At 59.2% G+C, this 57,671-nt stretch carries 48 protein-coding genes (1 of these 48 running past the window's edge); 26 read left to right on the top strand and 22 right to left on the bottom strand.

The genetic code is table 11. The features are described from left to right. Nucleotides 1-2,443: the 5' portion of an ATP-binding protein gene (locus tag F3I47_RS02720; RefSeq protein WP_150030064.1), read on the bottom strand. 1,193 nt of this gene lie to the left of the window's left edge; only the first 2,443 of its 3,636 coding nucleotides appear in the window; it begins with the start codon at nucleotides 2,441-2,443; its stop codon lies beyond the left edge, outside the window. A gap of 430 nt (nucleotides 2,444-2,873) precedes the next feature. Here F3I47_RS02720 and F3I47_RS02715 point away from each other — a divergent pair, with 430 nt between their 5' ends. Next, the gene (locus tag F3I47_RS02715; protein ID WP_150030021.1) at nucleotides 2,874-3,554 is read left to right on the top strand and encodes a hypothetical protein; all 681 of its coding nucleotides are present in this window, start codon (nucleotides 2,874-2,876) and stop codon (nucleotides 3,552-3,554) included. Between the two features lie 727 nt (nucleotides 3,555-4,281). On the opposite strand, the gene ychF is transcribed toward F3I47_RS02715, so the two are convergent. Both ychF and pth read right to left on the bottom strand, forming a co-directional pair. Continuing rightward, nucleotides 4,282-5,373, bottom strand: a complete 1,092-nt coding sequence (gene ychF, locus F3I47_RS02710) for a redox-regulated ATPase YchF (protein ID WP_046101684.1) — start codon at nucleotides 5,371-5,373, stop codon at nucleotides 4,282-4,284. A 107-nt stretch (nucleotides 5,374-5,480) separates the two neighbouring features. Beyond that, complete coding sequence (pth, locus tag F3I47_RS02705) at nucleotides 5,481-6,068, bottom strand: aminoacyl-tRNA hydrolase (RefSeq protein ID WP_150030020.1); 588 nt, start codon at nucleotides 6,066-6,068, stop codon at nucleotides 5,481-5,483. 255 nt (nucleotides 6,069-6,323) lie between these two features. Between pth and ychH the strand changes: the two genes are divergently transcribed. Then, nucleotides 6,324-6,599, top strand: coding sequence for a stress-induced protein YchH (gene ychH / locus F3I47_RS02700; RefSeq protein ID WP_009090642.1), 276 nt, complete (start codon nucleotides 6,324-6,326; stop codon nucleotides 6,597-6,599). Here ychH and F3I47_RS02695 read toward each other — a convergent pair. The 4 genes from F3I47_RS02695 to lolB all read right to left on the bottom strand — a co-directional run bounded on the left by F3I47_RS02695 (nucleotide 6,596) and on the right by lolB (nucleotide 10,522). After that, nucleotides 6,596-7,747 (bottom strand): GGDEF domain-containing protein, encoded by a 1,152-nt coding sequence (locus F3I47_RS02695; RefSeq protein ID WP_150030019.1) that lies wholly within the window; start codon nucleotides 7,745-7,747, stop codon nucleotides 6,596-6,598. The two genes, ychH and F3I47_RS02695, sit on opposite strands and share 4 nt — an antisense overlap. A 213-nt stretch (nucleotides 7,748-7,960) precedes the next feature. Continuing rightward, the gene (prs, locus tag F3I47_RS02690) at nucleotides 7,961-8,908 is read right to left on the bottom strand and encodes a ribose-phosphate diphosphokinase (RefSeq protein ID WP_009090638.1); all 948 of its coding nucleotides are present in this window, start codon (nucleotides 8,906-8,908) and stop codon (nucleotides 7,961-7,963) included. A gap of 136 nt (nucleotides 8,909-9,044) precedes the next feature. Further along, nucleotides 9,045-9,902 carry a 4-(cytidine 5'-diphospho)-2-C-methyl-D-erythritol kinase gene (gene ispE / locus F3I47_RS02685; protein WP_009090636.1) on the bottom strand — a complete coding sequence of 286 codons (858 nt, stop codon included), beginning with the start codon at nucleotides 9,900-9,902 and terminating at the stop codon, nucleotides 9,045-9,047. Then, the gene (gene lolB / locus F3I47_RS02680; RefSeq protein WP_150030018.1) at nucleotides 9,899-10,522 is read right to left on the bottom strand and encodes a lipoprotein insertase outer membrane protein LolB; all 624 of its coding nucleotides are present in this window, start codon (nucleotides 10,520-10,522) and stop codon (nucleotides 9,899-9,901) included. Before lolB ends, ispE begins: the two co-directional genes overlap by 4 nt. A 216-nt stretch (nucleotides 10,523-10,738) precedes the next feature. Between lolB and hemA the strand changes: the two genes are divergently transcribed. From hemA to kdsA, 6 genes are read left to right on the top strand one after another with little or no spacing between them, the layout of a single operon-like run. Beyond that, nucleotides 10,739-11,995 (top strand): glutamyl-tRNA reductase, encoded by a 1,257-nt coding sequence (gene hemA / locus F3I47_RS02675; RefSeq protein WP_009090632.1) that lies wholly within the window; start codon nucleotides 10,739-10,741, stop codon nucleotides 11,993-11,995. Between the two features lie 42 nt (nucleotides 11,996-12,037). Beyond that, a complete protein-coding gene (prfA, locus tag F3I47_RS02670; protein WP_009090629.1) occupies nucleotides 12,038-13,120 on the top strand; it encodes a peptide chain release factor 1 in 1,083 nt (360 codons plus the stop codon). Continuing rightward, nucleotides 13,120-13,953, top strand: a complete 834-nt coding sequence (gene prmC / locus F3I47_RS02665) for a peptide chain release factor N(5)-glutamine methyltransferase (protein WP_150030017.1) — start codon at nucleotides 13,120-13,122, stop codon at nucleotides 13,951-13,953. The genes prfA and prmC overlap by 1 nt, the downstream gene beginning before the upstream one ends. Nucleotides 13,954-13,977: 24 nt before the next feature. Then, complete coding sequence (locus F3I47_RS02660; protein WP_150030016.1) at nucleotides 13,978-14,370, top strand: SirB2 family protein; 393 nt, start codon at nucleotides 13,978-13,980, stop codon at nucleotides 14,368-14,370. Nucleotide 14,371: 1 nt separating this feature from the next. Then, nucleotides 14,372-15,181, top strand: coding sequence for an invasion regulator SirB1 (gene sirB1 / locus F3I47_RS02655; protein ID WP_009090623.1), 810 nt, complete (start codon nucleotides 14,372-14,374; stop codon nucleotides 15,179-15,181). 25 nt (nucleotides 15,182-15,206) lie between these two features. Then, nucleotides 15,207-16,061 (top strand): 3-deoxy-8-phosphooctulonate synthase, encoded by an 855-nt coding sequence (kdsA, locus tag F3I47_RS02650; RefSeq protein WP_009090621.1) that lies wholly within the window; start codon nucleotides 15,207-15,209, stop codon nucleotides 16,059-16,061. Between the two features lie 61 nt (nucleotides 16,062-16,122). Here the strand turns inward: kdsA and chaA are convergent, their stop codons facing one another. After that, nucleotides 16,123-17,214, bottom strand: a complete 1,092-nt coding sequence (gene chaA / locus F3I47_RS02645; RefSeq protein ID WP_150030015.1) for a sodium-potassium/proton antiporter ChaA — start codon at nucleotides 17,212-17,214, stop codon at nucleotides 16,123-16,125. Between the two features lie 372 nt (nucleotides 17,215-17,586). On the opposite strand from chaA, the gene chaB reads away from it, so the two are divergent. Next, entirely contained in the window at nucleotides 17,587-17,817 is a 231-nt protein-coding gene (chaB, locus tag F3I47_RS02640) for a putative cation transport regulator ChaB (RefSeq protein WP_150030014.1), read from the top strand. A gap of 225 nt (nucleotides 17,818-18,042) precedes the next feature. After that, a complete protein-coding gene (locus F3I47_RS02635; protein WP_162836536.1) occupies nucleotides 18,043-18,717 on the top strand; it encodes a gamma-glutamylcyclotransferase in 675 nt (224 codons plus the stop codon). An 85-nt stretch (nucleotides 18,718-18,802) separates the two neighbouring features. Here the strand turns inward: F3I47_RS02635 and F3I47_RS02630 are convergent, their stop codons facing one another. The 8 genes from F3I47_RS02630 to F3I47_RS02595 form a co-directional block, all read right to left on the bottom strand. Then, nucleotides 18,803-20,230: a serine/threonine-protein kinase gene (locus F3I47_RS02630; protein WP_046101692.1), complete on the bottom strand. Its 1,428-nt coding sequence runs from the start codon at nucleotides 20,228-20,230 to the stop codon at nucleotides 18,803-18,805. Between the two features lie 44 nt (nucleotides 20,231-20,274). Then, nucleotides 20,275-21,228 (bottom strand): hypothetical protein, encoded by a 954-nt coding sequence (locus tag F3I47_RS02625; protein WP_009090613.1) that lies wholly within the window; start codon nucleotides 21,226-21,228, stop codon nucleotides 20,275-20,277. Between the two features lie 14 nt (nucleotides 21,229-21,242). Then, nucleotides 21,243-22,019, bottom strand: a complete 777-nt coding sequence (locus F3I47_RS02620; protein ID WP_009090611.1) for a PP2C family serine/threonine-protein phosphatase — start codon at nucleotides 22,017-22,019, stop codon at nucleotides 21,243-21,245. Next, nucleotides 22,016-23,152, bottom strand: coding sequence for a type VI secretion system-associated FHA domain protein TagH (tagH, locus tag F3I47_RS02615; RefSeq protein WP_150030013.1), 1,137 nt, complete (start codon nucleotides 23,150-23,152; stop codon nucleotides 22,016-22,018). The genes F3I47_RS02620 and tagH overlap by 4 nt, the downstream gene beginning before the upstream one ends. 36 nt (nucleotides 23,153-23,188) lie before the next feature. Then, a complete protein-coding gene (gene tagF / locus F3I47_RS02610; RefSeq protein ID WP_009090607.1) occupies nucleotides 23,189-23,887 on the bottom strand; it encodes a type VI secretion system-associated protein TagF in 699 nt (232 codons plus the stop codon). A 13-nt stretch (nucleotides 23,888-23,900) separates the two neighbouring features. Then, on the bottom strand, nucleotides 23,901-26,015 hold the full coding sequence (gene tssM, locus F3I47_RS02605) for a type VI secretion system membrane subunit TssM (protein WP_009090605.1): 2,115 nt from the start codon (nucleotides 26,013-26,015) through the stop codon (nucleotides 23,901-23,903). Then, a complete protein-coding gene (gene icmH / locus F3I47_RS02600; RefSeq protein ID WP_009090602.1) occupies nucleotides 26,015-27,232 on the bottom strand; it encodes a type IVB secretion system protein IcmH/DotU in 1,218 nt (405 codons plus the stop codon). The genes tssM and icmH overlap by 1 nt, the downstream gene beginning before the upstream one ends. Nucleotides 27,233-27,317: 85 nt before the next feature. Further along, complete coding sequence (locus F3I47_RS02595) at nucleotides 27,318-27,809, bottom strand: hypothetical protein (RefSeq protein ID WP_009090601.1); 492 nt, start codon at nucleotides 27,807-27,809, stop codon at nucleotides 27,318-27,320. Between the two features lie 487 nt (nucleotides 27,810-28,296). Between F3I47_RS02595 and F3I47_RS02590 the strand changes: the two genes are divergently transcribed. The 7 genes from F3I47_RS02590 (at nucleotide 28,297) to cobA (ending at nucleotide 40,230) form a co-directional block, all read left to right on the top strand. Continuing rightward, on the top strand, nucleotides 28,297-29,511 hold the full coding sequence (locus F3I47_RS02590) for a nitrate regulatory protein (protein ID WP_150030012.1): 1,215 nt from the start codon (nucleotides 28,297-28,299) through the stop codon (nucleotides 29,509-29,511). A 262-nt stretch (nucleotides 29,512-29,773) separates the two neighbouring features. After that, a complete protein-coding gene (locus F3I47_RS02585; RefSeq protein ID WP_140028682.1) occupies nucleotides 29,774-31,024 on the top strand; it encodes a CmpA/NrtA family ABC transporter substrate-binding protein in 1,251 nt (416 codons plus the stop codon). Between the two features lie 11 nt (nucleotides 31,025-31,035). Then, entirely contained in the window at nucleotides 31,036-31,908 is an 873-nt protein-coding gene (gene ntrB, locus F3I47_RS02580; protein WP_009090596.1) for a nitrate ABC transporter permease, read from the top strand. Between the two features lie 10 nt (nucleotides 31,909-31,918). Further along, the gene (locus tag F3I47_RS02575) at nucleotides 31,919-32,707 is read left to right on the top strand and encodes an ABC transporter ATP-binding protein (RefSeq protein WP_150030011.1); all 789 of its coding nucleotides are present in this window, start codon (nucleotides 31,919-31,921) and stop codon (nucleotides 32,705-32,707) included. A gap of 10 nt (nucleotides 32,708-32,717) precedes the next feature. Next, a complete protein-coding gene (gene nirB, locus F3I47_RS02570) occupies nucleotides 32,718-36,782 on the top strand; it encodes a nitrite reductase large subunit NirB (RefSeq protein WP_150030010.1) in 4,065 nt (1,354 codons plus the stop codon). Further along, on the top strand, nucleotides 36,779-39,397 hold the full coding sequence (locus F3I47_RS02565) for a nitrate reductase (protein ID WP_150030009.1): 2,619 nt from the start codon (nucleotides 36,779-36,781) through the stop codon (nucleotides 39,395-39,397). The genes nirB and F3I47_RS02565 overlap by 4 nt, the downstream gene beginning before the upstream one ends. Then, a complete protein-coding gene (gene cobA / locus F3I47_RS02560) occupies nucleotides 39,397-40,230 on the top strand; it encodes a uroporphyrinogen-III C-methyltransferase (protein WP_150030063.1) in 834 nt (277 codons plus the stop codon). Before F3I47_RS02565 ends, cobA begins: the two co-directional genes overlap by 1 nt. A gap of 286 nt (nucleotides 40,231-40,516) precedes the next feature. Here cobA and F3I47_RS02555 read toward each other — a convergent pair whose 3' ends face one another. Both F3I47_RS02555 and F3I47_RS02550 read right to left on the bottom strand, forming a co-directional pair. Next, nucleotides 40,517-40,870 carry a DUF6404 family protein gene (locus tag F3I47_RS02555; RefSeq protein ID WP_150030008.1) on the bottom strand — a complete coding sequence of 118 codons (354 nt, stop codon included), beginning with the start codon at nucleotides 40,868-40,870 and terminating at the stop codon, nucleotides 40,517-40,519. 14 nt (nucleotides 40,871-40,884) lie between these two features. Continuing rightward, nucleotides 40,885-41,697 carry a DeoR/GlpR family DNA-binding transcription regulator gene (locus tag F3I47_RS02550; protein WP_111207471.1) on the bottom strand — a complete coding sequence of 271 codons (813 nt, stop codon included), beginning with the start codon at nucleotides 41,695-41,697 and terminating at the stop codon, nucleotides 40,885-40,887. Nucleotides 41,698-42,049: 352 nt separating this feature from the next. Here F3I47_RS02550 and F3I47_RS02545 point away from each other — a divergent pair, with 352 nt between their 5' ends. From F3I47_RS02545 to F3I47_RS02510, 8 genes are all read left to right on the top strand, one after another. After that, entirely contained in the window at nucleotides 42,050-42,847 is a 798-nt protein-coding gene (locus tag F3I47_RS02545; protein WP_009090586.1) for a GolD/DthD family dehydrogenase, read from the top strand. A gap of 55 nt (nucleotides 42,848-42,902) precedes the next feature. Next, nucleotides 42,903-43,838, top strand: a complete 936-nt coding sequence (locus F3I47_RS02540; RefSeq protein WP_046101702.1) for a D-ribose ABC transporter substrate-binding protein — start codon at nucleotides 42,903-42,905, stop codon at nucleotides 43,836-43,838. Between the two features lie 45 nt (nucleotides 43,839-43,883). Continuing rightward, nucleotides 43,884-44,495, top strand: a complete 612-nt coding sequence (locus F3I47_RS02535; protein ID WP_150030007.1) for a DUF2291 family protein — start codon at nucleotides 43,884-43,886, stop codon at nucleotides 44,493-44,495. A 10-nt stretch (nucleotides 44,496-44,505) separates the two neighbouring features. Then, nucleotides 44,506-46,032, top strand: a complete 1,527-nt coding sequence (locus F3I47_RS02530; protein ID WP_150030006.1) for a sugar ABC transporter ATP-binding protein — start codon at nucleotides 44,506-44,508, stop codon at nucleotides 46,030-46,032. 17 nt (nucleotides 46,033-46,049) lie between these two features. Continuing rightward, nucleotides 46,050-47,117 carry an ABC transporter permease gene (locus F3I47_RS02525; RefSeq protein WP_009090581.1) on the top strand — a complete coding sequence of 356 codons (1,068 nt, stop codon included), beginning with the start codon at nucleotides 46,050-46,052 and terminating at the stop codon, nucleotides 47,115-47,117. Between the two features lie 11 nt (nucleotides 47,118-47,128). After that, nucleotides 47,129-47,926 carry an SDR family oxidoreductase gene (locus F3I47_RS02520; protein ID WP_150030062.1) on the top strand — a complete coding sequence of 266 codons (798 nt, stop codon included), beginning with the start codon at nucleotides 47,129-47,131 and terminating at the stop codon, nucleotides 47,924-47,926. 171 nt (nucleotides 47,927-48,097) lie between these two features. Continuing rightward, the gene (locus F3I47_RS02515) at nucleotides 48,098-49,525 is read left to right on the top strand and encodes a YchO/YchP family invasin (protein WP_150030005.1); all 1,428 of its coding nucleotides are present in this window, start codon (nucleotides 48,098-48,100) and stop codon (nucleotides 49,523-49,525) included. 177 nt (nucleotides 49,526-49,702) lie between these two features. Beyond that, nucleotides 49,703-51,025 (top strand): PAS domain-containing methyl-accepting chemotaxis protein, encoded by a 1,323-nt coding sequence (locus F3I47_RS02510; RefSeq protein ID WP_150030004.1) that lies wholly within the window; start codon nucleotides 49,703-49,705, stop codon nucleotides 51,023-51,025. Nucleotides 51,026-51,115: 90 nt separating this feature from the next. Here F3I47_RS02510 and F3I47_RS02505 read toward each other — a convergent pair whose 3' ends face one another. From F3I47_RS02505 to F3I47_RS02495, 3 genes are all read right to left on the bottom strand, one after another. After that, a complete protein-coding gene (locus F3I47_RS02505; protein WP_046101707.1) occupies nucleotides 51,116-51,316 on the bottom strand; it encodes a hypothetical protein in 201 nt (66 codons plus the stop codon). Nucleotides 51,317-51,418: 102 nt separating this feature from the next. Continuing rightward, a complete protein-coding gene (locus F3I47_RS02500; RefSeq protein ID WP_009090576.1) occupies nucleotides 51,419-51,901 on the bottom strand; it encodes a MarR family winged helix-turn-helix transcriptional regulator in 483 nt (160 codons plus the stop codon). A gap of 338 nt (nucleotides 51,902-52,239) precedes the next feature. Further along, the gene (locus F3I47_RS02495; protein WP_150030003.1) at nucleotides 52,240-53,784 is read right to left on the bottom strand and encodes a methyl-accepting chemotaxis protein; all 1,545 of its coding nucleotides are present in this window, start codon (nucleotides 53,782-53,784) and stop codon (nucleotides 52,240-52,242) included. Nucleotides 53,785-54,191: 407 nt separating this feature from the next. On the opposite strand from F3I47_RS02495, the gene F3I47_RS02490 reads away from it, so the two are divergent. Further along, nucleotides 54,192-55,763 carry a bifunctional diguanylate cyclase/phosphodiesterase gene (locus tag F3I47_RS02490; RefSeq protein WP_150030002.1) on the top strand — a complete coding sequence of 524 codons (1,572 nt, stop codon included), beginning with the start codon at nucleotides 54,192-54,194 and terminating at the stop codon, nucleotides 55,761-55,763. Nucleotides 55,764-55,802: 39 nt separating this feature from the next. On the opposite strand, the gene F3I47_RS02485 is transcribed toward F3I47_RS02490, so the two are convergent. Further along, complete coding sequence (locus F3I47_RS02485; protein ID WP_111207456.1) at nucleotides 55,803-56,876, bottom strand: porin; 1,074 nt, start codon at nucleotides 56,874-56,876, stop codon at nucleotides 55,803-55,805. Nucleotides 56,877-57,671: the final 795 nt, after the last annotated feature.

The following is a 57,671-nucleotide window of genomic DNA, read 5'->3' as shown; positions in this document are numbered from 1 at the left end:
CAACGACCCTGTCTCCCATGCGGTTTCGTGCCTGTTCCTCGGTCGCCTTCAATTTCGAAACAGCCTGATATTTTCTGGAAATTTCCTGGTCGAGTTGCTGTAACTGGGCCTCAGTATTGCTCCATTTAGTCCTTGCAAGCTCCAGGGCTCCGTCTGTCTCCTGCGCCCGTAAGACTGATTGCTGCAAGGTCGCCGAGAGCTTCTGAAGAGTTGATCTCCACGACTTCCAAGCCGCAGTCGCGAACAAGCGGGAGAAGAAACCTGGACGGCAAGCAAGATGACTGTCGAGCATGATCTTGTCCTGCTCGATCTGCGATTTTGTCTTCTCATGCTCTCGTTGGCAGGATTCAGCAATCTGGTGTGCCTCTTCAACGGCTTCATTCAGACTCGGCCGACGCTGTTCAACCCTTTGAAGTTCGGTGGTCGCTTCCTTGAGCGCCAGGATATCCCGTCGCATCTCTTCGATACTGGCGATTTCGGCCTCTACCGTCTCCTTAAGTTTAAGGAAAACGGTTCGCGCTTTCCGCCAGGCCGCTAAAGCGTCCGCTTCGTTGGTGCTGGGCCGCTCATTGACAACCACGCTGGGCATCACACGATCAATGATTTCGCCAGTTCGTTCGTCCTTGATCTCACGCATGACATTTATGCCGCGAGCTGCTTTCAGGTAGGTAAGGAAACCACCGTCTTCATTCCACCAGAAACCTTGCTGGAACGCGCCTCGGTTGCTGCTTTTGCCGAGAGCAGCGGCGATCAGCCCCCAGGTTTCGACAGGGTCGGAGGGGATGTCCCCCTCGGCCTCGGCCTCGGCTTCGAAATAGCCTACGCGTTTGGGGTTCGCAATCAGGTCGCTGATGGACCGAAAATAGGCGATCTGTTCATGGCGACCATTGGCCTCCTTGAGAGGAAGCTCTTTACTGACGTTCTCGACCGCTTTGTTATTGGAGGACGCTACAACAATCTCATGGCCCCTCAAGGATGCATGTAGCTTGTAGAAGTGCAGGAAGGCATTGGAGCCGAATGCCAGCTTCTCGCCTGAGGTGGAAAATGCATCCTGCGGTTTGTTGAAGCCGCACATCGCCGTGGCCCGATCGAGAATGCACCCAACGACAATATCCCGCAGAAGAGTGGTCTTTCCGGTACCCGGTGGTCCGTTGACACCGATGATGCCTGAAGCATTATTCAGCTCAGCACGCGCCGCATTCACGGCAGCCTGCTGAAGCAATACCAATGGATGGCCGCCTTTCGAAGGCCAACGAGCCTGCGGCATGAGCGACGGTGCGACGAAAGGCTCAACTGCGGAAATGGGCGATAGCACGTCGATTTTCTGGTCAGGCCTGCCAATTCCCATGTAGCGGTGCAAACCGGTTCCGGCTTTGCCCGTCTCGAGCAATTTGGTTGCTTCACCGAGATCTTCAAGATAGAAGGAATTGAGTAACGAAGGTTCAGGCGGCGCTTTGGCCTTGAAATGATGAAACACCTTAATCGCGAATGTGGGTGGCTCAACCAAATGCTCGGGTACACCGAACTGAGACACAAGCCATCTATAAGCGTTAAGAACGACATCCAAATCGAGCGGTATGGGTTCTCCATCTTCGTTGTGGCGGCGAACTCTTCGATCCAGATGCTCAATAATGCGTGGCTCAACATTCGGCCAATTCCCTAAGCTCCCAAGCTTCAGATCGAGAGCCGGCTTGAGTGCCCAGGCAAAACTGGAAACAGCAACGCCCTTGTCCTCAAGCACATAGCCTTCTTTGTCGATCAGGATCGAACCGATGGCCGCTTTCTTACCGTCCGGGCGTGAACGCTCCTCATCCTCGCCAAAAACCTTGACCAGCTCGTCCGTCGCCTTATCGAGAGCGATGGAGCCGAGGACGACCTCGAAATAAAGCTTATAACTGGGCTTGCTGCGGGCGTTTGGTCCCCATGGAACACCTCGCTCCAATAGAGCAACCTTGGAGCGGTCGCCGGTTGCCATATCCTCTGGGCGTTTATAACTTTGAGGCGACAGTGCTTCGAGGGCTGTCCATGCTGCCAGTATTGCTCGCGCATCATTCGCCTTATCTGACGGAGAGAATGAGGGGAGTGGACCTGGATCGATTTGGTCTTTGTCGTATTGCTGTCGCATGGCAGCGTCTGGGATAGTCTTTGGTTGCAGTTGCTCTACATCTGCAGTCGCATTGTGGGGCATAGCTTGAAAAGATTGTGTGGGCGTCGAATCGGGATGACGTGTTGATGGGCTGGAAGCCGACGTGGCGACCACACTGCGGTCGTTAATTACAATTAGAGCTTGCTCGATTTTAGACGTCAGCGTCCGCGCCCTGGCAGTGTTGCGAAAGGTCAGTTCGCTCAACAGCTGTTCAAGTTCACGAACATTGTTGCGGGACTGTTCGAAGATTGCTTCCAGATCGAAGATAGATTTTTGCGCATACTGCCGTGTATTCATTTCTTTCTGCGGCTCCATATCCCTTCAGTTAAGAGATATTATGCTAATTAGCTTGATTTCTAAAACTATTAACTTTCGCTCATGACGTAGATCCAGATTTCGGTGGCATGCTCAACTGGCTGCTTACGTGAGAAGACGCACTCTGTGCAAATCAATATAATGCAGCTTGTTGGTATGACTTGATGGTTGAGGGATAGCCAAAGGCTATTACCTGTGAACGTGAGGTACAGTAATAAGTTTTTGGCATCTAGATAGATTTTTATTCGCGTGTCTATGAGCACATTGACTTCGTCTCTACGCATTAATGATATGCGACGTATTGCCCAAGCCCCCATACTTTTTGATCTCTTGTTAGCAAGTGGATTTCCTTATTCCCATTAGCTAAACTGTGCAGCTGGATTCCTCCCAGCGACTACGCGCAGAGCGAACCATGATCCGCAGAAAAAAACCATTTAATACACTTTCCCGCCGTCAGCGTCGCGCCCGTACACAACACGTTAAGAATCTGATCTACCGCGAGCGTCAGCGCTGCGGAGGACTGCATTATGATGATTGCGATTCTGAAAATGCCGAGGCCATTGCTGCAGGTTGGGTGTGGACCTGGAGCGATGTATTATTCCTGGGTAATTCTCCAGATCTGTACTGGAATGCGGAGATCATTACCATTGACGTAGCGCGTGCGGATATTGCGGAAAATCTGGTATTTGAAGAAGCTCATGCAATGTTGAACCAAAGCCAGCAGGAAGATGAAGCCCGCATGGATACAACGTCAAACTTCAATACTAATGGGAAGGTGATTAGCCATACGGTGATAGAACGTACGCGCGTTTCTTACCCTCAGTTCGATGGATTAACCTATTTCGAGTACATTGATAAACGCTTGGCCGAAGTCATGCGCGACAATCCGCCTATAGTTACTCATGGCTACCGCATTCAATATGGCTATCGTAGCGGCATTGGTTTGCAAATCATCGTGGAAGAGCCTGTGCTCACTCGCGAGATTATCGACAGTGCGATCCACTCATTTTTGGCTGGGGAAATGCCCCTGGTCCCCAAGGTTGACAAAATTATGAAGCAAACTCTTTTTAAGCAACCTGGCAATAAAAGCTGAAATGCACCCGATAAAATCTATGGCGGGCGAATGAACGTGTGAACATGAATTCGTCCCAGTAGTAGGCTCGGATCTCACAGGAATGAGTTCAGATATCAAGGCTGATACCTGATACTTTTGAACGCTACTTAAGTCCTTTTTTATTGCAATTTATCTTACTCCTTGCAGATATGGCGGATCGAATGGGAAAAGTTTTAAGTCGACGTCCAGACTTATATTGGCGATCCGCGGTCACTCCAGGAAGAATTTGACACCATTCGTGCGACTCAACTTGGGTTCATCTTGGTATGCGTGCAGCCAGTGATAAGCAGCAATGAAATCGATGCTCATCTCGCAGATTTCATGTCATTTAGTATCTCTTACGTGATGCAAAACGGTGCAACTAAAGCTCGTTAGTTAATGAGTAAATACTAATCATGGCAAAGGCGGAAAATCAGACAGATTATTTATCGGTTCAGTATCCGCTTATGGCACGGAACGGACAAGTTAACTGGGCTGAAGGTCTGCTTTGAGCCGGGAGTTCAATTGACGGATAGAACACACTTATTGAATCGCTCTGCGAGTCAATGGAAGAAAATAGTACTCATCCCTGTACTCATTTTTAACTGCGTTGTGACGAAATGATTCGAGACACTGTGAAATGAAAAATCCACGCAATTGCGTGGATTTAAAGTTTTTTCTGTTGCTCATGAGATTCCATAAAACCCCATGAAACAGCAGATTTTAATCAGACGTTAAACAGGAAGTTCATCACATCGCCATCTTTCACGATGTACTCTTTCCCTTCTGAACGCATCTTGCCAGCTTCTTTCGCACCCTGTTCACCCTTGCAGGCGATAAAGTCATCAAATGCGATGGTCTGCGCGCGGATAAAGCCTTTTTCGAAGTCGGTGTGAATTTTACCGGCGGCCTGTGGGGCAGTTGCGCCCACCGGGATAGTCCAGGCACGCACTTCTTTCACGCCTGCAGTGAAATAGGTCTGCAGATTCAGCAGGGCGTAACCGGCGCGGATCACGCGGTTCAGGCCCGGCTCTTCCAGTCCCAGCTCCGCCATGAACTCGTCACGCTCTTCATCTTCCAGCTCGGCGATATCAGATTCCACTGCGGCACACACCGGTACCACCACTGAACCTTCCGCTGCTGCGATAGCGCGAACCTGATCCAGATAGGGGTTGTTCTCAAAACCGTCTTCATTAACGTTAGCAATGTACATGGTCGGTTTCAGGGTCAGGAAGCTCAGATAGCGAATCGCCGCTTTCTCATCGGCATCCAGATTCAGAGAGCGCAGCATGCCCGCTTCAGAAAGGTGCGGCAGGCATTTTTCCAGCGCAGCCAGCTCGGCTTTCGCATCTTTGTCGCCGCCTTTGGCTTTCTTCTGCACACGCTGAATCGCACGCTCACAGGTATCAAGGTCAGAGAGTGCCAGCTCGGTGTTAATCACGTCGATATCTTCCGCCGGGTTTACTTTACCCGCGACGTGGATGATGTTGTCATTTTCAAAGCAGCGCACCACGTGACCGATCGCTTCGGTTTCACGGATGTTGGTCAGGAACTGGTTACCCAGGCCTTCACCCTTAGACGCGCCTTTCACCAGACCCGCGATATCGACGAATTCCATGGTAGTCGGCACCACGCGCTGCGGCTTAACAATCTCCGAGAGCTGGTCGAGACGCAGGTCAGGCATGGGCACCACGCCCGTGTTAGGCTCAATGGTGCAGAAGGGGAAGTTAGCCGCTTCGATACCCGCTTTGGTCAGCGCGTTAAACAGAGTGGATTTACCGACGTTCGGCAGGCCCACGATACCGCATTTGAATCCCATGGTTTGATACCCTTTATAACTGGATGGACAGTGCGCCCGATGGCGAGCTGTCGGAGAAGAATTGAAAATTCCGCGCATTATACACGGAATCGCGACGATTCGGGCGTTTAAGCAGGTTTGAAGGCGTGCAGCCGGTTCATGGCTTTGATGCGATCCTCTTTCAGCCACAGCTCAGTGCAGCGCGCCGCCTCATCAATGGCTTCATCAATCAGCTTCTGCTCGCTGACGGGCGGTTTACCCAGCACAAATCCGGTCACCTTATTGCGATCGCCGGGATGACCGATACCGATGCGCAGGCGGTGAAAATTGTTGTTGTTGCCCAGTTTGCTGATGATGTCTTTCAGACCATTATGGCCGCCGTGGCCGCCACCCTGCTTAAATTTCGCGACGCCGGGCGGTAAATCGAGTTCATCATGTGCCACCAGAATCTCTTCAGGCGCGATGCGATAAAAGGTCGCCATTGCCGCCACCGCTTTACCGCTCAGGTTCATAAAGGTGGTCGGCACCAGCAGGCGGACATCCTCTCCGGCTATCGCCATACGGGCGGTGTAGCCATAAAATTTGCCTTCCTCTTTCAGAGACTGACTGTGGCGTTCCGCCAGTAAATCCAGATACCAGGCACCCGCATTATGGCGCGTGGCGGCATATTCAGCGCCAGGGTTGGCCAGTCCCACAATCAGTTTAATGCTGCTCACAATGATTATCCTGCTGTTATCGCGAAAGGGCGTTAGTTTACTTCGCGACAGGCGAGATGACAAAGCAGAAGCAGTCAAATGATTCAGCAGCGTGATTAATCATTTTCTATCGGAATCAACAGTCTGCAATCAGGACCAGGCGAAGCTTTGTGGTTGATGTGTGATCCAGCCCGCATCGCGGGGCTGAGCCATTGCCTAAACTTATGACACTTAACATTGTGTGCGGTTATTGGCTCTTATGGATGGAGGTGCATTATGAAACATCATCACTGCCGTGTAGCGGGTAACACGCTAATGGTACTGGGATTAGTTACCATGGTTCTGGGCGTCGGTTTCTCTATTATGAACCAGCTGCCCGCGCTCGATCTGCCTCAGTCTCTGGCGCAGGGCGCTATCTTCAGCATCTTTATTGGTGCGCTGCTCTGGCTGGTGGGCGCCCGGGTCAGTGGCCGGGAAAAGATTGAAGATCGTTATTACTGGGTGCGTCACTATGACCAGCGCTGCCGCCGGTCACATAACTCACACCACTAAAGAATGGCAGCAGGCAGCGGATGCTGCGCGGTGCGGTTCCGGCCGCTGGCCTTGGCGTGGTAGAGCGCCGCATCCGCCTGCACCAGTAACGCTTCAAAACCCTGCTGATGATGTGTGGCCGTGGCAAAGCCAATGCTGACCGAATAGGCAATCGCATTATGTTGTGATGCACAGACCGCCAGCCGGATTGTCTCACACCACGCTTCTGTCTCCTGTGCCGTCGCCGGAATGATGGCCGCAAACTCCTCTCCGCCCAGTCGCGCAAAACGTCCCCCTGCCGGAATCAGTGCGCTCACCACCTCGCAAAAGTGGATCAGAATCTGGTCGCCCTGCTGATGTCCGTAGCGATCGTTGATGCTTTTGAAATGGTCCAGGTCAAACAGGATGGCGCTGAAGGGCCGGTTCTGGCGATGGCATCGCGCCGCAATGTTCTCTGCTTCGCTGAACAGGGCGCGGCGGTTCCAGACGCGGGTCAGCGGGTCGTGCAGGGAAGCATGTTTCAGGGTCTGCTGCATCCGTTCATTCACCATCGCCAGAATGGTGAAGGTGAGGCCAATAACAAACAGAATCGACTCCAGGATAACGTAAACCGAGAAAGCCGACCCGCCAATCGCGCCTGGCAGCCCGCTGGCAACGGCGCTATCCAGAAACAGCCGGGCCAGATGGAACAGCAGATGGATCCAGAGCAGCAGCTGGGCCGGCCAGAAGGTGGCTTTCAGCGTGTCACGAGCCAGCCAGACCAGCTGGATCAGGGCGGCGGTATAGGCGACGCAGGCAAGACAGAGCACCACTACCCGTTTCGGCAGGCTGTCGTAAAATGCCGGGAAACAGCAGAGCAGCGCCCAGAGCAGGGCACCCAGCAGCCAGTGGCTGCCGATGGGTTTGCCACAGAAGCGGCGAAAGGCATTCAGCAACCCGCCATAGGCCAGCATCACCAGCACGTTCCCGACGGCCACCGGCAGAAAATGGAAGCCGCTGCTGCGCAGGCTGCTTAAAAAGACCGCCACCAGCGTCAGGACCAGCGACAGCAGGGTAAATCCCAGCACGCGATCGTATTGCGATCCGACCCAGGCAAAAATCATGATCAGGCTTAAAAAGCCCAGCACATAAAGCTCGCAAATAAACAGGGTATAGATATCGAGAGTCATGATGGCCGGGTTCTGATGAGAAATGGGCAGCAAAGTACCATTTAACGGCAGCGGGCAGAAGCGGGAAACGAGGCCATTGATGAAAAGAGTGCGTGGCGTTGCAAACCGGGGCGAACGGGAAAATTTATCGCGCCAATCTCAGAAAAAGAAGAGAGTTAAGCGGGCAGAAACAGGCATAAAAAAACCGGGCACAGGGCCCGGTTTCCGCGAAGATTAATGCTCGAACATCGCCGAGATGGACTCTTCGTTACTGATGCGGCGAATGGCTTCAGCCAGCATGCCTGAGAGGGTCAGTGTGCGCACGTTCGGCAGCGCCCTGATCTCTTCAGAGAGAGGGATGGTGTCACAGACAATCACCTGATCGAGCACCGATTTACGCAGGTTTTCAACCGCGTTGCCGGAGAAGATTGGGTGGGTTGCATAAGCAAACACGCGTTTGGCACCACGCTCTTTCAGCGCTTCAGCCGCTTTGCACAGCGTGCCGCCGGTGTCGATCATGTCGTCGACCAGCACGCAGTCGCGGCCAGCAACGTCACCAATAATGTGCATCACCTGAGAGACGTTCGCGCGCGGGCGACGTTTATCGATGATAGCCATATCAGTGTCGTTCAGCAGTTTAGCGATAGCACGGGCACGTACTACGCCACCAATATCGGGAGAAACAACAATCGGGTTTTCCAGTCCGATCTGCATCATATCTTCCAGCAGGATCGGGCTGCCAAATACGTTATCAACCGGGACGTCGAAGAAGCCCTGGATCTGCTCGGCGTGCAGGTCAACCGTCAGAACACGGTCAACACCGACGCTGGAAAGGAAGTCAGCCACAACTTTAGCGGTGATCGGCACACGCGCAGAGCGCACGCGGCGATCCTGACGGGCATAGCCAAAGTAGGGGATGACTGCGGTAATACGACCAGCAGAAGCACGACGCAGCGCGTCGACCATCACAACCAGTTCCATCAGATTATCGTTGGTGGGGGCACAGGTGGACTGGATGATGAAAATATCACCACCGCGTACATTTTCGTTGATCTGTACGCTCACTTCACCATCGCTGAAACGTCCGACAGCGGCGTCTCCCAGACTGGTGTAAAGGCGGTTGGCAATACGTTGTGCTAGTTCCGGGGTGGCGTTACCAGCAAATAGCTTCATATCAGGCACGAGAAGAACCTCAGGCTTTGCGTCCAGAGAATGAACGACATGACCGTAACCGGCGTGCACGGTCATGGGCGTTCACACGGGTGTGTTGATGCAAAAGGTGCAGTGTCCGGAACGTGGTGACACTGTCACGCTTTTGCTAATCGCCTCGCAGGGTACGCTGTAGCGGCGACACGTTAACGCCCCGGGCTACAAATCCGCGCACCCCATTCGGGGCAAGCTCCAGCACCTGGCGGGCAGCAGACTCGGTGTCAAATTCAGCAAACACACAAGCGCCCGTGCCAGTCAGGCGTGACGGCGCGTATTCTAGCAGCCAGGAAACAAGCTCATCAACCTCGCGAAAACGTTTTCTTACCACTGCTTCACAATCGTTGGCGAAGGGGGAGGCTAAAAGTGTCGATAAACTGCGCGCTGGGGTGTCACGCGTCAGGTCGGGATCGCCGAACACCACCGGCGTGCTGATATGCACGCCAGGGTGCGCAACCAGGTACCATTTTTCAGCCGGGTCGGCAGGCTGAAGCTCTTCGCCCACGCCCTGCGCAAACGCCGCGAAGCCGTGGACAAACACCGGGACATCAGCACCGAGCGTCACACCCATCGCCGCCAGTTCTTCTGTCGAAAAGCCGGTCTGCCACAGATGATTCAGCGCCACCAGCACGGTAGCGGCATCAGACGAGCCGCCGCCGATGCCGCCCCCCATGGGCAGTCTCTTCTCGATAGCAATCTGCGCACCTGCGCTGGCAGAGAGGCGATTGCTCTGCAGCGCCGCCTGTTTCAGCAGGTTCGCGGCGCGCACAATCAGGTTGTCCTCGTCTGCCACACCCGCCAGCGGCGTCAGCAGCTGAATGCGACCGCTCTGGTCAGCGTGAATCTGCAGTTCGTCACCGTAATCGAGAAACTGAAACAGCGTCTGCAGGTTGTGGTAGCCGTCGGGACGACGGCCGGTAATGTAGAGAAAAAGATTCAGTTTTGCCGGGGCGGGCCAGTGGGTGATCATTGAAGGGTCCAGCTGTCCATGCGCAGTTTAATCCGCTGGTCACCCTCTTTCAGCTCCAGGCTGGAAGGAAGTGGCGGAGTCACTTTGCTGTCGTAACCGGCAATGGAGACCTGCCAGGTCTGACCGTCGCGGCTGTAGTTCAGGCTGCGCAGCTGATAGCTCTCGTTGAGCTGATAGTCGCTGGCATCGCCTGGCAGACCCATCATCCACTGACGCAGGTTAGCCAGCGGGATGTCCATGCCGGTTAACTGGGAAATCATCTTCTGTGCATCGTTGCTGACGTAACGCTTGCCCTTGTTATCGACAATCTGCACGACCGAGCCCTGCGCATCCAGCTGCAGCTCGGTGCTGCCCAGCGGATTGGTCAGCAGCAGGCGATAGCGGTCAGGCGCGGTCTGCTGCCAGTTGAAGCGGGCATACACTTTCTGTTTGTCGGAGAGGTAGGCAAAGGCGCCGCGGGTCTGATAGTGCGTGACCTTTGAGACCGCCTGCTGATGCTGTTGCCACTGCGGCGCGGTGACGCTGGGGCCCGGACCCTGCGGTTTGTTGACGCTACAGGCCGCCAGCAGCACGCTGGCAAGGGGCAAAAGGCGCAACAGATTGCGTGGTGAAGTAAGCATCAAGTGGTCATCTCCTCGGACACATTTATTATTGGCAACGGATAACGCTAACCGTCACGGTTTTAACCGTCAATGCTGTTATGCAGCAAATTGCGTATGATCGGGTTAATCTTATTACAGTCATAGCCTTTGTATGGCTTTTCTTGATCTGTCGCATCTTGTAGAATGCGCCTCACAAAACCCTGACATTATTGGGACATCCCAACCAAAATCACCATGACGCTGCTCGCTCTCGGAATCAACCACAAGACCGCCCCCATTGCTCTGCGCGAACGTGTTACGTTCGGGCCGGAGACGCTTGAGCAGGCCTTAAACAGCCTGTTGTCACAGCCAATGGTGCAGAGCGGTGTGGTGCTGTCCACCTGTAACCGGACTGAGCTCTACCTGAGTGTAGAGCAGCAGGCGGATTTACAGGCGCGTCTGGTGAGCTGGCTGTGCAATTATCATCAGCTGAATGAAGAGGATGTGCGTAACAGCCTCTACTGGCATCAGGATAATGAGGCGGTCAGCCACCTGATGCGGGTCGCCAGCGGACTCGATTCCCTGGTGCTGGGCGAACCCCAGATCCTCGGTCAGGTGAAAAAAGCGTTTGCCGACTCCTCACGTGGTCAGGCGCTGAGCAGTGAACTGGAGCGCATGTTCCAGAAAACCTTCTCGGTGGCGAAACGCGTGCGCACAGAAACCGACATCGGTGCCAATGCCGTCTCGGTGGCGTTCGCGGCCTGTACGCTGGCCCGTCAGATCTTTGAATCACTCTCCACCGTCAATGTCATGCTGGTCGGCGCCGGTGAGACTATCGAGCTGGTGGCCCGCCACCTGCGCGAACACCAGGTCAAAAATCTGATCATCGCCAACCGCACCCGCGAGCGCGCCGAAACGCTGGCGTCGGAAGTGGGTGCCGAGGTGATTACCCTGGCGGAGATCGACGCCCGTCTGGCCGAGGCGGACATTATTATCTCCTCCACCGCCAGTCCGTTACCGATTATCGGTAAGGGGATGATGGAGCGCGCCCTGAAAGCGCGTCGTAATAAGCCGATGCTGCTGGTGGATATTGCCGTCCCGCGCGACGTCGAGCCGGAAGTGGGCGATCTGCCTAACGCCTATCTCTACAGCGTGGACGATCTGCAGGCGATTATCGAGCAGAACCTGGCGCAGCGCAAAGCGGCGGCAGTGCAGGCCGAAAGCATCGTGGTGCAGGAAAGCAGCGAATTTATGGCGTGGCTGCGCTCGCAGGGCGCGGTGAACACCATCCGGGAATATCGCTCTCAGGCGGATGAGATCCGCGCTGAGCTGGAAGGCCGTGCGCTGCAGGCGCTGCAGCAGGGCACCGATCCGCAGAAAGTTCTGCAGGAACTGGCGCACAAGCTGACCAACCGTTTAATACATGCCCCAACCAAATCACTTCAGCAGGCCGCCCGCGACGGCGATAATGAACGCCTGCAGATTTTACGCGACAGCCTGGGTCTCGATTAGGCACACTGCTGTCGCCACCTGTTTACGGGAATCCCACATTTAATGAAGACCTCTATAGTTGCCAAGCTGGAAGCCCTGCAGGAGCGCCACGAAGAAGTGGAAGCGATGCTGGGGGATGCTGGCGTGATTGCCGATCAGGAGCGTTTCCGTGCGCTGTCACGCGAATATGCTCAGCTGACCGATGTAACCCGTTGCTTCCGCGACTGGCAGCAGGTGCAGGAAGATATCGAAACCGCGCAGCAGATGCTCGATGATCCCGAAATGCGCGACATGGCGCAGGAGGAGTTACAGGCAGCGCGCGAGAAGGGCGAAACTCTGGAGCAGCAGCTGCAGGTGCTGTTGCTGCCAAAAGATCCCGATGATGAACGCGCCTGTTTCGTTGAAGTGCGCGCCGGTACCGGCGGTGATGAAGCGGCGATCTTCGCGGGCGATCTGTTCCGCATGTACAGCCGCTATGCTGAAGGCCGCCGCTGGCGTGTGGAGATCGTCAGTGCCAACGACGGTGAGCACGGCGGATACAAAGAGGTGATTGCCCGGGTGACCGGAGAGGGTGCCTATGGCCGCATGAAATTTGAATCTGGCGGACACCGCGTGCAGCGCGTACCGGAAACGGAATCACAGGGTCGTATCCACACCTCGGCCTGTACGGTCGCCGTAATGCCGGAGATCCCGGAAGCGGAACTGCCGGAGATCAATGCCGGCGATCTGAAGATTGACACCTTCCGCTCATCGGGCGCAGGCGGTCAGCACGTCAACACCACCGACTCCGCGATCCGTATTACCCACCTGCCAACCGGCATCGTGGTGGAGTGTCAGGACGAACGTTCACAGCATAAAAACAAAGCCAAAGCGCTGGCCGTGCTGGGCGCGCGCATTCACGCCGCCGAAATGGCCCGCCGTCACGCGGCGGAAGCCAGCACCCGCCGCAACCTGCTGGGCAGTGGCGATCGTTCCGACCGCATCCGTACCTATAACTTCCCGCAGGGGCGCGTGACCGACCACCGCATCAACCTGACCATCTACCGTCTGGATGAAGTGATGGAAGGTAAAATCGACAGCCTGATCGAACCAATTGTGCAGGAGTACCAAGCGGATCAGCTGGCGGCGCTGGCTGGTCAGGATTAATGGATATTCGTCACTGGCTGAAACAGGCGACCGCCACGCTGTGTGGTGGCGACAGCCCGAAGCGTGACGCGGAGATCCTGCTAGGTTTCGTGACCGGTAAATCGCGCAGCTGGCTGATCGCCTTCGATGAGACCGTGCTCTCGGAAGCACAGCGCGCGCAGCTGGATAGCCTGCTGGCACGTCGTGCCCGGGGCGAACCGGTGGCGCATCTGGTGGGCGAACGGGAGTTCTGGTCGCTGCCGCTGCGCGTCAATGACGCCACGCTGATCCCGCGTCCTGATACTGAACTGCTGGTGGAGCAGGCGCTGACGCGTCTGCCTGCCACCCCGGCGGCGATTCTGGATATGGGCACCGGCACCGGGGCGATTGCACTGGCGCTGGCCAGCGAGCGTCCCGACTGTCAGGTGACGGGCGTGGACCGGATTGACGCCGCCGTCGCCCTGGCCCGCACGAATGCGCAGGCGCTTAACCTCACCAATACCACCTTTCTGCTCAGTCACTGGTTTCGCTCCCTGCCGCCGCAGCGGTTTGCGCTCATCGTCAGTAACCCGCCCTATATCGATGCCAGCGACAGTCATCTGGCGCAGGGCGACGTGCGCTTTGAGCCGCGCAGTGCGCTGGTCGCCGACGAAGCGGGGCTGGCCGATCTGCGCACGCTGATCGAGCAGGCCCCCGCGTGGCTGCTGCCGGGAGGCTGGCTGCTGCTGGAACATGGCTGGCAGCAGGGCGAGGCGGTGGCAGCGCTGATGCAGCAAAACGGCTATCAGGCCGTCGAAACCCTTGAAGATTACGGCGGCAACCCGCGCGTGACCCTGGGACAACTTCTTACCTGAAAGCGCTTGAGAAAAGGACGCAGCATGATCGCTTTTTATCCCCGGATTAAAAATCTTCACCTGGTGACGGTCTGGATCACCGTAACGCTGTTTCTGCTGCGTTTTTACTGGCTGCGGCGCGGCTCACCCCTGCTGACGCGGCGCTGGGTCCGCATTCTGCCGCACGTCAATGACACCCTGTTACTGCTGAGCGGCGTCGCGCTGGTGATGATTACTCACTTCTATCCCTTCACACCGCAAGGAAGCTGGCTGACGGAGAAGCTTTTAGCGGTTATCATCTACATCGCCTTAGGATTTGTGGCATTGAGTCGCCGTCCACGCACTGATCGCACCCGCTGGATCGCTTTTCTGGTGGCGTTAATCGCCCTGGTGACCATCATTACGCTGGCGCTGACCAAAATGCCGTTATGGGGATAGCATGACCTCGACCGAACAATTAGATTTCAGCCAGACACCGCTGTGTGAAGCGGTGATTGGCGCAACGCAAGCCATCCGCGCCGATTTTCCGGCGATCTCGGTGGAAGCGCAGCTGGCGGCGTTAGTCGCCGAAGCCCGTGATTATGTCAGCCACACGGAAGATGCCGATCTGCAGCTCGAAAAGCTGCTGGAGCTCTTCTATCGCCAGTGGGGATTTGGCGGTGCCAGCGGTGTCTACAATCTCTCTGATGCGCTGTGGATCGATAACGTTCTGCGGACCCGTCAGGGCACCGCGGTCTCACTGGGCATCATTCTGCTGCACATCGCGGCCGAGCTGGACCTGCCGCTGATGCCGGTGATCTTCCCGACACAGCTGATTCTGCGTGCGGACTGGATTGATGGCGACAAGTGGATGATCAATCCGTTTAACGGGGAAACCCTCGACCGGCACACGCTGGAAGTGTGGCTCAAGGGCAATATCAGCCCGACCGCACGCCTGTATGATGACGATCTCGACGAAGCCAAAACCGTCACCGTGATGCGCAAGATGCTCGATACCCTGAAAGCGGCGCTAATGGAAGAGAAGAAGATGGAGCTGGCGCTGAACGTCAGTCAGGTGTTGCTGCGTATCGACCCTGACGATCCCTATGAGATCCGCGATCGCGGTCTGATTTACGCGCAGCTGGAGTGCGAACATATCGCGCTGAATGATTTAACGTACTTCGTTGAGCAGTGTCCTGAAGACCCGGTCAGCGAAATGATCAAAGTTCAGATTCATGCAATCGAACAAAAACAGGTCACGCTGCACTAAGCGGACCCACTGAAAAGGAAAGGGCATGACACAGAAAGTCGTGAGTATTGGTGATATCAAAGTAGCAAACGATCTGCCGTTTGTGCTGTTTGGCGGGATGAACGTGCTGGAGTCCCGTGACCTGGCGATGCGTATCTGCGAACACTACGTGAACGTCACCGGTAAGCTGGGTATTCCTTACGTATTCAAGGCGTCCTTTGATAAAGCAAACCGTTCCTCGATTCACTCTTACCGTGGCCCGGGCCTGGAAGAGGGAATGAAGATTTTCCAGGAGCTGAAGCAGACGTTCGGTGTGAAGATCATCACCGATGTCCATGAAGCCGCTCAGGCGCAGCCGGTTTCTGAAGTGGTCGATGTGATCCAGCTGCCCGCCTTCCTGGCGCGTCAGACGGATCTGGTGGAAGCGATGGCGAAAACCGGTGCCGTGATCAACGTCAAGAAGCCGCAGTTCGTCAGCCCTGGCCAGATGGGTAACATCGTGGATAAGTTTGCAGAAGGCGGCAACGAGCAGGTTATCCTGTGCGATCGCGGCAGCAACTTCGGTTACGACAACCTGGTTGTGGACATGCTCGGTTTCAACGTGATGAAGAAAGTGACCCGAAACAGCCCGGTCATTTTCGACGTGACCCATGCGCTGCAGACCCGCGATCCGTTTGGTGCGGCATCAGGCGGTCGTCGTGCCCAGGTGGGTGAGCTGGCACGTGCGGGTATGGCGGTCGGCATTGCCGGTCTGTTTATCGAAGCGCATCCGGACCCGGACCACGCCCTGTGTGACGGTCCTTCCGCACTGCCGCTGGATAAGCTGGAGCCATTCCTGGTGCAGATGAAAGCGATTGACGATCTGGTGAAAAGCTTCCCGGAACTCGATACCAGCAAATAAGTCTGCGATATAAAAAAAGAGCGAGAAATCGCTCTTTTTTTTCGCCTGACGTCCGGTGCCGTTACAGCATGATGGTCATCAGATAGCCGATAAACAGGGCCAGATGCGCCGCGCCGTTCAGGACATTGGTGCGGCCGGTGGAGAAGGAGATCTGACACAGGATCAGGGACGCCATCATAATCACCATCTGCGGCGGCTCCAGACCAAAAATCAGCTCCTGTCCGGTCAGGGTGGCGATGATGGTCACCGCCGGCACCGTCAGGGAGATGGTCGCCAGCACGGAACCAAAGAAGAGGTTCATGGCGCGCTGCACCTGATTCATCAGCACCGCCTTAATCGCGCCCAGGCCTTCCGGCGAGAGGATCAGCAGGGCCACCAGGAAACCGGTGAACTGCGCCGGAGCATTCATCTCGGTCAGCAGATTTTCCAGCGTATTCGCGTTCATCTTGGTCACGGCAATCACCGCAATCAGATGCACGATCAGCCAGACGGTGTGCCAGATGCTGCTGTGCGCCGAGGGTTTACCGTGATGCGGGTCACCATCGTCACTCTCATCCTCATGCTCATAGACGAACAGGCTCTGGTGGGTTTTCGTCTGAATCAGCAGGAAAACGCCATACATCGCCGCTGAAATAGCCGCAATCAGCAGTGCCTGGGTGACAGAGAAATTCCCGCCGGGCAGCGCGTTGGGGAAGACCAGCACCAGAATCGCCAGCGGGAATATCGCGATCAGATACTGTTTCACACCGGCCAGATTAACGTACTGAGTCGCAAACTTATTGCCTCCCAGCAGCAGCGCAAAGCCCACCAGCCCGCCGGTCACAATCATGACAATCGAATAGAGCGTATCGCGCATCAGCCCCGGCGCCGCATCGCCCGTGGCCATCAGCGCCGAGATCAGGCTCACTTCGAGAATCACCACGGAGAGACTCAGGATCAGGGAACCATAGGGTTCACCAAGCCGGTGAGCCAGCACGTCGGCGTGACGCACCACGCTGAACGCGCTGCTCAGGATGGCGACCAGCGCCAGCAGGTTAATCCCGACGACCACCGGAAAAGAGGTCTGCGCACCAAAAAAATAGAGGATACCCAGCGTGATAATGGGAAATATCAGCGAGAATTCCTTGTGACGTGTTTTTTCATGTGAAGGCATTCACCATCCTCTCTGGTTAATGATTGTCCGACGCAGCGCGAACTGCTGTTAGAAATATAATCAGTTTTGCAGCAGGGCGCAGTTTATCTTTTCACCGGCCCGACAGGGAAAAATTTACTGCTTTTTACTAAAATGCAATAAACGATTGAAGCTGCATTAACCTGAAGTTATCCCGAATAATCTAATAATAATCAGTCTGCAACATTCCCGATCAGCCAGACCATCCTGGCATTCTGTGCCTGAAAATCCGCAGTTAATTTGCCTTTGTTGCGCCTGTAGGCGGTTTTCAGACTGAAACAGGGATAAGTGACGATTTGAAATTTTGCGCAGTTGCGCCAGGCTTAACAGGAATCCGTCAACAGAGGAGCCGTTATGCCTTACGCCAGCCGAAGTGATTTACCTGACAACGTTAAACACGTTCTGCCCGCCCACGCCCAGGATATCTATCAGCAGGCGTTCAACAGCGCCTGGGATCAGTATAAAGAGGCGGAAGATCGACGCGGCGATGATTCGCGGGAAGAGGTGGCACATAAAGTGGCCTGGGCCGCCGTCAAAAAAGAGTATGAAAAAGGCGATGACGACAAGTGGCATCCGAAGCATTAACCCTGCTGCTTCTCCGCACCGCCTGAGGGCCGGCATCAGCTGGCCCTTTTTTTCGTCTGCGCTATCAGGTTTATCTGGTTTTTTTTAAGCTGCGACCCGCCTCACGCTTGAAACCCCGCGCGAAAATAGATTAATGTCAATTTCATGACCGAAACGCCAGAAGCCTCTGGCGATCAGGTGACAGGAGCTGGTGCGCAGGACGCCGTTGATGTTGAGGAGGTCGCATTGCTTACCCGGGAATTTCTGTTAAAAGCGGATTGTAAAACGTCGTTCGGGGATATCGAAGAGACGCTGCTCTGGAGTTGCGAGCAGCGTGCGGCGTCGCTGGCCGCCACGCTGGCCTGCCGTCCCGATCACAGCCCGGTCTGGATTTTTGGCTATGGCTCGCTGATGTGGAACCCGATCTTTGAGGCGGATGAGGTCGCGTCCGGTTCGCTGGAAGGCTGGCATCGCGCGTTCTGTCTGCGACTGATTGCCGGTCGCGGCACCGCTTCCCATCCCGGCCGCATGCTGGCGCTGAAGCAGGGCGGCAGAACCAGCGGCCTGGCCTTTCGCCTGCCGGAAGCGCGCCTGCATGAAGAGCTGACGCTGCTGTGGAAGCGTGAGATGGTCACCGGCTGCTACCTGCCTACCTGGTGTGAGCTCCAGCTGGATGATGGCCGCAGCGTCACGGCGCTGACCTTTATTATGGACCCGCGTCATCCTTTGTATGAGTCGGACTCCTGTCCGGATGCGGTTGCGCCGTTAATTGCCGTGGCCAGCGGCCCGCTCGGCTCGAATGCACAGTATCTGTTTGCTCTGGAGGAGGAGCTGACCCGCCGCGGCATGGAGGAAGAGGGGCTGAGCCGACTGGCCCATCAGGTGCGGACATTACAGCAAGCCTGTCTGAAACAGGCCTGACACGCCGCTTTCCGCTTTGCTTCTTAACAAAGAAAGGGCGCATCCTCGTGCGCCCTTTCTCTTTTCTGCTGCAAGCCCGCGAAACTCAGTTACCCGGATTAATCAGCCAGGTGCCGGGCTTATCAATGGTCAGGGACTGAGAGTGGGTCACGCTGCCATTGTGAATATCGATTTTATACTGACCCGCCGCCAGGTTCAGCGCGGCAAAGCCACTGCTGCCGGGTTTGACCTCCACCGGCTGGCCGTTAAGCACCACGCTTTCGCCGCTCTCCAGCTTAAGGTAGACGGTTGCCAGCGCGGCGGGAACGGCGGCCGCTGACGGCGCAGAGGCGGGCGCCTGCGTGACGACCGCTGAGGAGTCTGCCGCTTCCGGCGCGGCGCTGTGACGGTTCGCCAGCCAGACGGCGGCCCCGGTCGCCAGCACCGCCACCGCAGCCAGTGCCAGCAGGGCGGGCGACAGCCGGCGCGTCGTGCGCGGCGTCACCGGTTCAGCCGACGCCGCGGCGTGATTCATGGCCATCACCACCGGCGGCGCGGCCTCGACCGGCTCCTCCACCCGCGCAGCAGGCGGTTCACCGGGAACCGGGAAGCTGTTGACCACGGCTTCCACATCGCTGACCGGCAGATCAATCAGCGCCGCAAAGGCATCAATCGTCTGCGGGCGATCGCCCGGCTTCATCGCCAGCGCGCAGTCAATCGCATGGAGCAGCGGCAGAGAGTAGCCCTCCGGCTGACGTTCCACCAGCGGCTGATAGTTATCCTCAATACAGCGCACCACGCTGACCGGCGGCGGATTATGGGTAATCAGGCTGTGCAGCACCGCGCCCAGCGCGTAGATGTCGGTCCACGGGCCCTGTTCAACTTCCCCCTCTTCGCTGTACTGCTCAATCGGCGCAAAACCGGGTTTGAGCATGATTTCCGTTTCATCAGAGAGGTTGCCAATCTCTTTGCGCGCCGAGCCGAAATCGAGCAGCACCGGTAGCTGATTCTCCTGAATCTGGATATTGTCGAGCGAGATATCGCGATGCAGATAGCCCGCCTGATGAATGGTGCTGATCGCCCCCAGCAGCGGAGGCAGCAGGCGGCGTATCCAGGCTTCAGAGATCGACTCCGGGCTGGTGAGCTGCCACTCCTTCAGGGTCATGCCGCTGTAATAGAGCGTGCCCATATAGGCCGTGCCGTTCTGCTCCCAGAAGCGCAGCACGTGCAGCAGGCCCGGATGGTTAAAGCGGGCCAGCAGGCGCGCTTCCTGAATAAAGCTGTTCAGACCGGCATTAAAGAGCTTCTGAAAACGCTCACCGCGCAATTCCAGGGTGAGATCCGCAGCACGGACGGCCAGCGACACCGGCATATACTCTTTAATGGCGATGGTGCGTTCAAGCTGATGATCCCAGGCGCGATAGACGATGCCGAAGCCGCCGCCGCCAATCACTTCCTTGATCTCAAACTCGTTAAAACGGTATCCGTCAGGCAGGGCATTCGGAATGGTTTTCGGATTTTCATTTGCCGACATAGTGAACTCTCTGTACACGGCCTGCTCGCCAGGCTGCGCGGTAATTAATTGATGTTACGCCAGGCACCAATGGCAGGATCAACCAGATCCGCGTGCAGGGTGTCGATGAGTAACACATTCACTTTTTGCTGTGGCATGAAATAGGGCGCCCACTGGCTGCGCAAGGTATCGACCCGCGATTTCACAGCGTCAGCACTCTGCTGCGCAGCATTCTTATCCATTTTGATTAACAGGGCCCCGTTGAAGCGCCAGACGTGATGCTGGTCATCAAAGGGCAGCACCAGCCAGCTCTCTGCGGCATCCGCCCGGGTCACGATCATGCGCTGATTATTGGCGGCAATCACTTCCAGCCGGCTGTCCGGGATCGTCAGGTTGGCGATGGGATAGCCCTGATAGAAGGTGACGGCGACCGGCGTCTTCTGATCCGGTGTAACCAGCGTCATCTCACTTTTGCCTTCTGCCCAGCCATCCGGCGAGCACTGCTGCTTGCTGACGTCCGGGATAAACAGGGTGTGAGCATGTTCATCCCAGGCGGTACGAAAATGACAGCCGCTGGGCAGATCAAAGTGTTGCAGCGGCGTGCTGTCAGCCGGCCGCGACAGGTCCAGCGGCGCGGCGTTGCTCTCACTGGCGCTGGCGGTGGCATCAGCCATCACGATAGGCCGCCAGTTCTGCAGCTTGCTGGCGCTGCCGCTGGCCAGCACGCTTCCCTCTTTACTGGTCATCTGCCAGGGCAGCACATCCAGCAGGCCGCACTGGTTGGCGAGCAGGGTGCCGACGCGCGGCAAAAAGGTGGTCAGCACCGCCGAATCCTTACTCTTGCCAGAGACGATGCGCAGCGGCAGCGTCTCTTTACACCAGTCGTCAGGCGCTTTGCTGACCACATCATCGATATAAACCTCCAGCTCCAGGCTGGGGGAGTAGACCACACGATAATTTTCAGCCTGGGCGTGAAAGGCAATCAGCAGAGTGATGATGCCGGGCAACCACAGTTTCATAAGGATCCTTGGAATCAAAAACGAGGCGGCAGAAAGCGCGCCGAATCAGCCAGTGAATAGAGCAGCGTGGCCTCTTCCGGCTCACCAATCCAGACCGCCAGTGCGCTGAGATTATCTTTTTTAACGTTGCGGCTGACCGCCTGCTCCATCAGCGCCAGCCACTCTTCGCAGGCATTCACCATGCGCAGCGCCTGTTCCATTTCGCCGGTGGTCAGATTCAGCCAGAAGCCGTCGGTACAGACCAGAAACGCGTCACCATCCTCCAGCGCCATCTCCTGTGAAAAGCTCACTAAGCGAGGCGGCTCAGCACCGAGCGCATTATAAAGTAAATTACTGTTAATGCCGGTATTTTCATAGCCTGCTTCTTTCAGCTGCTGCGCCAGACTGTGGTCACGGGTCACCTCGTTGAGCACCCCCCGGCGGAAGTGGTAAACCCGGCTGTCACCCGCATGGGCCCACCATGCACGCTGTTTTTTACGGTCAATAAACAGGGCCGCCAGCGTGGTGCTCATGCGTGAAAATTTCGGATTTTTACCCTGTGCCTCATGCAGCGCCAGACGGCACTGCTCAATCGCCTGATGGGTGATTTCCGGGGTAAAGGCGTCGTACGCCTGCAACTGACTCAGCAGGGTGTCGCGCACCAGCTGAGCCGCCATCTCGCCGCCCGGCAGACCGGCGACGCCATCGCACACCACAAAACAGGCTTTATGGTCATCCAGTTCAGCGCCGGTGCGATCCTGATTCTCATCGCGAAGTCCCTGCTGGCAGCGACTGGCAAACACAATCTTCATGCTTCATCTACCCGCGTCTGAGAATCTTTATACTGATTAACTTCCATGTCATAAGCATGAAGAAACGCTTCGCCAAACAGCGTATGGAAATCATCCTCGATCTCCCCGGCGGTGCGCTGATAGTTACGGATAAAGTAGTCCCACAGCGCCGCTTTCTTCACGGTGGAGAAGGGCAGTTTAGAGACCACGCCGTCGGCGCGCGCCTGCTCCTCCAGCCGCTGCGGATTAAAGGATTGCAGCATCGCGGCGATGATGGCGCGGATGCCGGCAATCATGCCCAGCTGGTGGGCCTGCAGATCGACCAGCGCATCGCGCACCGCCTGTTCCGGCGGCATAAAGCCCGGCATCTGGCTCTGATACATCTGCATCAGCACGGTCTTTCCGGAGGGCAGGATCTTAAACGGGTTGTTGGCCTCGTTGAGGATCATCGTCATGTCTGCCTTCACGCCGCGCTTGAGAATGGAGCGTGAGGAGAGCAGCGCGACCGTGCCCTGCGAGAAGAGGCTCAGCATCCGGCCCGTAATCCGCATCTGCTCTTCATCAATCGGCGTGGCGTGCCCGTTGCTCAGCCCCATACCGTCCAGCAGCGCGGCGATGAGCCGATCCTGATCCACCGGCTGGGCTGTCAGGGTGCGGCGTGGCTCACTCGCCTGCGGGTCGATGGCCAGCCGCGCATCGCTGTGGCGTTCGTGGCGGGCGGGCGCCGCCTCGCTGACCAGCAGCCGCGCCTCAATGTCGTGATGTTCGTGAATGCCGAGCGGATTGGCGGGCTGTGCACTGTCACCGGCAAACAGCGCCAGCGGATCGCTCTGGGCGGCGTGGCAGGCAGGGTCGCGCACTTCCAGCGCATAATCGCCGATCCGCAGCGCATCGCCATGTTTCAGCAGCACCTGCATGCCGCGTCCCAGGGTAATGCCGTTGTGCTCCACTGGCGTCACGCTGCCCTGATTGGTCAGGCGACACTCGCCCTCCTGCGACAGATGAACCAGCGCCTGCAGACGCGAAATGGCGCGCGTTTCATCGGGCAGCACCAGATCATTATCCTGACTGCGACCAATGGTGCCGCCAGGCGGCTGAAACGCGACGCTTTTGACCGGAACATCCGTAGTGCACTGCACAATGGTAAATTGCATGAGTTATCCCAGATTAAACGGCAAACGCATCCGGCCTCATTCGAACATCGGCGGATAGAGGCCATTACGTCCCGGCTGTGAACCTGCCGCCGGGTTGAACAGTAACGAAAACAGTTGCGCGGTGAGGTTGCCGCTATGCTTGTGGGTCGCATGCACAAACCCGTCACTGCGATTACTCCACCAGTAGCTCATATGCTGCTGCGGGTCGAAGCGCTCCGCCACTTCACGCCAGCTCAGCGTGCAGGGCAGGTCCTGAAAACCGATCACATCCATGATTTCAGACGGCTTGCGGGCGGGCACCAGCAGCGGGGGCAGCGCCTGAATCGCCTGCTCCAGCTGCTCGCCGTTCAGCGGCGTCTGCACCGCCCGTAACAGCGTGGCGCCCAGATCCTGAAACCAGTCACCGGAGATCCGCAGCTGCGCCGGATGCCACTGCGCCAGCGGAAAACTGTGCAGGGCCAGCAGCGGCCAGGCGCGTCCGACGCGGTCACAGGAGGGCAGCAGGCAGCCCATCTGTATCTGTGGCCGGGTGGCCGTCACCGGCAGAACAAAGTTCCACACCGGCGCGTGGAGAAAATTCGCGCTGATCGCATACGCCTGCTGATGCCAGTGCATCAGTCCCTGCTGAAACCAGTGATTCCAGGGACTAATCTGCTGTTCGCTCAGTCGATGGTGCAGAAAGTCACCGGTCGACGGCAGCTTGCCATACCAGCCGGGGGCCGTGTAAGCAGCCATGTTTACCTCACCATTACTCGCTATGCGAGGAAAATTGCGGGGCAGCGTGCCGGGGCGTCGCCGCCAGCACCGGGCCCGACTGGCCCGCAATGTTCAGATTTTCCGCCAGTTTACGCATCATCAGGGCGTTGTCGCGGGCATAGGGCGACGACTGAATCTGCTGATCCAGCAGCTGGCTCAGGTGCCAGTCGAGCTGCTGAAGGTCGCGGGCGCTGACCGAATCGGGCAGCGAGCGCTGTAAGTTCTGCAGCAGCCAGGCCCGTAAAAATTCGCCATCATAATTACGCGGCTGATAGAGCATCTGATAAGCGCGCAGCGCATTGCGGCTATAGGCGTTATCGTCACCCGGATCGTTGCGCAGGATATTGGTGATCTGCTGGGCCACGCGCGGCAGCAGCAGCGACTTGAGTGCATTCTGATACAGCACCCAGGCCGCATCGCTCACCTGACTCCCGCGATATAAGCCCGCCCGCATAGTAAGCGGTGGATTATCGAGAGAAAAACGCGGCGAGAGCGGCAGCTTCACCAGGTTATTCAGAAAGGGTAGCAGATCAAAAATATTATCTGCAGGCTGATGAATGACCTGCTGACTCTGCGACCGGATGGCCGGCACCCGTGCCGCCACCTCCTGCAGATAGTGCTGATTCTGATAGTAGCTGAGGCACCACAGGCTGGAGGCGATCAACAGCGCGCCCGCCAGCACACCGTAGCCAATCCAGTGGAACAGCTGATTGCGGTACTCCCAGCGGCGATTGCTGCCCGCCAGGCCGCTCTCTTTAAAAATCAGATCGCTCAGCAGATCGCGGATAAAGAAGCTCTGGCCTTTGTTGCCGGGGATGGGGCGGCTGCGGTTAACGCTGTCCCACGCCGCGATGGAGTGATCGCCCGCCTGGCGCAACTGCAGCTTACGGCTCAGTTCACCCATCACCCGATCAAAGGGCAGCCCCTCCTGGGTGCCGCTGGTGAAGAAGAGGCCACGCGGACTCCAGGCCACCGCATCCTGATGGTCAGAAAAGACGATATCCAGATATTCGTTCAGCAGCGGACGCAGTGAAGCGAACTCCTGCGGGAAGAGGAAACACTCCGCGCGCTGGTTCAGGTCGCGCTCTTGGGTCATCTGATCCGCCAGCTGCTGCTGAAGCTGCTGCTCCAGCCGCTGAAACTGCTGACCAAAGTGGTGATGCCAGTCACTCTTTGGCGATTTGCCCGGTTCACGGTTAAACGTGAAGCCCCAGATGGCGTCACGCCGCGCCTTATCCATCGAGCCAAAATAGCTCATAAAGCCTTTCAGCAGGTCGGTTTTGGTCACCATTACATAGACCGGGAAATGAATGCCGGTCTGCTGATGCAGTTCGGCCATGCGCTCACGCAGGGCACTTGCCTGAGCGAAACGCGCCTCGGCTGAGTCACTCAACAGGTCAGCGACGCTGATGGTCATGATGACGCCGTTAATCGGCTGGCGGGTGCGGTAGCGTTTGAGCAGATTGATAAAACTGTGCCACTCCGCGGCGTCGCGCACGCGCTGGCTCTCCTGCAGCGCATAGCGACCGGCGGTATCAATCAGCACGGCGCTGTCGGTAAACCACCAGTCACAGTTGCGGGTGCCGCCGACGCCGCGAATGGCATTTTTCCCCAGCGTGTCGGTCAGCGGAAAGTCCAGCCCCGCATTCAGCAGCGCGGTGGTCTTACCGGCACCGGGCGCCCCCATCACCAGATACCAGGGAAGCTGATAGAGGTAGCTGGCGTTGACGCGCGCCAGCCAGCCGCCACTGTGGCGGCGGCCAAACTGCGTGCGTTTCAGCTGCATCACGGCTTCACTGAAGCGCTGATTGAGCCGCTCTTCGGTCATCTGACGCTCGGCCGGATCTTCATTGTCGGCCAGCTGGAGCTGCGTCAGCAGGCGGCTGTTAAACCAGGCGCGATAGAGTGACGGGATCAGCTGGAACAGGATCCAGAGAAAAAAGAGTGCGCCGACGGTGAGCTGGCGGGGCAGCGCCGGTTCCAGAGGACGTGACTCGTCCCATGTCCAGAACGGTCCCAGCATCCAGACCAGGCAGCTCAGCGCCGTGACGCCGATAAAACTCCACAGCAGGCGGTGGGTTAACAACAGACGAAGTGAGGCGCGCATTATCGGGCTCCCTGGTGATTACTGAGCGTTTCAGGCGCGGCAAAAAGGGTGATCTCTACGCGGCGGTTGCGGGTCCGGTTTTCGCTGCTGTCGTTGGGCAGCAGCGGGTCGCTGTCGCCGCGGCCTTCAGAGCGAACCGTATGGCCGTCAGCCAGCTGCACCTGCAGAAGCTGGGTGATGGCGCGGGCGCGGGCAAAGGAGAACTCGTAGCTGGAGGCAAAGCGGCTGTTATCTACCGGATGATCGTCGGTGAACACCGACACCAGAATGGTGCCTTTCACATCATTCATCGCGGTTGAGACACGGGCCAGCAGCGCCCGGCCTACCGGATTGATGACCGTACCCTGCTGGGCAAACAGTTTATCCGCCGGGATAATCACTTTACTGCCAAAGGCGCCATCGCTGACTTCGAGCTGACCGGCCGCGATGACATCGTTCAGGCGCTGACGCAGATCGAGCAGCGCCTGCGGCGAAGAGGGGCGGCGTCCGGCGGTGATCTGCGGCAGCGGCGTCTGATAAATGGTGCGCAGCAGCGGCTCCGCCGCATTGCCGAGTCGCCAGTTCAGGCCACTGTAGATCAGACAGCCGACCAGCGCGACCAGCATGGCGCACGCCCAGAGCGGCACCATCGGGCGGGCGAGGGTGCTCACCAGCGGATGCACCTCCACCAGCGGCGGTTGCGGGGATTCGCGCTGCGCGCGGGTTTCATCTATCAGGGTTTTCAGGCGTTTACGGATGCCGTCGCACTGGGTTCGGCCATTTTCGCTGCCGCGATAGCGCCCCTCATAGCCCAGCAGCAGGCAGTAGTGAACCACCTCCAGCAGCCAGAGATGTTGTTGCGGGCTCTGCGAAATGCGTGACAGCAGCTGAAAAAATTTCTCGCCGCCCCAGCTTTCATTATGAAAGGTGACCAGCATGCCGTTGCCCGACCAGACGCCGCGGGTGCCCCAGGGGGTCTGGGCTGCCGCTTCATCCAGCGCGCTGCAGATGCAGTAACGCGCGCCGATAATCATCTCAAACGGCAGTCCGGCCTGTTTGCAGCGCTGTTCGAACTGACGGATTTCATCGATCAGAGACTGACGCAGCCCGGCAGGGTCGTCATGGGTGGCTGCCTGACGAATCTGCACCACCGCGTTCAGCAGGGGGGCTGCAGCCTGAAGTAACAGATTCTCATTGCCTGAGGGGGACGCCTCACGCGCAGGGGATTCCACAGTCATTACAGTGTGATCTTCCAGCTAATGGCAAATGCCTGTGCCCGCAGCACGGGACGGTGCTGCGGGCAATATGCGCCGGATTTCATAGTCAGTCTAAGATCCAGGTCGCGGTATCGTTAGTGCGGCAGGCTTTGCTGGCGCCGCCGACGGCCACACAGACCTGTTTCGCTTTGCGGGGACGGGGGCGATCGCTCTGCACGGTGGCGTCGTAACGACTGCTCTCCACGCCCGCTTTCAGTGGGACGTAACCGATTAACGGGCCATCAGCCTGGTCAGCAATCGCCAGCCAGCTGTGTTCTACATTGCCTAATACTTCAAACGGTTTACCCGTTTCGAGATAGCGAACCACCTTGCCGCCGTAGTCGGGGGAGGTCATCACGGAGGCGCCATAAAGCGCACGCCAGGTCTGATTGACCGGCTCAAAGGCAGTGGGTGCCGCGACAGCGTGTCGATGGACCAGTTTGACGCCGTTAATTTCGCTGGTGACCAGCGTATCGTCAGTGACGGGCGGCGGCGGGGCCTTACAGCCTGCCAGGGTAAGTACCGCCAGCAGCGTTAACGCAAGACTCTTTTTCACCATGTTCCTCGTGATCTCATCAAAGTATCTGCATATTGCCAAACCCGATGCAGAAAACGCTGATTCAGGCGCCGCATCGTGCTGAAAGTCTGTTTGTTAAAAAACGGTCAGATTACATCGGGATAGTAACGCGTTTAGTCTACCTAAGACTTTTGAGATTTCAAACCATTGCGCCTGCTGCCGATGCGTGATAGCGGGCGGTTCCGGGGCGTGATACGCCCTGAAAAAAGCCGCGAATAAAGTGATAGTTAAAGCGAACTGAATGATCGCACAGACAAACTGATTGATAACGTGGCTTCCCATTCTGACACGTAATGGGTTCGATGGGAAACTATTAAGTATCACTAACCTTTTGTTGCCGGAAAATTTTCCTGGCGCAGGAAAAGAATCTTTTCAAAATCAGAATTTCCGGGGCGGTTTATGCCGCTTTTTTTCGGAAAGCGGCACGCCTTTTGCTTCAGAAGGATTTTACGGCGCGGAGAGATGAAAAATGGCTGACGCCCTGGCCTGGCTGCAGGCTTCACGTGAGAGCGATATCGCCAGCCTGCAGCGGCTGCTTCAGACCGGCGAGCTGATGGCCGCCGTCAGCGAACTGGTTCATCGGCTGCAGCGGGAACGCGGCGCCACTAACCTCTGGCTCTGTTCGGACGGTGCGCTGTTCAGCGCAGAGCGTGGCGCCCGTCAGCAGGCGGTGAGTGAGGCGCTGCAGCACTTTTATCAGGCCCTTCCGCCCGCCGTGGCCCAGCCTGGCTTCAGCCGCTTCTGCAACCTGATTGCCACCGCCCTGCAGGCGCTGGAGGGGTTACCCGCGCTGCGTGAGCAGATCAGCCAGCGTGAACGTGAGCAGGCCGCCGCGATGGCCGCCTTTAATCAGGTGATCCGCACCTTACTGAATCTGGTGTTTGAAGCGGCCGACACCGCCAGCCATCCCGACATCTCCCGCGCGCTGATCGCCCTGTTCAGTTTTATGCAGGGCAAAGAGCTGGCCGGGCAGGAGCGGGCTATCGGCTCCGCCGGTTTTGCGGCGCGACAGTTCACCGACGGGCAGCGCAGCCAGATGGTGGCGCTGATTGCGGCGCAGGAGCAGAGTTTTACCACCTTCCGGCAGTTTGCCGACAGCACCGCCTGTGAACGCTGGCAGCCGCTGGCCCAGGCCAGCCGGGACATCGAACGTCTGCGGCGTATCGCCTGCACCGGTGGCCCCTGTGAGGAGAACGGTGCACTGCACTGGTTTTCTCTGCTCTCAGAGCGGCTGGATCAGATGAAAACGCTGGAGGATGCCCTGACGGCCACGCTGATGCAGCGCTGTCGCGCGGCCATCGATCAGGCGCAGCAGCAGGCGACAGGGCAGGTTGTCCAGGGGGAGAGCACCTTTGCGCTCTATGTTTCCGGCGCTGACTGGCTGCCCGGCGCGGCGGCGCTCGACAGTGACGGACTGGCACCCCAGCTCGGGCGCTCGGTGCTGTCGCTGATTAGCGAGCAGTCGCAGCGTCTGCAGCAGCAGGCGGATGAGCTGGCATCGATGCGCGCCTCTCTCGATGAGCGGCGGGTGGTCGATCAGGCCAAACACTGGCTGATGCAGCAGCAGGGGTTCAGCGAAGAGGCCGCCTGGCAGGCGCTGCGCAAAAGTGCCATGAATCAGAACAAGCGGATCGTGGAGATCGCGCAGGCGGTGCTGGCGGTCGCCGCGACGCTGCGCAGCTAACCCGGAAGAGGTAGCTGCACAACCGCCGTGCGCAACCTGCGTCACAAACGTGCAAAAACGGTCAGATTTTCAGCAGAGGGAGGCCGGTGAACCGCCATTGACGGCGTTGAAAAAACTGGCACACCCTTTGCTTTAACCTTACAGAGAGTATGCATTGCGCCCGCCAATGGCGGTGGGATCAGTGCTTTGGATAAAGGCGTCCATCCGCAGGCTTCGGTCTGTCGGAGGACGCCTTTTTTTATTTCTGTTCAGGGGCAACATGATGAGCAAACCGTCATTTTCACTGACACGACGTCAGGCACTGCTTTCCGGCGCGGCGCTGGGCGCAGCCTGGATCATTCCGGGATTACGCAATGCGGTCTGGGCGGCCGGGTCGGACGCGCCGGAAAAAGCGCAGGTGCGTGTCGGGTTTATTCCGCTGACCGACTGTGCACCAGTGGTGATGGCGTCGGTGAAAGGCTTCGACAAAAAGTATGGCCTGACGCTGCAGGTCAGCAAAGAGGCAAGCTGGGCGGCGGTGCGCGACAAGCTGACCTCCGGTGAACTGGATGCGGCGCACGTGCTTTACGGCATGATCTACGCGCTGCAGCTCGGCGTGGCGGGGCCACAGCACGACATGGCCAACCTGATGACTCTCAACCATAACGGCCAGGCCATTACCCTGTCGAACCAGCTGAAGGGCCAGGGCGTGACCGATCTGGCGAGCCTGAAAAAGGCGGTCGACAGCCGCCCCAAAGGCAGTCTGACCTTCGCCCACACCTTTCCCACCAGCACCCATGCGATGTGGCTCTACTACTGGCTGGCCAGTGCCGGAATTAATCCATTTGAGGATATCCGCACCGTGGTTGTGCCGCCGCCGCAGATGGTGATGAACATGAAGATCGGCAACATGAGCGGCTTCTGCGTCGGTGAGCCGTGGAACCAGCGTGCCATCAGCGACAGCATCGGCTTTACCGCCGCCACCAGCCAGCAGATCTGGCCGGAGCATCCGGAGAAAGTGCTCGGCACCCGCGCGCAGTGGGTGAAAGAGAACCCCAACACCGCCCGTGCGCTGACCGCCGCCGTGCTGGACGCCGCGCGCTGGATCGACGCCTCAGACGATAACCGCCGCGAAACCGCGCAGGTGCTGGCCGGACGCGCCTGGATCAACACCCGCGTCGACACGCTGCAGGGGCGGATGCTGGGCCAGTATGAGAACGGTCTGGGCCAGACGTGGCAGGACGCCCATCCGATGCGCTTTTTCGACAACGGCAACGTCAGTTTTCCGTGGCTCTCCGACGGCATGTGGTTCCTGACCCAGATGAAACGCTGGGGCCTGCTCACCCACGATCCCGATTACCTCGCGGTGGCCCGCCAGATCAACCGCCTCGATATCTATAAAGAGGCGGCCAGCGCGGTGGGGCAGGTTGCCGTGCCCGCCAGTGAGATGCGCAGCAGCACCCTGATCGACGGCAAAGTCTGGGATGGCAGTGACCCTGCCGCCTACGCCGCCAGTTTCGCTATCAAACGTTAAGAGAGGTCGTTATGAAAACTGACGCGCGCGCCGTGGCGCAGCCGGTGAACCCCCCGAGCCGTGCCACCGTGATCCCGTTACAGGTCACCCCAAAAATCGCGCCCCGTCCGGCGCGTCTGCGGCCTCTGCTGCAGCGCACCATTCCGGCCGCGGGCGGCCTGCTGCTGCTCCTGCTGGTGTGGCAGCTCGCCGCGCTGGCGGAACCGGCGTTTCCGTCGCCTTACGTGACCTGGCAGGCCGCGCAGACCCTGTTCGCCGATCCGTTCTACAGCAACGGCCCCAACGACCAGGGCATCGGCTGGAACGTGCTGGCTTCGCTGCAGCGCGTCGCCATCGGCTTTGGCCTCGCCGCGCTGGTGGGCATTCCGGCAGGCTTTCTGCTGGGACGGTTCACCTTTCTCGCCCGGATGGGCAATCCGGTTATCGCCCTGCTGCGCCCGGTGAGTCCGCTGGCCTGGCTGCCGATTGGCCTGCTGCTGTTTCAGCGCGCCGAGCCGGCGGCCAGCTGGACCATTTTCATCTGTTCCATCTGGCCGATGATCATCAACACCGCCGAAGGCGTGCAGCGCATTCCGCAGGATTATCTCAACGTGGCGCGGGTGTTACAGCTCTCTGAATGGACGGTGATGCGGCGTATTCTGCTGCCCGCCGTGCTGCCCGCTGTCCTTACCGGGGTGCGCCTCTCTATCGGCATCGCCTGGCTGGTGATCGTCGCCGCTGAAATGCTGACCGGCGGACTGGGCATCGGCTTCTGGATCTGGAACGAGTGGAACAACCTCAACGTGGCCAACATCCTGATTGCCATTCTGATTATCGGCGTGGTCGGCCTGCTGCTGGAGCAGGGGCTGATGCTGCTGGTGCGTCGCTTCAGCTGGGAAAAATAAGGGGAAGAGCATGAAACACATTATTCGCGTTCAGCAGGTGAGCCAGCGTTTTAACACCGCCAGCGGCGAGTTCCTGGCCCTCGACAACGTCAGTTTTGATCTCCATGAAGGTGAAACCCTGAGCCTGATTGGTCACTCCGGCTGCGGCAAATCGACGCTGCTCAACCTGATCGCCGGGTTGACCCGCCCCAGTAGCGGCGTGCTGCTCTGTGACAACCGTGAGATTACCGGTCCCGGCCCGGAGCGCGCCGTGGTGTTTCAGAACCATTCGCTGCTGCCGTGGCTGACGGCCTTTCAGAACGTCGAGCTGGCGGTGCAGCAGGTGTTTAAAGGACGTCTCACCCGCGCGGAGATGCACGACTGGATCGAGCACAACCTGAATCGGGTGCAGATGAGCCACGCCATGCACAAGCGGCCAGGCGAAATCTCCGGCGGCATGAAGCAGCGCGTCGGCATTGCACGGGCGCTGGCGATGAAGCCACGCGTGCTGCTGCTGGATGAGCCGTTTGGCGCGCTGGATGCCTTAACCCGCGCCCATCTGCAGGACAGCGTGATGCGCATTCAGCAGGAGCTGAACACCAGCATCGTGCTGATTACCCATGACGTCGATGAGGCGGTGCTGCTCTCCGATCGGGTGCTGATGATGACCAATGGCCCTGCCGCGCAGATTGGCGAGATCCTCACCGTCGATCTGCCGCGTCCCAGTGCCAGGGTGGCGCTGGCCGATGAGCCGCGCTATCACCAGCTGCGCCAGAAGGTGCTGCATTTCCTCTATGAAAAACAGACCACGGCGGCATAGGGAGCAGACCATGAGGCAACGGTTGCTGGTGATAGGCAATGGCATGGCGGGGATGCAGATGGTGGAGCGGCTGGTGCAGCGTGCGCCGCAGCGCTTTGCCATCACGGTCATTGGCCGCGAGCCGCACGGCAACTACAACCGCGTGCTGCTCTCGCCGGTGCTGGCCGGGGAAATGGTGTTCGATGAAACCCTGATCCATGACCCTGACTGGTATCAGCGGCACGGCGTCACGCTGCTGAGCGGTGAAACCGTGCTGCAGATCGATCTGGCGGCCCGCACGCTGCAGACCTGTCAGCGCCAGCTCGGCTGGGATCGGCTGGTGTTTGCCACCGGATCACAGCCGCGCCGTCCTGCGATCCCCGGCATTGAGGGCGATAACGTCGTGACGTTTCGCAGTATTGCAGATGTCCGGCAGCTGCTGGCGGGTGAGGGACCGATCGTGGTGCTGGGTGGCGGCTATCTCGGAATTGAAGCCGCGGCGGCTCTGCGTGCCCGGGGACGGGCGGTGACGCTGGTTCATCACAAGCCCTGGCTGCTGGATCGCCAGCTGGATGCACAGGCGGGCGGGCTGTTACAGGCGGCTCTGGAGCAGCGCGGTATCCGCTGTCTGCTGAACAGCGGCATTGCGGCCATCGGCAAAGCAGATGTGATGCTGACGGATGGCCAGCGCTGCGCCGCCCGTCAGGTGGTGATCGCCATCGGCGTTGAGCCGGAGGTGACGCTGGCCAGGGCGGCGGGGCTGCCCTGTCAGCGCGGCATTCTGGTGGATGGCCAGCTGCGCAGCGCGGTCAGCGGGGTGTATGCCGTGGGCGAGTGTTGTGAACACAAGGGGGAAACCCTGGGGCTGGTGGCCCCCTGCCTGGCGCAGGCTGAGATTCTGGCGGCGCAGCTGGCGGGATCGCCGCAGCCCGATTTCGTCAGTCAGCCGCTGGCGACCCGGCTCAAAGTCAGCGGCATTTCGCTGTTCAGCGCCGGGGATATCAGTGAGGGGGAATCCCTCCACAGTTTCGATCCGCTTTCCGGCGACTATCGCCGTCTGTTTCTTCGCCAGGGCCGCCTGCGCGGGGTGCTGCTCTCTGGCGACACCCGACAGGGCCCGGCACTGCTGGCGCGTCTGCAGCGGGGCGAGGCGGTCACGCTTAACGCCCTGTTCGACCCCGATCAACCTGAACCGCAGCCGCAGGCTGCAGAGAGTCCTGAGATGAGTAAACCCGTATTAGCCGTGGTCGGTCACGGTATGGTCAGTCACTACTTTCTTGAGCAACTCGTTGCCCGCCAGCTGCATCAGCACTACCACATCGTGGTGTACGGCGAGGAGTTGCAGCCGGCGTACGATCGGGTTCATCTCTCCGACTACTTCAGCGGCAAAGCGGCGGACGCGCTGTCGCTGGTCAGCGCAGACTTTTTTGCCCTGCAGGGGATTGAACTGCGCAGCGGCTGTCAGGTGGTGGCAATCGATCGGGCGCAGCGCAGCCTGCGCGACAGCGCGGGCAATGAGCTGGCGTGGGACAGGCTGGTGCTGGCAACCGGTTCACGCGCGTTTGTGCCGCCGGTGCCGGGCCACGATGGCGACCGCTGCTTTGTCTACCGCACCCTGGACGATCTGGATGCGATCGCAGCCTGCGCCCGCCACAGTCAGCGCGGTGTAGTGATTGGCGGCGGCCTGCTCGGTCTGGAGGCGGCCAACGCCCTGAAGCAGCTCGGGCTGGAAACCCACGTGGTGGAGTTCGCGCCACGGCTGATGGCGGTGCAGCTGGATGAGGGCGGGGCGCTGATGCTGCGCCAGAAGATCGATGCGCTGGGCGTCACGGTTCACACCTCGAAGCAGACCGACATCATTGAGCCGCAGCCGGACGGCAGCGTGGTGTTGCGGTTTGCCGACGGCAGCGCGCTGCCCACCGATCTGGTGCTCTTCTCCGCCGGTATCCGGCCGCGGGATGAGCTGGCTCGGGAGGCGGGCCTGACGCTCGGCCCCCGCGGCGGCATTGAAATTAACGACAGCTGCCAGACCAGCGATGCGGCGATCTTTGCCATTGGCGAATGCGCCTTGTGGAACGGGCAGATTTTCGGGCTGGTCGCCCCCGGTTACCAGATGGCACGGGTGCTTGCCGGACATCTGGCTGGAGAGCCTGCGGCCTTCAGCGGTGCCGACATGAGCACAAAACTGAAGCTGCTGGGGGTGGAGGTGGCGTCGTTCGGCGACGCGCACGGGCGCACGCCGGGCAGCCAGCACTATTACTGGAGTGATGGCCCTAAAGGCATCTACAAAAAGATCGTGGTCTCCGCGGATAACACCCGGCTGCTGGGGGGCGTGCTGGTGGGCGACAGCAGTGAGTACACCTCGCTGCTGCAGATGATGCTCAATGCATTGCCGCTGCCCGCAACCCCGGAAAGCCTGATCCTGCCTGCGCTGGCCGGTGCGCCGAAAGCGCCCGGCGTCGCGGCGCTGCCCGACAGTGCGCAGGTCTGCTCCTGCCACAACGTCAGCAAGGGCGATATCTGTGCGGCGGTTCAGGCCGGATGCGGGGAGATGAGCAGTATCAAAAGCTGCACCCGAGCCGCCACCGGCTGCGGCGGCTGCGCGGCGCTGGTGAAGCAGGTCATGGAGTATGAACTGGAAAACCTCGGCGTCGAGGTGAAGAAGGATGTCTGCGACCATTTCAGCTATTCGCGTCAGGAGCTTTATCACCTGGTGCGGGCGGGGGAGTTCAGAACCTTCGACGCGCTGCTGGCGTCTCACGGCAAAGGCCAGGGCTGCGAAGTGTGCAAACCGCTGGTGGCGTCGCTGCTCGCTTCCTGCTGGAACGACTACCTGCTCAGACCGGCGCATCTGCCGTTGCAGGACACCAACGATCGCTACTTCGCCAACATCCAGAAAGATGGCACCTACTCCGTCGTGCCGCGCGTGCCGGGGGGCGAAATCACGCCGCAGGGGCTGATTGCCATTGGTGAGGTGGCGGCGCGCTACGATCTCTACACCAAAATCACCGGCGGCCAGCGTATCGACCTGTTTGGCGCGCGGCTCGACCAGCTGCCCGACATCTGGCAGACGCTGCTCGATGCCGGGTTTGAAACCGGTCACGCCTATGGCAAGTCGCTGCGCACCGTGAAGTCCTGCGTCGGATCGACCTGGTGCCGCTATGGCGTGCAGGACTCGACCGCCTTCGCTATCGCCCTGGAGAACCGCTACAAGGGACTGCGCGCGCCGCACAAGATCAAGATGGCGGTTTCCGGCTGCACCCGCGAATGCGCCGAGGCGCAGAGCAAGGATATCGGGGTGATCGCCACCGACAAAGGCTGGAACCTCTACGTCTGCGGCAATGGCGGCATGAAGCCGCGTCACGCCGACCTTTTCGCCAGCGATCTCGATGATGCCACGCTGCTGCGCTATGTGGATCGCCTGCTGATGTTCTATATCCGCACCGCCGATCGTCTGCAGCGTACCAGCGTCTGGATGGACAATCTGGAGGGCGGTCTGGACTATCTGCGGCAGGTGATCATCGAGGATAGCCTCGGTCTGGGCGCGACGCTGGAGGCGGAGATGCAGCAGGTGGTCGACGCTTACCAGTGCGAGTGGCAGACCACGCTGGCGGACCCGTCGCGCCTGGCGCTGTTCACCCCAACCCTCAACAGCGCGCAGCCGGATGAGACGCTGCACTACAGCCGGGTTCGCGGTCAGCGTCAGCCTGAAACGGTGGCCGCGCGGCCGCTGTTACAGCTGCCCGCCGAGCCGTGGAGTGCCATCTGCGCGCTGGAGGCGATTCCGCCTCAGGCGGGGATCGGTGCGCGCCTCGGCAGCGAACGGGTGGCCCTGTTCCGCTTTGGCGAGACGCTCTATGCGCTGGAGGACCGCGAGCCCGGCAGCGATGCCAGCGTGCTGTCGCGCGGGATTCTGGGCGATGTGGGCGGCGAACCGGTGGTGATCTCCCCGCTCTATAAACAGCGGGTGCGGCTGCGTGACGGACAGAGCCTGGATAACCCGCAGCATCAGCTGCGCTGCTGGCCGGTGAAGCTGGAAGCGGGGCAGATCTGGCTGGCAAACCGTCCGCTTAACCCGCTGGCGCAGGCATCATGAACAGCACCTGTCCCTATTGTGGTGTGGGCTGTGGCGTCTGCGTCACGCCGCAGGGGTCGCAGCAGGCCGTTGTCACCGGCGATCCGCACCATCCTGCCAGTCTGGGCCGGTTATGCGTCAAGGGCGCGGCGCTGGGCGAGACGCTGATCCCGGAAGGCCGGTTGCTGACGGCCAGGGTCGACGGTCAGCCGGTCAGCCTGGCCTCCGCGCTGGATGCGGCGGCGGCGGGGCTGCGCGCGGTAATCGATCGCTATGGGCCGGAGGCGGTAGCGTTTTACGGCTCCGGTCAGCTGCTGACCGAGGATTACTACGTCGCCAATAAACTGATGAAGGGCTACATCGGCGCCGCCAACATCGACACCAATTCGCGGCTCTGTATGGCGTCCGCCGTGGTGGGATATAAGCGGGCGCTGGGCGCGGACGCAGTGCCCTGCTGTTATGAGGATCTGGAGCAGGCCGATCTGGTGCTGCTGGTCGGCTCTAACGCCGCCTGGGCGCACCCGGTCGTCTGGCAGCGGCTGATGCAGGCGAAGCAGCAGCGTCCGGCGATGCGCATCGTGGTGCTGGACCCGCGCCGGACCGCGAGCGGCGATCAGGCTGATCTGCACCTGCCGCTGCGTCCCGGCAGCGATGCGGTGCTGTTTTCCGGCCTGCTGCACTGGCTGGCACAGACGAAGGGCCTGGATGCCAGCATGTTGCCGCACCTCAACGGCGTCTCAGAGACGCTGGCGGCGGCGGCGGCGTGGGATGTGGTTCGGGTGGCGGTGGCGTGCGATTTAACCGTGCAGCAGGTGACGCACTTTTTCCGGCTGTTCAGAGAGCACGATCGGGTGCTGACGCTCTGGTGTATGGGGATTAATCAGTCCGTCACCGGCAGCGACAACAATCAGGCCATCCTCAATCTGCATCTGCTGAGCGGCAAAATAGGCCGCCCGGGCTGCGGTCCCTTTTCGCTGACCGGACAGCCAAATGCCATGGGCGGCCGCGAGGTGGGCGGGCTGGCGAACCAGCTGGCGGCGCACATGACATTTACCGCAGAAGATTGCGACCGGGTGCAGCGTTTCTGGCGCAGTCCGGTGATTGCCCGCCAGCCGGGGCTGACCGCGCTGGAGCTGTTCAGGGCGATCGGGGAGGGCAGCGTGAAAGCGGTGTGGATAATGGGGACCAACCCGGCGGTGTCGATGCCTGAGGGCAATCGGGTGGCGCAGGCGCTGGCGGCCTGTCCGCTGGTGATTGTGTCTGATGTGATGGCGCAGACTGACACCAGCGCCTTTGCCGATATCCTGCTGCCTGCCCAGGGCTGGGGCGAGAAGAGTGGCACCGTGACCAACTCAGAGCGGCGGATTTCACGTCAGCGCGCTTTCGCCAGCGCACCGGGTGATACCCGGCCAGACTGGTGGCTGCTGGCTCAGGTGGCGCAGCGGTTAGGGTTCAGTGAGGGGTTTAACTGGCAGCATCCGTCGGAGATCTTCCGCGAACATGCTGCGCTGTCCGGTTTTGAGAACGGGGGGCAGCGGGCATTCGATATCAGCGGGCTGGCACAGCTGAGTCAGGCGGAGTGGGACGCGCTGCGCCCGGTGCAGTGGCCGGTAAACGCTGACCACCCCCGGGGCTGCGCCCGGCTGTTCAGCGATCGGCGCTTTTTTCATCCGGATGGTAAAGCGCAGTTACGGGTGCCGGCAACGCCGCACGCTGTGCCGCGTGATGCGGCTTATCCGCTGCTGATGAACAGCGGTCGGGTGCGCGACCAGTGGCACACCATGACCCGGACCGGGCTGGTGCCGCGCCTGATGCAGCATTGTGATGAGCCGTTTGCGGCACTGCATCCGGCGGATGCCGTGCAGTATGGTGTGACGCCGGGCGGGCTGGCGCGAGTGCAGTCGCAGCAGGGCTGGATCAGCGTGCGGGTGCGTGCGGATGCCGGGATGCGGCGCGGCGAGCTGTTTGTGCCGATGCACTGGAACCGGCAGTTCAGTCAGCAGGGGCACGTTGACATGCTGGTTGCCGCCCGGGCCTGTCCTTTTTCCGGGCAGCCTGCGCTGAAGCAGACGCCCGTGCGCATCCTGCCGCTGGCGGTGCAGTGGCAGGGCTGGCTGTGGCAGCGCGGGATGACACCGCCCGCCGGATTGCGTTACTGGGCGCGCGTGCCCTATCCGGCGGTGCAGCGGTTTGCGGTGGCGGGCGAGGGTTCGCCGCAGGCGTGGCTGGCCGATCATGCGGATCTGACCAGTTGTGAGGTGCAGGTCGCCACCGGCAGCGGCAGTGACTACCGGCTGCTGGCCTGGCGCGACGGCGCGTTGCAGCTGGCGTTTTACGCTGGCACAGCGCAGCCGGCGCTGGAGAGTGCGTTTGTCGCGGCGGCCTTCCTGGCTGCCCCGCAGGATGCGGCCGGGCGGCACAGCGTGCTGGCCGGTCGGGCCGCAGAGGGCAGGGCGACGGGCCGGATAATCTGCAGCTGTATGGCGGTGGGTGAGCAGGCGATTTTACAGGCGATGGCGCAGGGGTGCCGGTCGACTCAGGCGCTGGGCGAGAGGCTGAAGTGCGGCACACAGTGCGGCTCCTGTATTCCGGAGCTGAAGCAGCTGTTGTTGTCTGACGTGGTGGTGGAGGAATGATGACGCGGGCAATTGATTCTCTGGATAAGTTACTGGCTCCGGCCGGTGCGGGTGGGCAGGCGGGCAGGGTCTGGCTGGTCGGTGCCGGGCCGGGTGATGTGGATCTGCTGACGGTGAAGGCATTGCGGTTGCTGCAGCGTGCGGAGGTGGTGGTGTATGACCGGCTGGTGAGCGAAGCGGTGATGGCGGAGGTGCCGGAGAGCGCGTTGTCGATTGACGTGGGCAAGCAGCCGGGCGCGCATGGGCTGAAGCAGGCGCAGATCAATCAGCTGCTGGTGGATCTGGCGCGCAGCGGGCGCAACGTGATCCGGCTGAAAGGCGGCGATCCCTTTATTTTTGGTCGCGGTGGCGAGGAGATGGTGAGCCTGCAGCAGGCCGGGATCCGTTGTGAGGTGGTGCCGGGGATCACGGCGGCGGTGGGCTGTGCGGCGGCCAGCGGCATCCCGCTAACGCACCGGGATTGCGCACAGTCGTTGCGGTTGATTACCGGGCATGGGCGGCTGGGCGAGCCGCAGCTGGATGCGGCTGCGCTGGCGGCGGTGAATGAGACGCTGGTGTTCTATATGGGGCTGAGCTGGAGTGCCTCGATCAGTACGCAGCTCCAGGCGCACGGGCGCGACAGGGAGACGCCGGTGGCGATTATCGAAAAGGGGACCCGGCCGGATCAGCGGGTGCTGATCACCACCCTGGGCGGGCTGGCGGAGACGGTGGCGCAGGCGCAGCCGGTGTCGCCGTCGCTGCTGATGGTAGGAGAAGTCGTGCGTTTTTACCGGGCAGATTTGCAGGAGCAGGGCGTTGTGCGTGCTGCAGGCGCAGGCTGGAGCGGGCTGTGAGGGCATGCAGAATGGGCAGGCTGGGGGGCGATGTGTCGTGCAGCAGGGGCAGGCTGTGAGGGTGGTGCGTCGTGCAGCAGGGGCAGGCTGTGAGGGCGGTGCGTCGTGCAGGAAAGGCCTGCCTGATCGCAAAGGATTCCCGCCTCCCTGCGGATTGGGCTCGCCCTCCCTGGCTCGCACACTTTGCTCTTCAGGCAGGCCTTACCTGCCCGGCTGACGACGGTGCGGGGTTTAACGACACCGGCCGGACGATGTGCGGGCGCTGGCTGGAGGCATCTGTGATGCTTTATAACGATTTCCACGCGGGCAGCCTGAAGACCCTTTTGCGCCATGCATGAAACAGCGCTAGAGGCAGACCAAAAAGAACGCCAGCGGCCAGATCAGGGATCAATAAAACGCGATATACATTAAGGTCAGGTAGTGCAGGGAAGATAAGAACAGCTGGCACGAATAGCATGTCCATCCCACCGAAAAACAGAAAATTAAACCAGAAAGGACAGAAAGTTGGTGGAGGAAGAGGAATTTTCATCTTCCACAACAGGCGATACAAAGGAGGCGCATAGTGGCTGCGCCACATTTTTGTTTCGGCCAGCAGGGCTAACGCCCGCGCTTTCTTTCGCTCAAAAGTCGTCTCTTTCATTGCGTGCTAATCCGTTACATCGCCCGCTTCATGGGCAGGGGGGCCACCAGCACTTTCACGCCCAGCGCTTCGAACGCGCTGACCTGAGCGGCGCTGATGCCGCTGTCGGTAATCAGATAGTGAATGTGGCTCCAGTCGCAGGGCAGCGCAAACATCGATACTTTGTCGATTTTGCTCGAATCGGCGACCACGTAAACCGTGCTGGCCGATTTGATCATCGCCAGCTTTACCTTGATGTCGGTTTCACTGGGGAAGCTCAGGCCGAGACGCGGCGAGATGCAGGCGGTGGCCAGAAAGAGTTTCTCCGCCAGCACGTTCTCAAAGAAACTGGCCGCTTTTTCGCCAGAGGTGGAGAGCGTCGGAAATTTAAAGGTGCCCCCGGTGAGCAGGATGTTGATCCCCGGCTCGCCACCCAGCTTCAGGGCGATATTCACCGCGGTCGTTACCACGGAGAGACGGCGGATATGGCTGAGGGCATCAGTGATGGCCGTGGTGGTGGTGCCGGAATCGAAAATCACCGTATCGCCATTTTCGATGTGCTGCGCCGCCAGTCGGCCAATCGCCTCTTTCTCTTCCAGGTGTGTCTGCCGCTCCAGCAGCATTGCACCGCTGTTCTGTTTACCGGTCATCAGGGTCGCGCCGCCGTGATAGCGCTGTACAAACCCCTGTTTTTGCAGCATACGCAGGTCGCTGCGCAGGGTGGCCTCCGTCAGCCCAAAGGTCTCCGTCAGGGCTTTAACCGTGACGGTGCCATCCTCACGGATCATCTCCAGAATTTTCTCGCGGCGTTGCTGCATGTCAGCGAACTGCTCACTTTTGCTTTTCAATCGAAATGCTCCCTTTTCCAGTGACCTGACGGGTCGGGCAAACAGGCTCTTTGTGGCTGAGTTTAACGCGCCCTTTTTCTGAATGCGAGATAGCCAGGCGTGTCATTGATTTTCGAATGAAAATAAAAAGCAGACAGGTTGTTGAATCTCTCACGCTTTCCGGATCGCGCCTGTCAGGCTTTATTTCACTACTGCAAGCCAGATCACGCCTTTTCAATCAGATAAGCGGCGCGGGCAGTGAGATGGTCGAAATTTGATCTGCTCCACATATCATTTCTTTTCGATAGCATATATTTTTGTTCGAAAATGAGTAAGCCAACGGCATCAGCAAAAATCTGAGGGGAAGAGTGGGATGAGTGGTGAATATGACGTAAACCTGCGCTACGGCGTGGATACCGCCCTGAATCTGGGTGACAAAGTGGCCGTCGTGACCGGCGGGCTGGGCGGGATTGCGATGGCCACCAACGGCATGCTGCTGGAGAAGGGGGCGCGTCTGGCACTGCTCTATCCGCCGTTTGAAGCGGAGAAGGTTGCCAGTCTGCAGAAGGACTTTGCCGCCGACCGGGTCCGGTTTGTCTGCTGTGACGTTACCGACCCCGCCTCTGTCGACGCCGCCTTTGAGACGGTGGTTGCCCACTATGGCCGCATCGATATTCTGGTGAACTGCGCAGGCTACGTGATGCTGCAGCCGGTGGTGGAGACCGACTTTGCCGAGTGGCAGAAGCAGATCGCCGTCAATCTCACCGGGCCTTTTCTCTGTTCACAGGCGGCTGCACGACAGATGATCCGGGCGGGTGCGGGCGGCAAAATTATCAATATCGCCTCACAGGCTGCCTCGATCGCTATCGACAACCATGTCGCCTACACCTCAGCCAAAGCGGGCCTGCTCGGCATGACCAAAGTCATGGCGAAAGAGTTTGCCCCGCATCGTATCAACGTAAACACCCTGTCGCCCACCGTGGTGCTGACGCCAATGGGCGAAAAAGCGTGGCGCGGCGAGAAGGGCGAGCAGATGAAAAAGCTGATCCCGCTGGGACGCTTTGCCTACACCGACGAGATCGCCGCCGCCGTGCTCTTTTTCGCCAGCAACGGCAGCGACATGATTACCGGCGCAGACCTGATGATCGATGGGGGCTTCACCATCTGGTAACGCCACGCTGACACCCGGGAATGAACACCCTGACATAACGATAAGCGAGAACATCATGAAAAACCGTACCCTGCTGTGTAGTGCCGTGGCTGCCTGTCTGGTTTCGCAGGCGGCGTTTGCCGCCGAAAAAGGCACCATTATGATCCTGGTTAATTCACTCGATAACCCCTATTACGCGTCAGAGGCCAAAGGGGCCAATCTCAAAGCGCAGGAGCTGGGCTACAAAACCACCGTGCTGTCGCATGGTGAAGATGTGAAGAAGCAGAGCGAACTGATCGACGCCGCAATTGGTAAAAAAGTGCAGGGTATCGTGCTCGATAACGCTGACTCCACTGCCAGCGTGGCGGCCATTAAAAAAGCCAAAGATGCCGGAATCCCGGTGGTACTGATCAACCGTGAAATTCCGGTGGATGACGTGGCGCTGGCCCAGATCACCCACAACAACTTTCAGGCCGGCTCAGACGTGGCCAACGTCTTCGTGGAAAAGATGGGTGAAAAGGGTAAGTACGCCGAACTCGCCTGCAACCTGGCGGATAACAACTGCGTGACACGCTCGAAATCGTTCCATCAGGTGCTGGATCAATATCCCGACATGCAGAGCGTGGCGCGTCAGGATGCCAAAGGCACACTGATCGACGGCAAGCGCATCATGGACAGCATCCTGCAGGCGCACCCGGATGTAAAAGGGGTTATCTGCGGCAACGGGCCGGTGGCGCTGGGGGCGATTGCGGCACTGAAAGCGGCGGGGCGTGACGATGTGATTGTGGTCGGGATTGACGGCAGTAACGACGAACGCGACGCGGTGAAAGCCGGCACGCTGAAAGCCACCGTCATGCTGCAGGCGCAGGCGATTGCCGCCGAAGGGGTGACCGATCTCGACAACTTTATTCAGAAGGGCGTGAAGCCGGAAAAACAGCGGGTGATGTTCCGCGGCATTCTGATCACCCCGGAGAATGCCAAAGGCGTTCAGGACTTCAACTACAAGTCGTAATTAACCGCTGCCGCGCCTGCGCTGGCGGGCGCCTGGGAGAAGAAGATGTCCCGAAGAGTCTGGCTGACGCTGGTGGTCACGCTGCTGAGTGGCTGCCGAATTGTGTCGCAGCAGGAGCTGGCTGACCTGAAAAATCCCCCTAACCCGAAGATGGCTGATATTGACCAGCTCTGGCAGCAGAAGCTGGTGCCGCAGCTCCAGGCGGAGGCGCGGCCCGTGTCAGCGCTGCTCACCGCAATGCGGTCAGCCAAAGATTTTGACACTGCCTGTCAGACCGACGGCTATCGCACTCAGGCGGAGAATCCCTGCATCTTCAGCGTCTCGGTACAGGGCGAGGTGACGGCAGTCAACACCACCTCACGCAGCGGAAAGATGACCGTAAAGGATGAATCAGGTGACAGTGTCACTATTCAGATCGGGCCGATCATCCGTGGCACCGCGCTGCGTGATGGCTACCGGGGCGCAGGTTATCAGGATTTTAACGACCAGGTGCTGTTCGGTGACTTCGGCAAGGCGATTAATCAGCACGCCTCGCAGATGATGCAGCAGTTCGCGCCGAAGGTGGGCGATAAGGTGAAGGTGACCGGCGTGTTCAGCAGCTGGGACATTCCGCAACAGCTGCCGGATATCACCCCGGCCGCCATTTCCCGGCAATAAGGAGCGGCAGATGCAGCAACCTCAACAGCCCGGCGATGTGATTATTGAAACGCGCAACCTGTCGCGTCTTTACCCCGGCGTAACCGCACTCGATCAGGTCAACTACCGGGTTTACCGCAACAAAGTGAATGTCCTGATCGGTGAGAACGGCGCCGGTAAGTCCACCATGATGAAGATGCTGGCCGGCGTGGAGACCCCTTCATCGGGCGAGATTCTGCTGGATGGCCGGCCGGTGTCGCTTCACTCCACCCAGCAGGCGGAGAAACAGGGGATCAGCATCATTTTTCAGGAGCTGAACCTGTTTCCCAACATGAACGTCATGGACAACATCTTTATCGCTAACGAGTTTTTCCAGCGCGGGGTGATCAACGAGAAGTATCAGTATGCGCTGGCGAAGTCGCTGCTGGAGCGGCTGCAGCTGGATGTCGATCCTTTTGCGCCGCTGGGCGAGCTGGGTATCGGTCATCAGCAGCTGGTGGAGATTGCCCGGGCGCTCTCCAAGGATACCCGGGTGCTGATTATGGACGAGCCGACCAGCGCGCTCAGCCAGTCGGAGGTGAAAGTGCTGTTCAGCGTCATTGAGCAGCTCAAGCGACGCGGCGTCACCATTATCTACATCTCCCACCGGCTGGAGGAGCTGATGGAGATCGGCGATCACATCACGATTTTCCGCGATGGCCGCTTTATCAGTGAGCGCGAGGTGCGCGACGCCAGCGTGCCGTGGATTATCGCGCAGATGGTGGGCGACCGGAAAAAACAGTTCGACTTTCAGCCTGCCCCGCAGGGGGAAACCGTGCTGGAGGTGGAGGAGCTGACTGCCCTGCATCAGAACGGTGGCTACAGGCTGAATGCGGTGAGTTTTACGCTGCGCAAGGGGGAGGTAATCGGCATCTATGGCCTGCTCGGCGCTGGTCGGACAGAACTGTTTAAAGGGCTGATTGGCCTGATGCCCTGCCAGTCGGGTCGGGTGCGGCTGGCGGGCCGCGATCTGGCCAGACGCAGCTTCCAGCAGCGGCTGAAAAGCGGTATTGCGCTGGTGCCGGAGGATCGCAAAGGCGAAGGGGTGATTGAACTGATGTCGATCACCGCCAACATGACGCTCTCGGACTTCAGCCTGCGCGGCTTTCGTCGGGCGCTGGGGCGGCTCAACCCGCGTCGCGAGCAGCAGCGGGTCAGTGAGATGATCGGCCATCTGGCGATTAAAGTCAGCGATCCCGACCTGCCGGTTACGTCGCTGAGCGGCGGTAATCAGCAGAAGGTGGTGCTGGGTAAGGCGCTGATGACCGGGCCGCAGGTGGTCCTGCTGGATGAGCCGACACGCGGGATCGACGTGGGCGCGAAGACCGATGTCTATCACCTGATTGGCAATCTGGCGCAGCAGGGGCTGGCGGTGATGTTCTCCTCCTCCGAACTGGATGAGGTGATGGCACTGGCGGACCGGATTTTAGTGATGGCCGATGGCCGGATAACGGCCGATCTGCCCCGCGCAGCGGCCACGCGCGAACACCTCATCGCGGCATCAACCCCGCAGGATTAAGCGGGCCGGAGAATCTGATGAACCAAAAATATCTGCTCTACATGTACCTGCTCAAAGCGCGTACCTTCATTGCGCTGCTGATCGTGGTCTGCTTTTTCAGCGTGATGGTACCGAACTTTCTCACCCCCTCTAATCTGCTGATCATGACGCAGCACGTGGCGATCACCGGGCTGCTGGCGATAGGGATGACGCTGGTGATCCTGACCGGCGGCATAGACCTCTCGGTGGGCGCGGTGGCCGGGATCTGCGGCATGGTGGCGGGCGCGCTGCTGACCAATGGCATTCCGCTATGGGGCGGCAATACGCTGTTCCTGAACGTGCCCGAAGTGATTCTGGTGGTGGCCCTCTTTGGCATCCTGGCCGGACTGATTAACGGCACGGTGATCACCCGGCTGGGCGTGGCGCCCTTTATCTGCACCCTGGGCATGATGTATGTGGCGCGGGGCGCGGCGCTGCTGTTTAACGATGGCGGCACCTACGCCAATCTGGTCGGGCTGCCTGCCCTGGGTAACACCGGCTTTGCCGTACTGGGGTCCGGCACCCTGCTGGGTGTCTATCTGCCTATCTGGCTGATGCTCGGCTTTTTACTGCTGGGACTCTACCTGACGCGCAAAACGCCGCTGGGGCGCTATATCTATGCCACGGGCGGCAACGAGTCCGCCGCACGGCTGGCAGGGGTGCCAATCATCAAAGTTAAAATCTTTGTCTACGCCTTTTCCGGCCTCTGCGCCGGGCTGGTGGGGCTGGTGGTGGCGTCTCAGCTGCAGACCGCGCACCCGATGACCGGCAACATGTTTGAAATGGACGCCATCGGGGCCACCGTACTGGGCGGCACCGCGCTGGCGGGGGGCCGCGGGCGCGTCTCCGGCTCGATTATCGGCGCTTTCGTTATCGTCTTCCTGGCGGATGGCATGGTGATGATGGGCGTCAGCGATTTCTGGCAGATGGTGATTAAAGGGCTGGTGATTGTCACGGCCGTGGTGATTGATCAGTTCCAGCAGCGTCTGCAAAGCAAAGTGGTGCTGCTGCGTCGCCATGAAAAAAAGCCGCAGCCGGCACCCCTCACTGATGTGCGTCACACGTAACAGGAGCAATGATGAGCGGAAAACAGCAGGGAAAAACTGTCGTAATCACCGGTGCCTGCCGGGGGATTGGAGCCGGTATCGCCGCGCGGTTCGCCCGCGATGGGGCGCGGCTGGTGATGGTGTCCAATGCGGACCGGGTGTTTGCCACCGCCGACCAGCTGCGGCAGCAGTATGGCAGTGAGATTCTGGCGCTGCAGGCTGACGTGACCGATGAAGCCGCGGTGCAGCAGCTCTATCAGCAGGCCGCCGAACGCTTTGGTCAGATTGATGTGTCGATCCAGAATGCGGGAGTCATCACCATTGACCGGTTCGATACGCTGCCAAAAAGCGACTTTGAGCGGATTCTGGCGGTCAATACGACCGGCGTCTGGCTCTGCTGTCGTGAAGCGGCAAAATATATGGTGACGCAGCGCAGCGGCAGCCTGATCAACACCTCGTCGGGGCAGGGACGGCAAGGCTTTATCTACACGCCGCACTATGCCGCCAGCAAAATGGGGGTGATTGGCATCACGCAGAGCCTGGCGCTGGAGCTGGCCCCGTGGAACATCACGGTCAACGCCTTTTGTCCCGGTATCATTGAGAGTGAGATGTGGGATTATAACGATCGGGTCTGGGGAGCGATCCTCAGCAGCGAACAGAAAACCTACGGCAAAGGTGAGCTGATGGCGGAGTGGGTCAACAACATTCCGCTGAAGCGCGCCGGACAGCCGGAGGATGTGGCCGGACTGGTGGCCTTTCTGGCCTCCGAGGATGCGCGCTACATCACCGGTCAGACCATTAATGTGGATGGGGGTCTGATCTTCTCCTGACGGGGTCGGACGCGGCTGGCCTGCCGCACAGGCGGGCTTTTTTCAGCCAGACTTTTCTGTTATATGCACATTTTGCCGCTGCTGTCCTGCATCGCCGTCACAATATGTTAAGGTAATGATTGATAATTTGGCTTTTGTTGCAGCAACGAATCAATCAATTTACCAGGTGACATGATACGGAAAACGGGTTTTCTCGCCTTAATCACGCTGTCGCTCTCCGCGATACCTGCCGCGCACGCGTTTCAGACCGACACCGCCGTGTCAGAGACGCCATTCGACGATCCTGCGCGCTACAGCGACGCCCTGCCGACCCTCGGCAGTGCCAGCGATCAGGATGAGGCGTGGAGCAAAAAGCTGGCGGCCGTCGCCAAAAGTATCGGCGAGGCGAGCAAAAACGACAGCAACGTCACCTTTGGCCAGCAGGCGGGCATCTGGGCGTTCAATCATCTGCGGGATGAGGTGGCCGAACGGGTAGAGAGTGAAGGGCAGTCGCTGCTGTCGCCTTACGGCACTGCACAGCTCGATCTGAAAGTGGACATGGAGGGTAACTTCACCGGCACCGGCGGCGATCTCTTCAGCGCCCTGGCCGATGAAAACAGCCTGCTGACCTTCAGCCAGCTTGGCCTGCACGAAACTGACGATGGGCTGGTCGGCAACGCCGGACTGGGCCAGCGCTGGGAGGCGGGTAACTGGCTGCTGGGTTACAACGGCTTTGTCGACCGCACCTTCAGCAGCGGCCTGCAGCGCGCCTCGGTCGGCACAGAGGCGTGGAGCGATTCGCTGCGCCTCTCCGCCAACTACTATCAGCCTCTCTCCGGCTGGAAAAACCTGAGCGATTCCCGGCAGCAGCGGATGGCGCGCGGCTATGACATCACCAGCCAGAGCTATCTGCCGTTCTACCGGCAGCTCGGCGTCTCCGTCAGCTATCAGCGCTATCTGGGGGAGAATGTCGATCTGTTTAACAGCGGCAACCGCTATCACAACCCTTCCGCCATGTCGTTTGGTCTCTCCTACACGCCGGTGCCTCTGGTGACGCTCTCCGCCACCCACAAAACCAGCAGCGCCGGCGAGAGCCAGGATCAGCTGGGTCTGAAGCTCAACTACCGTTTCGGCGTGGCGCTGCGCCGCCAGCTCGATGCCGATAACGTCGCCGAAGCGCACTCGCTGCGCGGCAGCCGCTACGATACGGTGACCCGCAGTGAGACGCCGGTGCTCGCCTTCCGTCAGCGTAAAACCCTGTCGGTCTTTCTGGCGACCCCGCCCTGGCAGCTAAGCAGTGGCGAGAGTCTGCCGCTGAAGCTGCAGGTGCGCGCCAGTTATGCTATCCGGGCGGTGAGCTGGCAGGGCGATACGCAGGCACTGAGCCTGACACCGCCTGCCAACAATGCCGATCCGCAGGGCTGGAGTGTGATCCTGCCGCAGTGGGACCCGTCACCCGATGCCAGCAACGAATATCGCCTGTCGGTAACGCTGGAGGACAGCAAACAGCAGCGCGTGACCTCGAACTGGATCACCCTGAAGATTGCGCCACCGATGCCGATGGATGACGTGTCGCAGAACGATCGCTTCGATCTGATGGCTCCCGGCGCGGCGCTGTAACCACCACCGCGGCCTCTGCGGCGGCGTTGCCCCGCCTGCGCTGCCTGAGCCGGGCGGGGGCTGAAAAGCAGTAACATCATGTTGCAATCATCAGCCGCAACTATCGCAGCAATGGATAAGGCGTGACGGGAAAATGCCGATAACTACAGCAGTTCCCACTCCTTTTCGGATTTGCTGATGCGCCTGAATGTACTGAAAACTCTGCTTCCCTCTTTTATCCGTCAGCGTGGCCTGCACGCTGCCGCGTCGTTCACGTCGCTGGGCGGCGCCATGGCCGTGATTGAGTTCACCCCGGCTGGCATTATCCGCCGGGCCAGTCCGCTGTTTCTGGCGACGATGGGATACCGGGCGGAGGAGATCGTGGGTCAGCATCACCGCATGTTCTGTCCGCCTGCGCTGGTGAACTCGGCTGAATATCAGCGTTTCTGGCAGCGCCTCGCGGCAGGGGAGAGCTTCAGCGACAAATATCTGCGGCTGGCTAACGGCATGCGCCCGGTCTGGCTGGAGGCCAGCTATATTCCGGTGACCGATCGACGCGGCCGGGTGTTCAAAATCATCAAGATCGCCGCCGATATCTCAGAGAGGATGCAGTCGTCGCTGGAGAAAGAATCCATCATTAATGCGATCAGCCGCTCGATGGCGATGATCGCTTTCAGCCCTGACGGGATTGTGCTGGAGGCAAACGACAACTTTCTCCAGGCCACCGGCTATCAGGCTGCGGAGGTGGTGGGACAGCATCACCGGCTTTTCTGTTCAGCAGAACTTTCAGGGAGCGAGGAGTACCGTCAGTTCTGGGCGCGGCTGAATCAGGGTGAATTCTTTTCGGGGCAGTTTCCCCGGCTCAACCGGCGGGGCGAACCGCTCTGGCTCAGGGCGACCTACAATCCGGTCTTCAACAGCGACGGGCAGCTCGACAAAATTGTGAAGTTCGCCACCGATGTGACGGAGCAGGTGCTGCGTAATCAGCAGGAATATGACGCGGCGCTGAACGCCTGGAATATGGCGGTTCAGACGCGGGGCAGTGCGCAGGCCGGGGCCGATGTGATTGAAAACAGTATTCAGAAGATCAGCCAGATCGCTCAGGAGATGGGCGTTGTGTCGGCCGATGTCTCGCGCCTCAACAGTCAGTCTGCCAGCATCGATGGCATGGTAGAAACCATCCGGCGTTTTGCTATGCAGACCCGACTGATCGCCCTCAATGCCGCCATTGAGGCGGCGCGGGCAGGCGCGTCGGGCCGCAGTTTTGCCGTCGTCGCGGCCGAAGTGCGCACCCTGGCCGCCAGCGTCAGCAGCGCGACCGAGGAGATCGAACGGGTTGTGGCGGGCAATAACGAACTGGCGCGAGAGGTGCTGCGTGGCATTGAAACGTCGCTGGCGAGTACCGGTCAGGGAGTGAGCCTGATGCGTGAGGCGGGCGAGGTTATCGCCAGTATTCAGAAAGATTCGGAGCGGGTCGAGAGCGCCGTGCGTGAGGTTGCCCGGGCGGCACACGGCGAGTAGTCGCCCATAAAAGGCGGGCTGAACAGTCCGCCGCAACAGCGGCCCGGCATGGCCTGCATCCCGTCAGCCTGTCGTCCGGCAGCGCGTCTGTCAGCGCACGATGGCCATCACCACCCGTAATGCATGGGTATAGATATCTCTCTGGCCGTTGACGGAGCGCGCCTCCTGCTGCCGGAGAAACGCCAGGATCTCCTCCGCGCCCGCTGGCTGGCCAGACTTCAGCAGGCTGGCGACCGCGTGGCCGACCACGGCATGCACCTCATCCATGTCGACCGGTTTATTCGTGCTCAAAGGCGACCCCCGCGCAACAGTGTTGATCAATATTTTCTGAAAGCGGTCTGCTGAGGCGATGCCGCAGGCCCGGGCTGGCCGCCGCCCTGATGTGTGCGGCCATCATGGCAACGCCTTCACTAATTTGTCCCGCAGTGTAGCGACCTGGGCTGTCAGATCGACGAGCTCATGGCAGGCCGTGTCCATCACCGAAATCATATCTGCCGGCACGCCCGCCGCCGTCACTTTAAGCTGGTGGCCCTGCTCGGTCAGGGAGACCCATACCCGGCGCTCATCCTGGCCGGTATCACGCTGGCGGCAGATCACGCCCGCACTCTCCAGCCGCTTAAGAAGCTGACTGAGCGTGCCGGAGTCGAGCCGGACGCGCGCCCCGATTTCGGAAACGGTCAGGCGATCTTTTTCCCACAACACCAGCAGCACCAGATACTGCGGATAGGTCAGCCCCAGCGGCTTCAGCCGTGACTGATACAGTTTTGTCATCGCGAGGGAGGCGGAGTAGAGCGCAAAGCAGAGAAACTGATCGATCGTTTCCGGTGCTGCACCAGGCGGCGGCGTTTCACAGATCCCCGTGGTTTCATCGTTCATATGTTTACTCATTCTGAGTCGGGGACGGGGGGCGGCATCCTGATGCGTCTCCGCTGTAAGGGCACCGCGGTTGCTCCGGGTCGGCAACCCTGGCGGCCGCCTCGCTTTACGCTGTCAGGCTCCCGCTCTGTCGGGGGCCGTTGCGGCGGGAAGAAACCGGTTCCGTTGCCCCCGGATGGAAAGGCAAACCAGTATTGAGTCAAATTAAATTGAAGTCAACCCAACCGGCAGCCACGCCGGGTGCACAACGTGCTGAAGCGGCTGGCGCAGCTAACTGGCTGCGCATTCAGCACGTCTCCACCCGACACGTTCGGCGCGGCGTGGTCTGCCGGAGAGCGTTAAACCGTGAAGGTCTCGACCATGCCGCGCAGATCGCGCGCCTGGGCCAGCAGTGACTGCGAGGCTGACGAGGACTCCTCCACCAGCGCGGCGTTGTTCTGGGTAACCCCATCCATCTGACTTACCGCAACGCTGACCTGAGAGATACCCTGCATCTGCTCGCTGGAGGAGAGTGAGAGGTTGTCCATCGCATCGGCCAGTTCACCGACGCGGCTGACAATCTTCAGAATACGTTCACCCGTTCCCGCCGCGACGCTCACACCGCCTTCGACCTGCGTCACGGCCTGCTCAATCAGCTGTTTGATGTCACGGGCTGCTGTGGCGCTGCGCTGGGCCAGTGAACGGACCTCACCGGCAACGACCGCAAATCCGCGACCCTCTTCACCGGCGCGCGCCGCTTCCACGGCGGCGTTGAGCGCCAGAATATTGGTCTGGAAGGCGATCCCTTCAATCACCGCGGTGATATCCCGGACCCGGACTGCACTCAGCGAAATCTCCTGCATGGTCTGCGCCAGACGATGCACATCTGCTTCGCCGTCATGGGCCAGCATGGCCGCCTCGCGCGCAGAACCCGCTGTCTGCTGTGCGCCTGCGGCATTACTTTTCACCGTGGCGGTCAGCTGCTCCATACTGGCTGCGGTTTCCTGCAGGGCCGCGGCCTGCTCTTCGGTGCGTGAAGAGAGCTCCGTGTTACCCTGGGAAATCTCATCGGCCGCGAGTGCAACCGACGCCGACGCGTCTTTAATCTGCGTGACCATGCCGCGCAGGTGTGTCTGCATGCTGTTCAGTGAGGCGAGCAGGCTTGTCGTGTCACCCGTCCGCAGCGTGACCGGCGAGGTGAGATCACCGGCCGCGATCGCTGCCGCCAGCGTCTGCGCCTGGATCGGTTCGCCACCCAGCTGACGCATCAGCATCCGCACAATGAATGTGCAGGTGGCGACCGCCGCCAGCAGAGAGATGACCGTCAGGATCATCAGTATGCGGGTGGTGCGACCAATGCTGTTGCCATTCTCCACGACGGTCTGCTGGCTGCTGCGCATCTCAAGCTCGGTCAGCTCGTTTATTGCCTTCAGCAGGCTTTGCTGTGCCGGTCGCGCGACGTTTAACAGATAATCTGTGACCTCCTGCTGACGGTTTTCCAGCCCCAGTTTCCCCGCCGTCATCAGCGTGGAGAGGGCCGCACCCTCGCTGGACTCAATCCGCTCCATCGCTTCCCGCCCGGCCTGCCCGGCGTCCGTCTGCATCATGCGTGCCAGCGCTTCGCGGTTGCTGATGTAAAGCGCCCGCTGTTTCTGCAGGCGTTCCCACTCAGGCTGCATCGCCTTCGGATCGGTCAGCAGGGCAAGGTTGCGCACGGCAATCGCCATATCACGGACGCCGCCCCGCATATCGAGCACCGTCTGATACTTTTTCAGCCGCACATTCACCACCTCGTTCATGCCATCGCGGGCACTGTCCAGGGCGTGAATCGCTGTGCCAGCACAGATAACTAACAGCAAAATCAGTAAACCAAAACCTGCACTCAGACGCGTTGAGATTTTCATGTGTTTTTCCGGAAGGGGTCATTAGTTAAGACGGTATCGGCCGTCAGCGGCAATTCTGGAGGGTTGCTATTAACTAAATTGAGCACTATTTATTGCCGTGCTATTCAGTGACTTGCCGGTAAGAAACCCCGCAGGAGGATTAATTTATCCGGTCGGACCTGTTAAAACGCCCGCCGCTGCCGATAGATCCCTGACTGGTATGAGTGATCAGTTCTGCCCCTGCCGGTCAGGAGCGATCCTCTGCCTCACTGTCACACAGCCAGTGAGAACGCCTGATTAGTACCAGGCCGAACAAAAGGGGTCATTATTGTCAGCCACGCGCAGACCGTGTTTAACCATCACGCCCCGGTTTTTTACAGAAAAATTAAAACAACACTCTGACACCTTTCATCACCAGGAATTAACGCATGCGCCTGAAACTTTTCTGGCTCGCAATGCTGAATATTGCGACCATCTTTTTACTTTCCACATTGTGGGAATATGGGCTTGAGGCGCACCTCGCTCATCTGCTCGGCCTGAGCTATAACCTGGATTTTGAAACCAGCGAACGCTTACGGTTCATCCTGACATCGACCGCTTTCGCCGGGCTGGCGATGGTGATTCCGGCGCTGCTGATTGCGGGTCTGATCCGCAAAACACTGCTGGCCGAAAAAAATGCGCTCAGGCTGGCCGGAACCGATGCGCTGACCGGCGTACTCAATCGCCGATCGTTCAATGCGCATATCGCCGCGCTGGATGCCTGCGGGATGCCGTATACCCTGACGCTGCTTAATATCGATGATTTCAAAACTATCAACGATCTCAACGGCCATCGTCAGGGTGACACTACCCTGGTGGCGCTCGCGTCGATGCTGACCGCGTCGGCTGGCACGGAAAGTCAGGTGTTTCGCATCGGTGGCGATGAGTTTGCCCTGGTCGTGGCGGCGTCTCAGGCCGAGCAGGCGCTGCTTGAGGCCGGCAGGATCTGTGAGCATGCCTCATCCATCCGCACCGGGCCGCATACCGTTATGCACCTCTCTGCCGGTATTGCCAGTTCTGACTGTCCGGGACAGGAGGATGTGGTGCGGGCCGCCGATCTGGCGCTCTGTGAGGCGAAGCGCAATAAAGAGGCCTCTCTGGCCCGTTTTACGCCGGATATGGCGTTGCGCTTCCTGCAGCGGGAGAAGCTGGAGCATGAGGTCGCCGCCGCCGTCAGCGGGCATGCCATCGTGCCTTTCCTGCAGCCGCTGGTTTCGCTGCGCACCGGCAACATCACCGGGTTTGAGATCCTGGCGCGCTGGATCACCGCCTCCGGTCAGACGGTGGCACCCGCTCAGTTTCTGCCCGTGGTGGAGCGGCTCGGGCTGATGGACAGCCTGACCGTGGCGCTGCTGCAGGATGCCGTCAGCGCCACGCGGGCATGGCCTGCCGGGCTCGGTCTGTCGCTGAATATCACCCCGGAGCAGCTGCTGAGACCTGCGCTGACCAACTGCCTCTCCGCCATTATGCAGCAGGCCGGGCCGGTGATGCTGGAGCTCGAAATCACTGAACAGAACGTGATGGCGATCTCCGACGATGCCCGTCAGGCGATCAGACGCCTCAGGGAGGAGGGGATTGGGGTCGTGCTGGATGATTTTGGCACCGGCTACTCCAACCTGTCGGTGCTGCTGGGGCTGGGGATTACCAAAATCAAAATCGATCAGTCGTTTATTGCCGGGATCGTCACCGGGTCGGAGCAGCGCAAGGTGGTGGAAACCCTGCTGTCGCTCTGTCAGGAGCTGAACGTCATTATTACCGCAGAAGGTATTGAGGATGTCTCAACGCTGAGATGGCTGAGAAAGCGCGGTTGTGACTACGGTCAGGGCTATCTCTTCAGTCGTCCGATACCGGCTGAGCAGGCCACACTGCTGCTGGCGTCGGCGGATGCAGAGGGATTTATTCAGGAAGCCGCCGTCTCCGTTATTGAGCCAGACCCGGAGGCTCAGCTGGCACAGCGATAAAAAAACGGGCCCGGCAGCGTGTGCCGGGCCGCACGGGCATCAGAACTGATAGATCAGACCCACGGCCGTAATATCATCCGTGGCCAGTTTAAGCGGGTTGTTGTCTTTCAACAGGTTGATGCGGTATTCGCCATAGACCGACATATTCTTGTTGAAGTAGTAGGTCGCACCCACAGCGGTGTATTTGAAAATGTCGGCGTCGCCGATATTCTCAATCTCTTTACCTTTCGATGAGACGTAACCCACAGACGGACGGAAACCATTCAGGAACTGATACTGAGCAACGGCTTCAAAGTTCTGCGCCTTGTTTGCGAAACCGTTGGTGATCGGCGTGGCGTTCAGGGTTTCACCATACATCGCAGCCAGATAAACCTGGTTCGCATCATATTTCACTGAGGTCGCCCAGTGCTGCGCTTTTTCGCCTTCACCGCGTGGGGCGGCGTTCTGCGCCGTTGTGCGATCCAGGCTGGCAAAGGCCCCGGCGAAGCTCAGGCCGAAATCGAAGTCATAAGAGGCAGAGAGGGCAAAGCCATCGCCGTTAGAACGACGTACGCCGTCGGTGTTAGCGCTGCGATCGTTTTTACCCTGATACTGCGCGGCAACATTTAATCCCTGAACCAGGCCAAAGAAATCGCTGTTACGCCAGGTCAGCACGCCGGTTGAGCGGCCAGAGAGGAAGGCGTCGGTGTAGCCGGAATCGCCGCCAAAGAAGGGCAGCATATCGGTGTAACTCAGCGCGTCATATACCAGGCCGTAGTTACGTCCATAATCCAGCGCACCGGCTTCGCCAAACTTCAGGCCAGCGTAACCCAGGCGGGTACGGTTGCCGCTCTGCGCATCGCTGCCTTCTGAGTTGTGCAGGCTGTACTGATACTGCCAGAAACCGTAGCCGGTCAGCTGATCGGTAATCTTTGTTTCGCCTTTAAAACCCAGGCGGGAATAAGAGGAGGTATCACCGTTGTTCTTATCGTCGTCAGAAAAGAGGTGCGACACGTTAATCTTGCCGACCAGATCCAGCTTATTTCCATCCTTGTTATAAATTTCTGCGGCCTGCACTGAAGAGAGGCCGAGCAGTAACGGCATGACAGCCGCCAGTAAAGTGCGCTTCATCATCTATTCATTACCCTGTATTCATTAATTATTATGCCCCAGCTGCGGGGAGAAAAGAAAATGACACAAAAAGTTAAAATCACAAAGCGCAATAAAAGTAACAAAATGTGATATGCATATTCAGTAAAGGAAAATGCGTGTCTGAAAGACGATTAAATTCGGATGTAATAAGCATTTCTTCTGATGGATTTTATCGTGTTTAATAAAAAAATGATGATTATCAGTATATAATTGGTGGGTATCGCTTTTCTATCCCCGGAATTTTGTATGTTTTTAAATCATCATTCCCGCTGATTAAATTATGGTTAAGACATTAACACAAATAAGCGATAAGGGTTTTATTCTAACCATTAGCCTGCGTAGTAATATCTGTTCATCTTTATTTCAAAGGTTATTCCGCTGCCAATCATCACGCCGGGAATAATGCAGAAGAAATCGTTTTCATTTTATTTATCCGCATAAAAAATAATCAGGCCAGACGTCGGTCTGCCCGCTTAAATGAAAAGATTCTGTTAAATCCTGGCATGTCGGCATCCTCTCTCGCTGAATATTCTGCGCCTCATCCTGCACCGTTGCGAGGCAGGCTGCGCTAAAACAGGGCACTCTTCGGGCCTTTTGCGGAGTGATTGTTTATCAGCGATCACAAAAGCGATATTTCATCCCGCGATTGCATAATTCCGCTATTTAAAACCCGGCTCTGCCGCTGCAATCAGACAATTATTCACTATATATGCAAAAAAAGTGAATAGCAGCGGCGTGTAACTTATTGATATTGCGTCATGGTGACGATTTTATGCA

It is taken from the genome of Pantoea sp. M_10, assembly GCF_008631515.1.
Classification (GTDB): domain Bacteria; phylum Pseudomonadota; class Gammaproteobacteria; order Enterobacterales; family Enterobacteriaceae; genus Pantoea; species Pantoea anthophila.
The sequence above is the reverse complement of the archived record's forward strand: the minus strand, read 5'-3'. Positions and strand labels throughout refer to the sequence as shown.

What these genes read in the sequence shown, in the direction of transcription:
- F3I47_RS02715 (WP_150030021.1), top strand. Translation starts at nt 2,874, where the DNA reads ATGATCCGCAGAAAAAAACCATTTAATACACTTTCCCGCCGTCAGCGT.
- ychF (WP_046101684.1), bottom strand. Translation starts at nt 5,373, where the DNA reads ATGGGATTCAAATGCGGTATCGTGGGCCTGCCGAACGTCGGTAAATCC.
- ychH (WP_009090642.1), top strand. Translation starts at nt 6,324, where the DNA reads ATGAAACATCATCACTGCCGTGTAGCGGGTAACACGCTAATGGTACTG.
- F3I47_RS02695 (WP_150030019.1), bottom strand. Translation starts at nt 7,747, where the DNA reads ATGACTCTCGATATCTATACCCTGTTTATTTGCGAGCTTTATGTGCTG.
- ispE (WP_009090636.1), bottom strand. Translation starts at nt 9,902, where the DNA reads ATGATCACCCACTGGCCCGCCCCGGCAAAACTGAATCTTTTTCTCTAC.
- lolB (WP_150030018.1), bottom strand. Translation starts at nt 10,522, where the DNA reads ATGCTTACTTCACCACGCAATCTGTTGCGCCTTTTGCCCCTTGCCAGC.
- hemA (WP_009090632.1), top strand. Translation starts at nt 10,739, where the DNA reads ATGACGCTGCTCGCTCTCGGAATCAACCACAAGACCGCCCCCATTGCT.
- prfA (WP_009090629.1), top strand. Translation starts at nt 12,038, where the DNA reads ATGAAGACCTCTATAGTTGCCAAGCTGGAAGCCCTGCAGGAGCGCCAC.
- prmC (WP_150030017.1), top strand. Translation starts at nt 13,120, where the DNA reads ATGGATATTCGTCACTGGCTGAAACAGGCGACCGCCACGCTGTGTGGT.
- F3I47_RS02660 (WP_150030016.1), top strand. Translation starts at nt 13,978, where the DNA reads ATGATCGCTTTTTATCCCCGGATTAAAAATCTTCACCTGGTGACGGTC.
- sirB1 (WP_009090623.1), top strand. Translation starts at nt 14,372, where the DNA reads ATGACCTCGACCGAACAATTAGATTTCAGCCAGACACCGCTGTGTGAA.
- kdsA (WP_009090621.1), top strand. Translation starts at nt 15,207, where the DNA reads ATGACACAGAAAGTCGTGAGTATTGGTGATATCAAAGTAGCAAACGAT.
- chaA (WP_150030015.1), bottom strand. Translation starts at nt 17,214, where the DNA reads ATGCCTTCACATGAAAAAACACGTCACAAGGAATTCTCGCTGATATTT.
- chaB (WP_150030014.1), top strand. Translation starts at nt 17,587, where the DNA reads ATGCCTTACGCCAGCCGAAGTGATTTACCTGACAACGTTAAACACGTT.
- F3I47_RS02630 (WP_046101692.1), bottom strand. Translation starts at nt 20,230, where the DNA reads ATGTCGGCAAATGAAAATCCGAAAACCATTCCGAATGCCCTGCCTGAC.
- F3I47_RS02625 (WP_009090613.1), bottom strand. Translation starts at nt 21,228, where the DNA reads ATGAAACTGTGGTTGCCCGGCATCATCACTCTGCTGATTGCCTTTCAC.
- F3I47_RS02620 (WP_009090611.1), bottom strand. Translation starts at nt 22,019, where the DNA reads ATGAAGATTGTGTTTGCCAGTCGCTGCCAGCAGGGACTTCGCGATGAG.
- tagH (WP_150030013.1), bottom strand. Translation starts at nt 23,152, where the DNA reads ATGCAATTTACCATTGTGCAGTGCACTACGGATGTTCCGGTCAAAAGC.
- tagF (WP_009090607.1), bottom strand. Translation starts at nt 23,887, where the DNA reads ATGGCTGCTTACACGGCCCCCGGCTGGTATGGCAAGCTGCCGTCGACC.
- tssM (WP_009090605.1), bottom strand. Translation starts at nt 26,015, where the DNA reads ATGCGCGCCTCACTTCGTCTGTTGTTAACCCACCGCCTGCTGTGGAGT.
- icmH (WP_009090602.1), bottom strand. Translation starts at nt 27,232, where the DNA reads ATGACTGTGGAATCCCCTGCGCGTGAGGCGTCCCCCTCAGGCAATGAG.
- F3I47_RS02595 (WP_009090601.1), bottom strand. Translation starts at nt 27,809, where the DNA reads ATGGTGAAAAAGAGTCTTGCGTTAACGCTGCTGGCGGTACTTACCCTG.
- F3I47_RS02590 (WP_150030012.1), top strand. Translation starts at nt 28,297, where the DNA reads ATGGCTGACGCCCTGGCCTGGCTGCAGGCTTCACGTGAGAGCGATATC.
- F3I47_RS02585 (WP_140028682.1), top strand. Translation starts at nt 29,774, where the DNA reads ATGAGCAAACCGTCATTTTCACTGACACGACGTCAGGCACTGCTTTCC.
- ntrB (WP_009090596.1), top strand. Translation starts at nt 31,036, where the DNA reads ATGAAAACTGACGCGCGCGCCGTGGCGCAGCCGGTGAACCCCCCGAGC.
- F3I47_RS02575 (WP_150030011.1), top strand. Translation starts at nt 31,919, where the DNA reads ATGAAACACATTATTCGCGTTCAGCAGGTGAGCCAGCGTTTTAACACC.
- nirB (WP_150030010.1), top strand. Translation starts at nt 32,718, where the DNA reads ATGAGGCAACGGTTGCTGGTGATAGGCAATGGCATGGCGGGGATGCAG.
- F3I47_RS02565 (WP_150030009.1), top strand. Translation starts at nt 36,779, where the DNA reads ATGAACAGCACCTGTCCCTATTGTGGTGTGGGCTGTGGCGTCTGCGTC.
- cobA (WP_150030063.1), top strand. Translation starts at nt 39,397, where the DNA reads ATGACGCGGGCAATTGATTCTCTGGATAAGTTACTGGCTCCGGCCGGT.
- F3I47_RS02555 (WP_150030008.1), bottom strand. Translation starts at nt 40,870, where the DNA reads ATGAAAGAGACGACTTTTGAGCGAAAGAAAGCGCGGGCGTTAGCCCTG.
- F3I47_RS02545 (WP_009090586.1), top strand. Translation starts at nt 42,050, where the DNA reads ATGAGTGGTGAATATGACGTAAACCTGCGCTACGGCGTGGATACCGCC.
- F3I47_RS02540 (WP_046101702.1), top strand. Translation starts at nt 42,903, where the DNA reads ATGAAAAACCGTACCCTGCTGTGTAGTGCCGTGGCTGCCTGTCTGGTT.
- F3I47_RS02535 (WP_150030007.1), top strand. Translation starts at nt 43,884, where the DNA reads ATGTCCCGAAGAGTCTGGCTGACGCTGGTGGTCACGCTGCTGAGTGGC.
- F3I47_RS02530 (WP_150030006.1), top strand. Translation starts at nt 44,506, where the DNA reads ATGCAGCAACCTCAACAGCCCGGCGATGTGATTATTGAAACGCGCAAC.
- F3I47_RS02525 (WP_009090581.1), top strand. Translation starts at nt 46,050, where the DNA reads ATGAACCAAAAATATCTGCTCTACATGTACCTGCTCAAAGCGCGTACC.
- F3I47_RS02520 (WP_150030062.1), top strand. Translation starts at nt 47,129, where the DNA reads ATGAGCGGAAAACAGCAGGGAAAAACTGTCGTAATCACCGGTGCCTGC.
- F3I47_RS02515 (WP_150030005.1), top strand. Translation starts at nt 48,098, where the DNA reads ATGATACGGAAAACGGGTTTTCTCGCCTTAATCACGCTGTCGCTCTCC.
- F3I47_RS02510 (WP_150030004.1), top strand. Translation starts at nt 49,703, where the DNA reads ATGCGCCTGAATGTACTGAAAACTCTGCTTCCCTCTTTTATCCGTCAG.
- F3I47_RS02500 (WP_009090576.1), bottom strand. Translation starts at nt 51,901, where the DNA reads ATGAACGATGAAACCACGGGGATCTGTGAAACGCCGCCGCCTGGTGCA.
- F3I47_RS02495 (WP_150030003.1), bottom strand. Translation starts at nt 53,784, where the DNA reads ATGAAAATCTCAACGCGTCTGAGTGCAGGTTTTGGTTTACTGATTTTG.
- F3I47_RS02490 (WP_150030002.1), top strand. Translation starts at nt 54,192, where the DNA reads ATGCGCCTGAAACTTTTCTGGCTCGCAATGCTGAATATTGCGACCATC.
- F3I47_RS02485 (WP_111207456.1), bottom strand. Translation starts at nt 56,876, where the DNA reads ATGATGAAGCGCACTTTACTGGCGGCTGTCATGCCGTTACTGCTCGGC.